This is a genomic window from Mycobacterium sp. 852002-51163_SCH5372311 (assembly GCF_001667115.1).
In the GTDB taxonomy this organism is placed as follows: domain Bacteria; phylum Actinomycetota; class Actinomycetes; order Mycobacteriales; family Mycobacteriaceae; genus Mycobacterium.
In genome coordinates, this window is record NZ_LZIJ01000014.1 from 1 (window position 1) to 56583 (window position 56583).

The 56583-nt window shown below is 66.3% G+C and carries 59 protein-coding genes (1 of these 59 only partly in view); 30 read left to right on the forward strand and 29 right to left on the reverse strand.

Annotated features, from left to right (window positions below; genetic code table 11):
- Positions 1–30: 30 nt before the first annotated feature.
- Positions 31–261, reverse strand: coding sequence for a hypothetical protein (locus tag A5791_RS26305; RefSeq protein ID WP_067229726.1), 231 nt, complete (start codon positions 259–261; stop codon positions 31–33).
- Between the two features lie 169 nt (positions 262–430).
- On the opposite strand from A5791_RS26305, the gene A5791_RS01285 reads away from it, so the two are divergent.
- Both A5791_RS01285 and A5791_RS01290 read left to right on the forward strand, forming a co-directional pair.
- Entirely contained in the window at positions 431–1714 is a 1284-nt protein-coding gene (locus A5791_RS01285) for a hypothetical protein (RefSeq protein WP_197504576.1), read from the forward strand.
- A gap of 101 nt (positions 1715–1815) precedes the next feature.
- Positions 1816–3147, forward strand: a complete 1332-nt coding sequence (locus tag A5791_RS01290) for a UDP-glucose/GDP-mannose dehydrogenase family protein (protein ID WP_067229729.1) — start codon at positions 1816–1818, stop codon at positions 3145–3147.
- 66 nt (positions 3148–3213) lie between these two features.
- Here A5791_RS01290 and A5791_RS01295 read toward each other — a convergent pair whose 3' ends face one another.
- On the reverse strand, positions 3214–3858 hold the full coding sequence (locus A5791_RS01295) for a TetR/AcrR family transcriptional regulator (protein ID WP_067229731.1): 645 nt from the start codon (positions 3856–3858) through the stop codon (positions 3214–3216).
- A 45-nt stretch (positions 3859–3903) separates the two neighbouring features.
- On the reverse strand, positions 3904–4530 hold the full coding sequence (locus A5791_RS26310; RefSeq protein ID WP_156660936.1) for a hypothetical protein: 627 nt from the start codon (positions 4528–4530) through the stop codon (positions 3904–3906).
- Positions 4531–4617: 87 nt separating this feature from the next.
- Here A5791_RS26310 and A5791_RS01305 point away from each other — a divergent pair, with 87 nt between their 5' ends.
- Complete coding sequence (locus tag A5791_RS01305; RefSeq protein ID WP_156660937.1) at positions 4618–5070, forward strand: hypothetical protein; 453 nt, start codon at positions 4618–4620, stop codon at positions 5068–5070.
- A gap of 63 nt (positions 5071–5133) precedes the next feature.
- On the opposite strand, the gene A5791_RS01310 is transcribed toward A5791_RS01305, so the two are convergent.
- Complete coding sequence (locus A5791_RS01310; RefSeq protein WP_067229740.1) at positions 5134–5442, reverse strand: hypothetical protein; 309 nt, start codon at positions 5440–5442, stop codon at positions 5134–5136.
- 189 nt (positions 5443–5631) lie between these two features.
- Here A5791_RS01310 and A5791_RS01315 point away from each other — a divergent pair, with 189 nt between their 5' ends.
- From A5791_RS01315 to rfbA, 3 genes are read left to right on the forward strand one after another with little or no spacing between them, the layout of a single operon-like run.
- Entirely contained in the window at positions 5632–6387 is a 756-nt protein-coding gene (locus A5791_RS01315) for a maleylpyruvate isomerase family mycothiol-dependent enzyme (protein ID WP_067229743.1), read from the forward strand.
- A 24-nt stretch (positions 6388–6411) separates the two neighbouring features.
- Positions 6412–6786 carry a nuclear transport factor 2 family protein gene (locus A5791_RS01320; RefSeq protein WP_067229745.1) on the forward strand — a complete coding sequence of 125 codons (375 nt, stop codon included), beginning with the start codon at positions 6412–6414 and terminating at the stop codon, positions 6784–6786.
- Between the two features lie 15 nt (positions 6787–6801).
- Positions 6802–7668 (forward strand): glucose-1-phosphate thymidylyltransferase RfbA, encoded by an 867-nt coding sequence (gene rfbA, locus A5791_RS01325; protein ID WP_067229747.1) that lies wholly within the window; start codon positions 6802–6804, stop codon positions 7666–7668.
- A 184-nt stretch (positions 7669–7852) separates the two neighbouring features.
- Here the strand turns inward: rfbA and A5791_RS01330 are convergent, their stop codons facing one another.
- From A5791_RS01330 to A5791_RS01365, 8 genes are all read right to left on the reverse strand, one after another.
- Complete coding sequence (locus A5791_RS01330) at positions 7853–9142, reverse strand: pyridoxal phosphate-dependent aminotransferase (RefSeq protein ID WP_067229749.1); 1290 nt, start codon at positions 9140–9142, stop codon at positions 7853–7855.
- Positions 9143–9183: 41 nt separating this feature from the next.
- A complete protein-coding gene (locus tag A5791_RS01335; RefSeq protein WP_067230128.1) occupies positions 9184–12063 on the reverse strand; it encodes a (Fe-S)-binding protein in 2880 nt (959 codons plus the stop codon).
- Between the two features lie 195 nt (positions 12064–12258).
- On the reverse strand, positions 12259–13521 hold the full coding sequence (locus A5791_RS01340) for a hypothetical protein (RefSeq protein WP_067229751.1): 1263 nt from the start codon (positions 13519–13521) through the stop codon (positions 12259–12261).
- Positions 13522–13523: 2 nt separating this feature from the next.
- Positions 13524–14171 carry an Abi-alpha family protein gene (locus tag A5791_RS01345; protein ID WP_067229753.1) on the reverse strand — a complete coding sequence of 216 codons (648 nt, stop codon included), beginning with the start codon at positions 14169–14171 and terminating at the stop codon, positions 13524–13526.
- An 86-nt stretch (positions 14172–14257) separates the two neighbouring features.
- On the reverse strand, positions 14258–15976 hold the full coding sequence (locus A5791_RS01350) for an Hsp70 family protein (RefSeq protein ID WP_067229755.1): 1719 nt from the start codon (positions 15974–15976) through the stop codon (positions 14258–14260).
- Between the two features lie 85 nt (positions 15977–16061).
- Positions 16062–16490, reverse strand: coding sequence for an oligopeptide transporter substrate-binding protein (locus A5791_RS01355; RefSeq protein ID WP_156660938.1), 429 nt, complete (start codon positions 16488–16490; stop codon positions 16062–16064).
- An 86-nt stretch (positions 16491–16576) separates the two neighbouring features.
- Positions 16577–17191, reverse strand: coding sequence for a hypothetical protein (locus tag A5791_RS01360; protein ID WP_067229761.1), 615 nt, complete (start codon positions 17189–17191; stop codon positions 16577–16579).
- A 622-nt stretch (positions 17192–17813) separates the two neighbouring features.
- A complete protein-coding gene (locus tag A5791_RS01365) occupies positions 17814–18386 on the reverse strand; it encodes a hypothetical protein (protein WP_067229764.1) in 573 nt (190 codons plus the stop codon).
- Between the two features lie 156 nt (positions 18387–18542).
- Here A5791_RS01365 and A5791_RS01370 point away from each other — a divergent pair, with 156 nt between their 5' ends.
- Positions 18543–19595: a DUF4185 domain-containing protein gene (locus tag A5791_RS01370; protein ID WP_067229767.1), complete on the forward strand. Its 1053-nt coding sequence runs from the start codon at positions 18543–18545 to the stop codon at positions 19593–19595.
- On the opposite strand, the gene A5791_RS01375 is transcribed toward A5791_RS01370, so the two are convergent.
- From A5791_RS01375 to A5791_RS01390, 4 genes are read right to left on the reverse strand one after another with little or no spacing between them, the layout of a single operon-like run.
- On the reverse strand, positions 19592–20026 hold the full coding sequence (locus A5791_RS01375; RefSeq protein ID WP_067229770.1) for an SRPBCC family protein: 435 nt from the start codon (positions 20024–20026) through the stop codon (positions 19592–19594). The two genes, A5791_RS01370 and A5791_RS01375, sit on opposite strands and share 4 nt — an antisense overlap.
- A 1-nt stretch (position 20027) precedes the next feature.
- The gene (locus A5791_RS01380; protein WP_067229773.1) at positions 20028–20837 is read right to left on the reverse strand and encodes a 1-acyl-sn-glycerol-3-phosphate acyltransferase; all 810 of its coding nucleotides are present in this window, start codon (positions 20835–20837) and stop codon (positions 20028–20030) included.
- Between the two features lie 36 nt (positions 20838–20873).
- Complete coding sequence (locus A5791_RS01385) at positions 20874–21539, reverse strand: enoyl-CoA hydratase-related protein (RefSeq protein ID WP_067229776.1); 666 nt, start codon at positions 21537–21539, stop codon at positions 20874–20876.
- Entirely contained in the window at positions 21536–22144 is a 609-nt protein-coding gene (locus tag A5791_RS01390; RefSeq protein WP_067229779.1) for a TetR/AcrR family transcriptional regulator, read from the reverse strand. The genes A5791_RS01385 and A5791_RS01390 overlap by 4 nt, the downstream gene beginning before the upstream one ends.
- Before the next feature lie 395 nt (positions 22145–22539).
- On the opposite strand from A5791_RS01390, the gene dnaK reads away from it, so the two are divergent.
- Genes dnaK through A5791_RS01410 form a run of 4 tightly spaced genes read left to right on the forward strand, consistent with a single transcriptional unit; the run spans position 22540 to position 26736 of the window.
- The gene (gene dnaK / locus A5791_RS01395; RefSeq protein WP_067229781.1) at positions 22540–24426 is read left to right on the forward strand and encodes a molecular chaperone DnaK; all 1887 of its coding nucleotides are present in this window, start codon (positions 22540–22542) and stop codon (positions 24424–24426) included.
- Positions 24423–25115, forward strand: a complete 693-nt coding sequence (grpE, locus tag A5791_RS01400; protein ID WP_067229784.1) for a nucleotide exchange factor GrpE — start codon at positions 24423–24425, stop codon at positions 25113–25115. Before dnaK ends, grpE begins: the two co-directional genes overlap by 4 nt.
- Before the next feature lie 50 nt (positions 25116–25165).
- Entirely contained in the window at positions 25166–26335 is a 1170-nt protein-coding gene (gene dnaJ / locus A5791_RS01405; protein WP_067229787.1) for a molecular chaperone DnaJ, read from the forward strand.
- Entirely contained in the window at positions 26335–26736 is a 402-nt protein-coding gene (locus A5791_RS01410; protein ID WP_067229790.1) for a heat shock protein transcriptional repressor HspR, read from the forward strand. Before dnaJ ends, A5791_RS01410 begins: the two co-directional genes overlap by 1 nt.
- Position 26737: 1 nt before the next feature.
- On the opposite strand, the gene A5791_RS01415 is transcribed toward A5791_RS01410, so the two are convergent.
- Together A5791_RS01415 and A5791_RS01420 are read right to left on the reverse strand one after the other, a co-directional pair.
- The gene (locus tag A5791_RS01415; RefSeq protein WP_067229792.1) at positions 26738–27640 is read right to left on the reverse strand and encodes an aldose 1-epimerase; all 903 of its coding nucleotides are present in this window, start codon (positions 27638–27640) and stop codon (positions 26738–26740) included.
- Between the two features lie 13 nt (positions 27641–27653).
- On the reverse strand, positions 27654–28820 hold the full coding sequence (locus A5791_RS01420; RefSeq protein WP_067229794.1) for an FAD-binding oxidoreductase: 1167 nt from the start codon (positions 28818–28820) through the stop codon (positions 27654–27656).
- A gap of 165 nt (positions 28821–28985) precedes the next feature.
- Here A5791_RS01420 and clpB point away from each other — a divergent pair, with 165 nt between their 5' ends.
- The 6 genes from clpB to A5791_RS01450 all read left to right on the forward strand — a co-directional run bounded on the left by clpB (position 28986) and on the right by A5791_RS01450 (position 35530).
- Complete coding sequence (gene clpB / locus A5791_RS01425; protein WP_067229798.1) at positions 28986–31532, forward strand: ATP-dependent chaperone ClpB; 2547 nt, start codon at positions 28986–28988, stop codon at positions 31530–31532.
- A gap of 189 nt (positions 31533–31721) precedes the next feature.
- Positions 31722–32570: a trehalose monomycolate transport factor TtfA gene (ttfA, locus tag A5791_RS01430; protein WP_067229801.1), complete on the forward strand. Its 849-nt coding sequence runs from the start codon at positions 31722–31724 to the stop codon at positions 32568–32570.
- A gap of 44 nt (positions 32571–32614) precedes the next feature.
- Positions 32615–33388, forward strand: coding sequence for an SDR family oxidoreductase (locus A5791_RS01435; RefSeq protein ID WP_067229805.1), 774 nt, complete (start codon positions 32615–32617; stop codon positions 33386–33388).
- 49 nt (positions 33389–33437) lie between these two features.
- The gene (gene pyrE / locus A5791_RS01440) at positions 33438–33974 is read left to right on the forward strand and encodes an orotate phosphoribosyltransferase (RefSeq protein WP_067230131.1); all 537 of its coding nucleotides are present in this window, start codon (positions 33438–33440) and stop codon (positions 33972–33974) included.
- Positions 33975–33992: 18 nt separating this feature from the next.
- Positions 33993–34889, forward strand: coding sequence for a hypothetical protein (locus A5791_RS01445; RefSeq protein ID WP_067229808.1), 897 nt, complete (start codon positions 33993–33995; stop codon positions 34887–34889).
- A complete protein-coding gene (locus A5791_RS01450) occupies positions 34874–35530 on the forward strand; it encodes an RNA methyltransferase (RefSeq protein ID WP_197504577.1) in 657 nt (218 codons plus the stop codon). Before A5791_RS01445 ends, A5791_RS01450 begins: the two co-directional genes overlap by 16 nt.
- Before the next feature lie 187 nt (positions 35531–35717).
- On the opposite strand, the gene secE2 is transcribed toward A5791_RS01450, so the two are convergent.
- On the reverse strand, positions 35718–35933 hold the full coding sequence (secE2, locus tag A5791_RS01455) for a calcium dodecin (RefSeq protein ID WP_067229813.1): 216 nt from the start codon (positions 35931–35933) through the stop codon (positions 35718–35720).
- A gap of 76 nt (positions 35934–36009) precedes the next feature.
- Between secE2 and A5791_RS01460 the strand changes: the two genes are divergently transcribed.
- Complete coding sequence (locus A5791_RS01460) at positions 36010–37161, forward strand: glycoside hydrolase family 76 protein (RefSeq protein ID WP_067229818.1); 1152 nt, start codon at positions 36010–36012, stop codon at positions 37159–37161.
- On the opposite strand, the gene A5791_RS01465 is transcribed toward A5791_RS01460, so the two are convergent.
- Positions 37150–37845: a DedA family protein gene (locus A5791_RS01465; RefSeq protein WP_067229820.1), complete on the reverse strand. Its 696-nt coding sequence runs from the start codon at positions 37843–37845 to the stop codon at positions 37150–37152. The two genes, A5791_RS01460 and A5791_RS01465, sit on opposite strands and share 12 nt — an antisense overlap.
- 266 nt (positions 37846–38111) lie before the next feature.
- Between A5791_RS01465 and fbaA the strand changes: the two genes are divergently transcribed.
- Positions 38112–39146, forward strand: coding sequence for a class II fructose-bisphosphate aldolase (fbaA, locus tag A5791_RS01470; RefSeq protein ID WP_067229824.1), 1035 nt, complete (start codon positions 38112–38114; stop codon positions 39144–39146).
- A 121-nt stretch (positions 39147–39267) separates the two neighbouring features.
- Here fbaA and A5791_RS01475 read toward each other — a convergent pair whose 3' ends face one another.
- On the reverse strand, positions 39268–40107 hold the full coding sequence (locus tag A5791_RS01475) for a hypothetical protein (RefSeq protein ID WP_067229826.1): 840 nt from the start codon (positions 40105–40107) through the stop codon (positions 39268–39270).
- A gap of 81 nt (positions 40108–40188) precedes the next feature.
- On the opposite strand from A5791_RS01475, the gene A5791_RS01480 reads away from it, so the two are divergent.
- Entirely contained in the window at positions 40189–40602 is a 414-nt protein-coding gene (locus A5791_RS01480) for a DUF3151 domain-containing protein (RefSeq protein WP_067229828.1), read from the forward strand.
- On the opposite strand, the gene A5791_RS01485 is transcribed toward A5791_RS01480, so the two are convergent.
- The 4 genes from A5791_RS01485 to A5791_RS01500 form a co-directional block, all read right to left on the reverse strand.
- Positions 40599–41447, reverse strand: coding sequence for a cation diffusion facilitator family transporter (locus tag A5791_RS01485; protein ID WP_067230134.1), 849 nt, complete (start codon positions 41445–41447; stop codon positions 40599–40601). The genes A5791_RS01480 and A5791_RS01485 overlap by 4 nt on opposite strands.
- A gap of 199 nt (positions 41448–41646) precedes the next feature.
- Positions 41647–42426, reverse strand: coding sequence for a site-2 protease family protein (locus A5791_RS01490; RefSeq protein WP_067229830.1), 780 nt, complete (start codon positions 42424–42426; stop codon positions 41647–41649).
- 9 nt (positions 42427–42435) lie between these two features.
- The gene (locus A5791_RS01495; RefSeq protein ID WP_067229832.1) at positions 42436–42837 is read right to left on the reverse strand and encodes a DoxX family protein; all 402 of its coding nucleotides are present in this window, start codon (positions 42835–42837) and stop codon (positions 42436–42438) included.
- Between the two features lie 33 nt (positions 42838–42870).
- Positions 42871–43515: a peptidase M50 gene (locus A5791_RS01500; protein ID WP_156660945.1), complete on the reverse strand. Its 645-nt coding sequence runs from the start codon at positions 43513–43515 to the stop codon at positions 42871–42873.
- A 110-nt stretch (positions 43516–43625) separates the two neighbouring features.
- On the opposite strand from A5791_RS01500, the gene A5791_RS01505 reads away from it, so the two are divergent.
- The 5 genes from A5791_RS01505 to A5791_RS01525 all read left to right on the forward strand — a co-directional run bounded on the left by A5791_RS01505 (position 43626) and on the right by A5791_RS01525 (position 48531).
- On the forward strand, positions 43626–44924 hold the full coding sequence (locus tag A5791_RS01505; protein ID WP_067229843.1) for an adenylosuccinate synthase: 1299 nt from the start codon (positions 43626–43628) through the stop codon (positions 44922–44924).
- Positions 44921–45562, forward strand: coding sequence for a PaaI family thioesterase (locus tag A5791_RS01510; RefSeq protein ID WP_067229846.1), 642 nt, complete (start codon positions 44921–44923; stop codon positions 45560–45562). Before A5791_RS01505 ends, A5791_RS01510 begins: the two co-directional genes overlap by 4 nt.
- Before the next feature lie 140 nt (positions 45563–45702).
- A complete protein-coding gene (gene purT / locus A5791_RS01515) occupies positions 45703–46875 on the forward strand; it encodes a formate-dependent phosphoribosylglycinamide formyltransferase (protein ID WP_231995766.1) in 1173 nt (390 codons plus the stop codon).
- Positions 46872–47294, forward strand: a complete 423-nt coding sequence (locus A5791_RS01520) for a rhodanese-like domain-containing protein (RefSeq protein WP_067229849.1) — start codon at positions 46872–46874, stop codon at positions 47292–47294. The genes purT and A5791_RS01520 overlap by 4 nt, the downstream gene beginning before the upstream one ends.
- Before the next feature lie 7 nt (positions 47295–47301).
- Positions 47302–48531 (forward strand): O-succinylhomoserine sulfhydrylase, encoded by a 1230-nt coding sequence (locus A5791_RS01525; RefSeq protein WP_067229850.1) that lies wholly within the window; start codon positions 47302–47304, stop codon positions 48529–48531.
- Here the strand turns inward: A5791_RS01525 and A5791_RS01530 are convergent.
- The 4 genes from A5791_RS01530 to A5791_RS01545 all read right to left on the reverse strand — a co-directional run bounded on the left by A5791_RS01530 (position 48528) and on the right by A5791_RS01545 (position 52940).
- The gene (locus A5791_RS01530; RefSeq protein ID WP_082966677.1) at positions 48528–49937 is read right to left on the reverse strand and encodes an NAD(P)/FAD-dependent oxidoreductase; all 1410 of its coding nucleotides are present in this window, start codon (positions 49935–49937) and stop codon (positions 48528–48530) included. The two genes, A5791_RS01525 and A5791_RS01530, sit on opposite strands and share 4 nt — an antisense overlap.
- Positions 49938–50106: 169 nt before the next feature.
- A complete protein-coding gene (locus A5791_RS01535; RefSeq protein ID WP_067229851.1) occupies positions 50107–50952 on the reverse strand; it encodes an SDR family oxidoreductase in 846 nt (281 codons plus the stop codon).
- A 24-nt stretch (positions 50953–50976) separates the two neighbouring features.
- Positions 50977–51603: a hypothetical protein gene (locus tag A5791_RS01540; protein ID WP_067229852.1), complete on the reverse strand. Its 627-nt coding sequence runs from the start codon at positions 51601–51603 to the stop codon at positions 50977–50979.
- Between the two features lie 140 nt (positions 51604–51743).
- Complete coding sequence (locus A5791_RS01545) at positions 51744–52940, reverse strand: acyl-CoA dehydrogenase (RefSeq protein ID WP_067229855.1); 1197 nt, start codon at positions 52938–52940, stop codon at positions 51744–51746.
- Between the two features lie 60 nt (positions 52941–53000).
- Between A5791_RS01545 and A5791_RS01550 the strand changes: the two genes are divergently transcribed.
- The 5 genes in view from A5791_RS01550 to A5791_RS01570 are tightly spaced (at most 15 nt apart) and all read left to right on the forward strand, a layout consistent with a single transcriptional unit that may run on beyond the window.
- Entirely contained in the window at positions 53001–53372 is a 372-nt protein-coding gene (locus A5791_RS01550) for a DUF3054 domain-containing protein (RefSeq protein ID WP_067229858.1), read from the forward strand.
- A 3-nt stretch (positions 53373–53375) separates the two neighbouring features.
- The gene (locus A5791_RS01555; protein WP_067229862.1) at positions 53376–54278 is read left to right on the forward strand and encodes a class I SAM-dependent methyltransferase; all 903 of its coding nucleotides are present in this window, start codon (positions 53376–53378) and stop codon (positions 54276–54278) included.
- A 15-nt stretch (positions 54279–54293) separates the two neighbouring features.
- Complete coding sequence (locus A5791_RS01560; protein ID WP_067229864.1) at positions 54294–54800, forward strand: GNAT family N-acetyltransferase; 507 nt, start codon at positions 54294–54296, stop codon at positions 54798–54800.
- Positions 54797–55891: an LLM class flavin-dependent oxidoreductase gene (locus A5791_RS01565; protein ID WP_067229866.1), complete on the forward strand. Its 1095-nt coding sequence runs from the start codon at positions 54797–54799 to the stop codon at positions 55889–55891. The genes A5791_RS01560 and A5791_RS01565 overlap by 4 nt, the downstream gene beginning before the upstream one ends.
- Positions 55891–56583, forward strand: the 5' portion of a protein-coding gene (locus tag A5791_RS01570; RefSeq protein WP_067229869.1) for an LLM class flavin-dependent oxidoreductase. Its footprint extends 423 nt past the window's final position; 693 of the gene's 1116 nt are visible here — the first part of the coding sequence; the start codon lies at positions 55891–55893; its stop codon lies beyond the right edge, outside the window. The genes A5791_RS01565 and A5791_RS01570 overlap by 1 nt, the downstream gene beginning before the upstream one ends.

Genomic DNA, 56583 nt, shown 5'->3' on the forward strand with positions numbered 1-56583 from the left:
CCGGTATGCGCACCGGTGCCAGCGGAAGGATCACCGGCCGCGGTGCCGCGGGAACGAGGATTGCTGCCAAGGCTCGGCGGACCGGCACCGCGAGGGCCGTTGCCGGGGCTGGGCGGCGGCCGTGGACCGTTCGGTGGTGGGATTTTTGGCCGCGGGCTCTTTGGCGGCGGCCACGGCTTCGGCGGCTTCGGGCGCAGGTAGTCGGCATTTCGCGAGTTGTGCGGAGCCGACCTCGATCAGCGGCGGTGTGGCGACCGTCACCTGAGGCGCGCCATCTTAATCCCGAAGCGGGTAAAATCGCGACATACGGGGAATTCAAGTGGGCAAGAAGTTCACTTGAAGTCGTGTCAATCGACTACCAGAGCCGACGACTATTGGAGGAGCTGTGGACACCGTATTGGGTGTGTCGATGGCGCCGACGACGGTCCGGATGGTGCTCGTCGAAGGCGAAAACGCCGACGGCGCCACCGTAGATGAAGACAATTTCGAGGTCGTCGACGAGGCACCGGCAAACGCGGCCGGGCAGGTCGTGTCGGCGATCTTGGGCACCCGCGAAGGCGCAGCCGAGGGTGGCTACCAGCTGGCGTCCACCGGCGTCACCTGGACCGACCCCACCGAGGCCGCTGTCCTGCGGGACGCTTTGGCCGCTCACAAACTCGAGAACGTCATGTTGGTGTCTTCGTTTCTCGCGGCGGCCGCACTTGCTCACGCCGTGGGCAACGAAACCAACTACGCGCATACGGCCCTGTTGTTCATCGAGCCCAGCAGCGCGACGTTGGCGGTTGTCGACACCGCCGACGGGTCTATCGCCGATATCCGGCGGCATGTGCTACCCGAAGACGACGATGCGGCGGTGGCCGAGCTGGCCACCATGGTCTCCAGCGCTGAGCAGCTGAACACCCGGCCAGACGGTGTCTTCGTCGTCGGCTCCGGCATCGACATCCCGCTGATCAAGCCGGCGCTGGAAGCTGCGACATCGCTTCCGTTGAGTGCGCCCGAGGAGCCGGAGACGGCGCTGGCCCGTGGCGCGGCGCTGGCATCGGCGAGCGCGCCGTTGTTCTCGTCGTCAACCGCGGCGGTGGCATATGCGCAGGATCCCGGCACCGGCGCCGTAAACCCGTTTTTCCTGGATGCCGCCTACTTCGATGCCCCGGCCGCAGGCACTATAGGCGCGGATGCGCTGGCCTACAGCGCTGTTCCCGACGAGCCGTTCACCGGCGAGCAGGCCCCGCTCACCGGCGTCGTCGATTCCCCGGAACGCAGGAAGTTCGCACTCATCGGGAGCGTGGCGGCGGCGATCTTCATCGTGGGAGTAGCGGCCCTGGTCGTTTCGCTGGCGCTCAGCATCCGGCCGACGGCAGGAGTACGGCCCGCGCCCGACCGCAACATTGTCGCCCCGCCGACGCAGCCGGTACCCGCAGCTCCTGCCCCGGCGCCGCAGGCACCGGCCCCGGAGCCCAAGGCACCAGCTCCAGCGCCTGCCCCGGCGCCGCAAGCTCCCGCACCGATACCGCAGGCTCCCGCCCCGGTACCGCAGGCACCTGCCCCGGCACCCGTTCCGGTGCCAGTACCGGTCCCTGAACTGCCGCCGCTCTTCAATCCTCCCGGACCGGGCGGCGGCGGGTTGCCCGGCAATGGCCACGGCGGCGGCCACGGTGGTGGACACGGCGGCGGCCGCGGCGGGTTCGGGATCCCCGGGATCCCTGGCCTGTAGTCGAGGCAATCCAGCTGCGGTGAGCAGCTGTCACTTGGCGTTCGCCTGGCGCTCAGCGGCGCGATGCGGTTAGCTCACCGCAGGCACCTAAACACGGTGGTATGCGATGCACCGTCTTCGGTACCGGCTATCTGGGCGCCACCCACGCCGTCGGCATGGCCGAACTGGGACATGAAGTCGTCGGCGTCGACATCGATCCCGGCAAAGTCGCCAAGCTGGGCGCAGGCGATATTCCGTTCTACGAGCCCGGCCTGCGCAAGCTGCTGAGCAAGAACCTGGCGGCGGGTCGACTGCGGTTCACCACCGACTACGACCTGGCCGCCGACTTCGCCGACGTGCATTTCCTCGGCGTCGGCACGCCGCAGAAGAAGGGCCAGTACGGCGCTGACTTGCATCATGTCCACGCCGTGATCGACGCGCTGGTGCCGCGGCTGAGCAGGCCGGCGGTTCTGGTCGGCAAGTCGACGGTCCCGGTGGGGACCGCAGCCGAGCTGGGCAAGCGCGCAGATGCGTTGGCATCCGCGGGAGTTGACGTCGAAGTCGCATGGAATCCAGAGTTCCTGCGGGAAGGTTTCGCCGTGCGTGACACCTTGCTGCCGGACCGCATTGTGCTTGGTATACAGGCTAATTCGGTGCGCGCCGAGCCGGCCGTTCGGGAGCTGTACGGGAGACTCGTCGACGCCGGGGTGCCGTTCCTGGTGACCGACCTGCAAACCGCCGAGCTGGTCAAGGTCTCCGCCAATGCCTTTCTGGCGACCAAGATTTCGTTCATCAACGCGGTCTCCGAAGTATGTGAAGCTGCCGGGGCCGACGTCAGCGTGCTGGCTGACGCGCTCGGGTACGACCCGCGGATCGGACGCCAATGTCTCAACGCGGGTTTGGGTTTCGGTGGCGGATGCCTGCCGAAGGACATACGCGCGTTCATGGCGCGCGCCGGCGAGTTGGGAGCCAACCAGGCGCTGACATTTCTGCGTGAGGTCGACAGCATCAACATGCGGCGGCGCACCCGGATGGTCGAACTGGCCACGACCGCGTGCGGCGGCGCGTTGCTGGGCGCAAACATCGCCGTGCTGGGGGCGGCGTTCAAACCCGAATCCGACGACGTCCGCGACTCGCCCGCGCTCAACGTGGCGGGTCAGCTGCAGCTCAACGGAGCCACGGTCAACGTGTACGACCCGAAAGCCCTGGAAAACGCCCGCCGGCTGTTTCCGACCCTGAACTACGCGGTGTCGGTGGGGGAGGCGTGCGAGGACGCGGATGCGGTGCTGGTGCTAACCGAATGGCAGGAGTTCGTCGACCTGGAACCGGACGACCTGGCCGAGCAGGTGCGGGCGCGGGTGATCGTGGATGGACGCAATTGCCTGGATGTCCACCGTTGGCAGCGGGCTGGCTGGCGGGTGTTCTGCCTCGGCGCGCGGCCGCCTGTGCAGTGATTGGCCGTGGCACGTTGCGCGTCAGTATCCAGAGGTTCGGCGGTGAATGCCGACGCGTCTATCGACTCACCTCGATCGGCTGGACAGCTTACCGATAGCGTCAAGCCGTCGTTCGGAGGTCTCGGCGATCAGCACGGGGGCGACCCAGCGGCGCAGGTAGGCGCGCAGCACTTCGCCGGTGCGCGGCGGTCGGCCCGGGTCGATCATGAAGGACTGCAGAATCCGCAGCAGGTACTCGACCAGGTCGTCGAGGTCGGCGGCCTCGAGGCCGAGTTGCGCCCAGTCGACGTCCAGCCCGGCCAGCAGCGCGTGCCCGAATTTGAAGCCCATCTCCGAGGTAACCCCGGTGGACGCCCTGGTGAAGTCGTGCACCAGCATCAGCTGAACGTGCTTGTCGCCGGGCAGCCATTCCAGGCTGTACGCCAGACACTCCACCAGCGCATCGACGGGATCGCTGATATGTGCCAGGTGTTCGGTCAGCCGTCGCACGAACCGCATTCCCGACCGGGTGGCCGCAGCCTCGAGCAGACTGCTGGTTCCGGGAAAGTAGTTGTAAACCGTCTGGCGGGATACGCCGAGTGTCCGTGCCACATCGGCTATCCGAATGTCGGCGCCGCGTTCGTCGATGGCTTCGCTCGCGGCATCGAGGATGCGTTCGATCGCCTCTTCATCGCTCGCGGGCGTGGCGCCGCCCCAACCGTGGGTGCGCATGGATGAGACGTTACGGCGTTACCGGACTTTCGTGCATGGCCGTACTTACTCGGAGCGGTCGCGCTTCTTGCCGAACCATCGCCGCTTGCCGGACCGCGGCTCCTCGTCCGGCTGCGGAGTTTGGGCTGCCCATTGAGGATCGCCGTGCATTGGTGGTAGTGGCGGGGGAGCCGGGCTTACCCGCTGAGGATCGCCATACATGGGAGCGGGCTGTTGCGGATGGACCGGCCGTTGCGGCTGGGCCGGCTGTGGCTGCTGGAGTGGCCGTTGCGGCGGGTGACCGGTTTGCACCGGAGCCGGGGGACGGTCGCTCTGCATGCGGTCCTGGCGCCTCGGCGGCCGGGATTCTTCGCCGGCTACGCCCAGATTCTGCAGAGAGATTTTGGAGGTCGCCGCGGCTGTCGGTGGAGCAGACGGCGCCGGCTCGACATCGCGCTGCTGGGACTGAAGCCGCTGGCGCCAGTAGGCGAACGCGTCGAACGGAAAGAGCACGCGCGGTGGTTGCCATTCGATCCGTGGCAGTTCACCGGGCTCGCGGTCGCCCGCGCCGGTCCGGGAAGCCAGCTCGGTGTCGATTACCGACCGCGCCGCGGCCATCGCCCGGTCGGCCGTCTCGTAGCGACCTACCTCCCCACCTCGGAACGTGACGACAAACTGCGGAACAGCGGCCATGGACCCATCATCCGCGGGGCGGGACGAGATGACTAGATGAAACTTGTGTGTCGGCGATGTGGGGCCGCGGAGCGCATGATTGTCGACGTGACGGTTAGCGCAGACCAATTGATCAAGTCAGCTGTTGGCGTGGCCGTCGTCGTTGCGGCATCGGCTGTCCTTGGCGCGACGAGCGCCCGCGCCGACGACACTTACCAGCAGTTCGCGTCCCCGTCGGGAAGCATCCGGTGCATCCTCAATGGCCAAGACGCCCGGCTGCCCATCGCGTTGTGTCAGATCGGGGACCACACCTACGCGGTCGAAGCCGGAGTGGCGAGGGACCAAAACGGCGGGGCCTGTCCCTGGTCGAGCCGAAAATACGTCACATGTACCTACTCGGCGATCGGTTCCGGGTTCGGCAGCTGGCCGCCGCTTGCCTATGGCCAGACGCGATCGCTCGGCGCGATCACGTGTGACAGCGAGCCTGCGGGAATGACGTGTACCGACTCCAGCACCGGGCATTTCTTTCGCGTGTCGCGCGAGTCATACCAGTTGGGGTGATTCTCGTCATCAGGTGCTTGTGCCGATGAGAGACTTGGCAATTCGCTTGGGGCACAGATCGGGTCAGCAGAAGCCGCTGTGGCTCCCGCCGTCGAAACCGCAGCCCCCGCCGTGATGGCCACCGCTGAAGCCGATGCCACCGCCGGCGTAACCGCCATAACCGGCCCCGTAGTAGATCGACCCGTCATCTGACCAGCTGCCGGCGAACATTTTTGCTTCTGCCAGGTGCAGCACCAGAATGACGCCGACGAAACCGAGCACCGGGCCGAACAGTATCCACGGCCAGACATTGAGTTTCTTCCAGACTGCTATCGCGATGCTGAGCAGGCCGAATCCGAGCCAGACAAGCCCGAAGATGGTCAATGGTGACATGTTCCGAACTCTCGTTTCGTTGTCGGTGGCCGCGGGTAGCGGCCGGAGGCATGAGAAGAGGATCGACGGCAGCACTGGTCAGTTGCTCAAGAAATTCTTGGGACGGATGAGCGAGTCCGAGCAGGTCGCCAAGCCGCGGTGTGTGGACGGACTTTCAACCGTGGATAAAACCCCGGGTAACCTGACCGCGTGGACTTCGCGTCGGCCTATCTCGAACAGACTCGCGCCTTCGGCGACCTGATCCGCGAGGCCGATCCGACGACGCCGGTGCCGACGTGCCCGGGCTGGACCCTCGATCAATTGTTCCGTCACGTCGGGCGCGGAGACCGGTGGGCGGCACAGATCGTGCGCGAAAAGCGTGACCAATTCCTCGATTTCCGCAGCGTCGAAGGGGGCAAGCCACCGCCGGACCGCGCCGACGCGATCTCCTGGCTGCATGGCGGCGCGCAGCTGCTGATCGACGCCGTGGAGCAATCGGGCGCCGAAACACCGGTGTGGACTTTCCTAGGGCCGCGCCCGGCGAACTGGTGGATCCGCCGCCGCCTGCACGAGGCGGCCGTACACCGAGCCGACGCCGCAATCGCGGTCGGCAGGGATTTCACGCTGGACGCCGACATCGCCGCCGACGGCATCACCGAATGGCTTGAGCGCGTGGCGATTCAGGCCGGAAGCGACGGGGCGCCGTTGCCGCTCGACGAGGGCGAGACGATCCATCTGCACGCCACCGATCCCGGCTTGATCGAGCCGGGTGAATGGACGATCGGTGTCTCCGACGGCGCGATCACCTGGTCACACGAACACGGCAAAGCCACCTTTGCGCTGCGCGGCGGCGCCACCGAATTGCTGTTGGCGCTGCTTCGCCGAGTCTCTATCGCCGACACGGGCATCGAGCTGTTCGGTGACGACGGCGTGTGGCAAAAGTGGCTGGACCGCACGCCTCTCTAAACGCCACACGGTAATTTGCACACCATGACCACATCGGAGATCGCCACCGTGCTGGCGTGGCACGACGCGCTCAACTCCGCCGACCTCGACACCTTGGTGGCACTGTCCAGTGACGACATCGACATCGGCGATGCGCACGGAGCCGTCCAAGGACATCAGGCGCTGCGCAAGTGGGCCGCTTCACTCGATACGACGGCGGAGCTGGGCAGGATGTTCGTGCACGACGGCGTCGTGGTCGTCGAGCAGAAGATCACCAGCCGCGCCGACCCTGGCGCCGTCAGCACCGCGGCGTCGGCTTTCCGGGTGGTGCACGACCACATCACCTCGGTGTTCCGGCACGAGGACTTGTCGGCGGCGCTGGCGGCCACCGAGCTCACCGAAGCCGACGCGGTGGACTGAGGCGTCAGGAATCGCATGCGCGGAATCATCTTGGCCGGCGGCTCAGGCACCCGGCTGTACCCGATCACGATGGGAATCAGCAAGCAATTGCTGCCCGTCTACGACAAGCCGATGGTCTACTATCCGTTGTCCACGCTGATGATGGCCGGCGTCCGCGACATTTTGGTGATCACTACCGTCCATGACGCGCCCGGCTTTCAGCGGCTTTTGAACGACGGCGCGCAATTCGGGGTCAACATCAGCTACGCGACCCAGGATCAGCCCGAAGGCCTGGCGCAGGCATTTGTCCTCGGCGCCAACCATATTGGCACCGACTCGGTGGCATTGGTGTTGGGCGACAACATTTTCTACGGCCCTGGCCTGGGGACCAGTCTGGCCCGCTTTCAGACCGTTTGCGGCGGAGCGATTTTCGCCTATTGGGTGGCGGACCCGTCCGCCTATGGAGTCGTCGAATTCAGCGCTGACGGCACGGCGCTCTCGCTGGAGGAGAAACCCGCCACCCCGAAATCCAACTACGCGGTGCCGGGCCTGTACTTCTATGACAACGACGTGATCGAGATTGCCCGCGGCTTGAGCAAATCGGCGCGTGGCGAGTACGAGATCACCGAGGTCAACCAGAGCTACCTCAACCAGGGACGACTGACCGTCGAGGTCCTTGCCCGGGGGACGGCGTGGCTGGACACCGGCACCTTCGATTCACTGCTCGATGCCAGCGACTACGTCCGCACCTTGGAGCGACGGCAGGGCTTGAAGGTCAGCGTTCCCGAGGAGGTGGCGTGGCGCAACGGCTGGATCGACGACGGACAGCTGGCGCGGCGCGCGAACAGCTTGGTCAAGTCCGGCTACGGTCGCTATCTGCTGCAATTGCTGGAACGCAACTGATTTGGCCGCTGCGCGTGAACGTACGGCTTTGCGTGTGAATGTAGGGCTTTGCTTGTGAAGACAGGGCGAGATTTTGCGCGAATCCCCGCCCAGGCTTCACCGCCAACGCCCAGGTTTCACACCCAGAGCCGAAGATTCACACCGAAAGCCCGATGCATCTTGCCGGCCGATCCGCCAACCGGCACTACTGTCGGTAGCTGGCCAAGAAGTTGCCCAGCCGTTCGATGGCGGCCGCCAGATCGCGGGCCCACGGCAGCGTCACAATGCGCAGGTGATCCGGCTCCGGCCAATTGAATCCGGTGCCCTGGGTGACCAGGATCTTCTCCGACAGCAGCAGGTCGAGGACCAGCTGCTCGTCATCGGCGATGTCGTACACCTCGGGGTCCAGCCGGGGAAACGTATACAGTGCACCCTCGGGCTTGACGCACGACACGCCGGGGATTTCGTTGAGCCTGCTCCAGGCAACGTCGCGCTGTTCGAGCAGCCGGCCGCCGGGAAGCACCAGATCCTCGATGCTCTGGTGGCCGCCGAGGGCGACCTGAATGGCATGCTGCGCAGGGACATTCGGGCACAACCGCATGTTGGCCAACAAATTTATGCCTTCGATGAAGCTGCTGGCGTGGTCCTGGGGACCGGTGATCGCCAGCCAGCCGGCCCGGTAGCCGGCGACGCGGTACGCCTTGGACAGGCCGTTGAAGGTCAGGCACAACATGTCCGGGGCCACGGTGGCCACGCTGATGTGCTTGGCGTCGTCGTAGAGGATCTTGTCGTAGATCTCGTCGGCCAGCAGCAGCAGTTGATGCTTGCGCGCCAGATCAACCATCTGGCAGAGGATTTCGCGGCTGTATACCGCGCCGGTGGGGTTGTTCGGGTTGATCACGACCAGCGCCTTGGTGCGCTCGGTGATCTTCGATTCCAGATCGGCGATATCGGGTTGCCAGCCTTGGGTCTCGTCGCACAGGTAATGCACCGGTGTGCCGCCCGCGAGTGACGTCGACGCCGTCCACAGCGGGTAGTCCGGCGAGGGAATCAACACCTGGTCGCCGTTGTCGAGCAGCGCTTGCAGCGTCATCGTGATCAGCTCGGAGACGCCGTTGCCCAGGTAGACGTCGTCGACGTCGAATCGGGGGAAGCCTTCGACGAGTTCGTAACGGGTGACCACCGCACGCCGCGCCGGCAGGATGCCCTGGGAGTCGGAGTACCCCTGCGCGTAGGGCAGTGCCTGGATCATGTCGCGCATGATCACGTCGGGTGCCTCGAAGCCGAACGGTGCCGGGTTGCCGATGTTGAGCTTGAGGATGCGGTGCCCCTCAGCCTCCAGCCGCGCGGCGTGCGCATGCACCGGACCACGGATTTCGTACAGAACATCCTGCAGCTTGGACGACTGCGCGAACGCACGCTGCCGATGATGCCCGGGGGTATGCAAGGGCAGCTGGTGAGTACTCACGTCACCCATGGTGCCATTGCTGTCCACTGATATTTGCTGACCTTGAACAAAACAGAGCTAAGTCGTGATCAGCGCTTACCTGGTGGACGGGCCCCGCGGGCGATGCCCAGCCCCTTGACCGGCGCGGCCGGAGGTGTCGACTCACCGTCGGCTTCCGACGACGGCTCGGGCTCCGGCTTTGCCTTCGGGTTCGCTTCGGCCTCCGACTCGGCGGCCTGGGCAGATGCCTCAGCCGTCGGGGTCGCCTGCGGTTTGGCCGCTGCTTTCTTGGCTCCCGGCCGCTTGGCGCCGGCGGCAATGCCCAGGCCCTTCACGGGCGCGGCCGGCTCGGCGGACGCGTCAGTTGCTGTGGCCTCGGCCTTCTCAGCGGCCGGTTTTTCCGCCGCCGGCTTTTCCGCCGCCGCTGCGGCGGGCTTAGCGCCGGCTTTCTTGGCGCCGGGGCGCTTGGCGCCCGCGGCCAGCCCCAACCCTTTGGCAGGTGCCGCCGGTGCCGCGGCGTCGGGCGCTTTGGCCGTCTCGGCGGCCGGCTTCTCAGCGGCCGGTGCCGCGGCTTTTTTGGCGCCGGGCTTCTTGGCCCCGCCGGCCAGGCCCAGTCCCTTGACCGGTGCCGCCGCGGCCGGCTTTGCGGCGGGCGCCTCGGATGCCTCGGCGGCCTCTTCGGCAGGAGCCTCAGCGGGTGCGGCCGGTGCCGCGGCCTTTGGCTCGGCTTTCTCAGCGGTCGCGGCCCGCGCCGAGGCTTCCTTGGCGGCGGTGCCCTTTTCCGGCAGCTTCACCTGGTCGCGGTCGAGCGATCCGAGCAGCACCTGGGCCACGTCGAGCACTTCGACGTCACTGCGGCCGGCCTCTTCGGCCCGGTCGTTCACACCGTCGGTCACCATCACCCGGCAGAACGGGCACGCTGTGGCGATCGTGGCCGCGCCGGTGGCCAGCGCCTCGTCCACGCGTTCATGGTTGATCCGCTTGCCGATGTGCTCTTCCATCCACATCCGGGCGCCGCCGGCCCCGCAGCAGAAGCTGCGTTCGGCATGGCGCGGCATCTCGGTCAGGTTCGCCCCCGCGGCTCCGATCAGCTCGCGCGGCGCCTCGTAGACCTTGTTGTGCCGGCCCAGGTAACACGGGTCGTGGTAGGTGATGTCTTGAGAAACCGGGGTGACGGGCACCAATTGCTTGTCCCGGATCAGCCGGTTGAGCAGCTGCGTGTGGTGCAGCACGGTGAAGTTCGCGCCCAGCTGGCGGTATTCCTTGCCGATGGTGTTGAAGCAGTGCGGACAGGTGACCACGATCTTGCGGTCGACGGTCTCCACACCCTCGAACACTCCGTCCAGGGTCTCGACGGCCTGCTGCGCGAGTTGCTGGAACAGGAATTCGTTGCCGGAACGGCGTGCCGAGTCGCCGTTGCAGGTTTCCCCGGCGCCCAGTACCAGGTACTTGACGCCGGCGATGGCCAGCAATTCCGCGACGGCCTTGGTGGTCTTCTTGGCCTTGTCGTCGTAGGCGCCCGCGCAACCCACCCAGAACAGGTACTCGTAGCCGTCGAAGCTGTCGACGTCCTGGCCGTAGACGGGAACGTCGAAGTCGACCTCATCGATCCAGTTGGTCCGGTCGGAGGCGTTCTGGCCCCACGGGTTGGCTTTGTTCTCCAGGTTCTTGAACAGCACCGACAGCTCGGAGGGGAATTCGGACTCCATCATCACCTGGTAGCGGCGCATATCAACGATGTGATCGACGTGCTCGATGTCCACCGGGCACTGCTCCACGCACGCCCCGCAGGTGACGCATGACCACAGCACGTCGGGGTCGATCACACCGCCCTGCTCGACGGTGCCGACCAGCGGGCGGCTCGCCTGCTCCGGCCCGGAGCCGAGCACGCGGCCGAAGCCCGACTCAGGAACGTGGTGCTCCTCGGCGTGCTTCTCCCCGCGCAGGTCGTCACCGAGTCCGCCCTCGGGAGTGCTTTCGAGCGGAGTCTCCTTCTCGCCGAGGATGTAGGGCGCCTTGGCCATCCAGTGGTCGCGCAGGTCCATGATGACGAGCTTCGGCGACAGCGGCTTGCCGGTATTCCACGCCGGGCATTGCGACTGGCAGCGGCCGCATTCGGTGCACGTGGCGAAGTCGAGCATGCCCTTCCAGGTGAAGTCCTCGATCTTGCCGCGCCCGAATTCGGCATCGTCGGGCGGATTTTCGAAGTCGATCGGCTTCCCGTCGGCCTCGACCGGCAGCAGCGGTCCCAGCCCGTCGGGCAGGCGCTTGAAGACGACGTTGATCGGCGCCAGGAAGATGTGCAGGTGCTTGGAGTGCAACACGATCAGCAAAAAGGCCAGCATGACGCCGATGTGCAGCATCAGCGCGACGGTTTCGATGATCTCGTTGGTGTGCTGGCCCAGTCCGGCCATCAGGTTGCCCATGATGTGGCTGAAGAATGCGCCTTTGCCGTAAGGGAATTCGCCCGCCAGGGCGTTCACTGACGCCCCGCGGAAGATGGCGTAGGTCCAGATGACGTTGAAGATCATGAACAGGATCAGCCACGCACCGCCGGTGTGTGAACCGTAAAACCGGGACTGCCGACCGTATTCCTTTGGCTCGCTGCGCATTCGGATGATCGCGAAGGTGACGATGCCGGTCAGCACGGCCAGTGCGAAGAAGTCCTGCAGGAAGCCCAGCGCGTCCCAGCGGCCGATGATCGGGATGTGGAAGTTCGGCTGGAAGACCACCCCGTATGCCTCGATGTAGACCGTCAGCAGGATGAAGAAGCCCCACATGGTGAAGAAGTGCGCCAGACCCGGCAGCGACCACTTCAACAGCTTGCGCTGGCCGAACACCTCGGAAACCTCGGCCCAGACCCGGCTGCCGAGATCGTCGGTGCGCCCCGGTGCCGGCTGGCCGGAAGTGACCAGCTTGTACAACCACCAGACACGCTTCAGCGCCAACAGGCCCACCAGCGCGGTCATGCCCAGGCCCAGGATCAATCTGATCAGCGTCTGATCCACGAAAGGTCACCCCAGTACACAGTTATTCCGGCGTCGCCGTACCTGAGTCGCGCGTTGGACGCGCCTTTGCTGGCTGCTTAACCTGCCCATAGTGACATCTGTGGGGTTTTCCACGCGAGAAAGGCTGCCCTAAGTTGCCGACCGCGACGGCAGCCGTCAGCGGCCCAGCAGTTCGATCAGTTGCACTTGAATCTCGCCCACGACACCACCGAGGACGGCCCCGACCGCAATCATCAACGGCTCGTCGTCTTTGAACACCGGACGCAGGATCGATTCGTACTGCTCGTGCGTGAGCTCGCTCATCTTCTCGACGATCGTCTTCTCCAGATCGATCACTGTGGTGGCGTAGTGCTGTGCTTCCAGCAGGGTCGACGGCAGGCGCTCGAGAACCAGGTTCACCACCCTGTCCTTGAGTTCGCGATAGCGCTGGGTACCGACCGTGAGCGTGATCAGCGGTCGCGCGAGACCGGTCTGCGTGTCGATCGCCTCGTCGACTTCCTTGGCGACGAGGGCGAACAGCTTGTCGGCGCCGGGGCCCTTGATCACGCCGTCGAACAGGATCTCGGGCGCGAACAGGTCGTCGGCCAGGATCTTCGCGTAGTCGCGGGTGATCTTGTCGCGCTGAGCGTGGAGCAGACCCTGGAAGGGGAACAGGCCGAGGATCTTCCGTTGATGTATCGGCCGGAACAGCATGTTCAACGCGATGTAGTCGCTGATGAAGCCGACCGTGAACCCGAATGCCGGCATGATCCACGGGTTTTTGAACAGGGCCCATGCGATCATCTGGACCAGCCCGATGCCCAGACCGAAGTAGATTCCGCTGCGCCGGACAAAGGCCATCGCGTCGTCGGTCACGCCGCGCATCAGCTTGACGAGTTTCTCCTTGTTGCGCACCAACGTGGTGACGGCAAGGAACTGCAGGTCGACGTAGCGGGTCAGGTCCGCCTTCATCTCAGTGAGCAGGTTCTCGATCAGCCGGGGCGCTTGCGCCTGGATTCGGGCCTGGATGGCCTTGCGGGCGGCCTCGGGCAACGAATCCCACAAGCCGGGCCGGATCTCCTCGGCGAGGTCACGCGAGATCTCGTCGACCGACTGCACCAGGGGATCGCGCAGTGCGTCCACGGCCTCGCCGGCGTCGATCCGGTCCAGCAGCTCCTCGGGTTTGAGCAGGTTCGACGTCAGCAAGTCGATGGTCTTGGATCCGACCTTGCCGGCGCGCCTGGGCACGATTCCCTGCCAACCGAAGGGCCCGATGCCCCTGAACTCGAGCGGCCGGTAGACCATCTCCAGCGCCACGATCTTCGTGCTCCACCCGACGAACGCCGCCACCAGCGGCATTGACAGGTAGATGAGCCAGTTGGCGCCGACGTCGTGCTTGATCTCGTTCCAGGTCTGCAACGCGACCACAGCACTTGTCATGCTCAGTCCTCTTGCATCGTCGCGGCCCAGAGCGACTGGCCCAGCGGAGACAACGTCAATGTGAGCTTCTCTACCTTGGCTGGCAGCGGTCCGCGGGAAGCGCTCTCGATGGACCGCAGAACGGTGGGTTCGGCACTCAGAATCTCGTACTCGTCCTTCAGGTCCGGGTCTTCCGGGCCGATCTCCACCAGGCCGAGCGACAGCAGGTGGCTGATGTAGGTGGGGACCATTTCCGGCAGGGCCACATTGGCCGTGCGGCCGATCAGCGCGGCGTTCTCCAGCACAGCGCGCCCGGGCGTGCGGCGGCGTGTCCAGTCGTAGACGTTCATCGCCGGCGATGTCGATCCGTCGGACAGCGCCCCGATGATCCGCGCCTCATCGGCCACCAGCTGGTCGAGGATGTGGTGGAAGAGCTCCACCTGACTGCCCTTGGTGCTCTGGTCCAGTGCACGGTCGAGCAACCCGCGCATTTTGTCGCCGAGCGACTGCGACGGTGGCGCCTCTTGGACGACGGGCAGCGCGGGCGGCGATTCGTCGGGCGGATCCTTCAGCAAGTTCAGCAGCTGTTGCTGGGTCTTGATGTTGGTGCGAAGCCAGAACTGCGCCAAGCCCGATGCGAGTCCTACCAATGCGCGTGGCTCCAGAGACATTCCCACGGATGCACGGTAAGCGCGCTGGTCCGGGCTCTGTTCGCCGGGTCCGGATACTGATTTTTGGCTGTGCGGCGACTGCCGCCTCAGCCCGCGGGCCCGAACGGGCGACGGGTCGGCGGCGTGGGAGCTGCCGTCGTCGTTCGTTGCGTGCTGGTGGACGGGGCCTGAGAGGACGTGGTCGTGGCCTGAGAGGACGTCGTCCGCTGGGTGGTCGTGGTGGTGGGCGGTTGCGTTGTGGTGGTCGGCGCTGTGGTGGTGGTGACCGGGGGTTGGGTGGTTGTGGTCGCCGGTGGCTGACTGGTTGCAGGTGGCGGCTGGATCACCGTCGTGGTGGGGCTGTTGTTCGGCCCGGTGATGGTCACGGTTTGCGGGGTTTGCGATGGTGTCGGTTCTTTGGGCCTGACCGGGTTGGTCTTGCCGTGGCCCATGGTCAGGGCCAACACGACCGCCAGCAGCACGGCCGCAAGAGCGGCGGCCACCGTGACGACCAGCGCCGTGCGCTTGTACCACGGCAGCGGTCCCGGTCCGGCGGTATGCCGGTCCTCGGGCGCGGTGGCCTGTGCCGCGGGTTCCACCCCTTCCACGCCATAGCCGCCGGAGTGTTCTGGGCCGGTGTAGGGGATCGGCTCTCCGCCGGTGGCGGAATCCTGTGACCAGGCCAGGGCGTAAGTCGGCTTGTCGGTGTCGGCCTCCTGGTTGCGCAACGCTTCGGTTTCCGGCGTGCCGACCAGCTCGGTCGGAAGTTCCACGGCGGCACCTGCGGCGGTGGCCGCGCCCCCCGACAAGTGCTGCGCGCCGAGTGCCGCCGCTCCGATGGCGGCGGCGAACATGGGTTCCGGGGTGGTGAGAACTGGGACCCGAAGGCGTTCGGCGAGTCGGGCGGTGATCAGTGGAACGCCGGCGCCGCCGCCGAGGGCTGCTACAGCGGCCAGGCTCGCATGCGGAATTCCGTTGCGCTGCAGTACCTCCGCGAGAGAGGCGAGGAATTGGTCCAGCGGGGCGGAGATAAGTTGCTCGAGCTCCGTGCGGGACAGCCGGAAATCCGCGCCCTGACCCGTCGCGATGGTGGCCGTGGTGCCGCTCGACAGTTGCTCCTTGGCGCGTCGGCATTCGCCGAGCAGGGTGGGCGATGCCGGCCTTGTGGCGGCCGCGACATTGGTGCTGGTGGCGGCGTCCTGGCCGCCGGACCGCACGTAGGTGGCGACCAGCTGATCGATCGCCTCGCCGGAAAAGTCGCCGTATCGAACGGACTGGCCGATCTGCTGAAAATTCGAACTGGCATTGATCAAGGTGACGCTGGTGCCGCCGGCGCCGAAGTCGCACAGAGCGACGACGCCGTCTCTCGGAAATCCCGGTTTGGTCCGCAGTGCCGCGAGACCGGCCGCGGCGTCGGAGATCAAAACCGGAGTGACGCCCTCGGCGGCCAGGCCGGGTTGGGCGAAGAACTCGCTGCGCACAGCCGCGGCCTGGGCTTCGGACCAATACGCGGGGACCGCGATGGTGATCGGCGATCCATAGCCGACCGTGCGCGCCAGCGCCTCGAGCGCTTCCACCATCAGGGCGTCGCCGAGGTACTTCGTGCCGTCGGCCGCCACCAATGGGTTCCGGTCGCCGACCCGCTCGACGAAACCTCGCATCACCAGGCCAGGCTTGGTCAGGTTCGGGTTCTCTTCCGGCAGGCCGACTTCGGTTGGCCGATCGTCGAACAGGGTCAACACCGAGCTACGCGTGACCGGAGTGCCACCCGCGCGGACCGCGACCAGGTTGGCCACCCCGATCGACAATCCGAGTGGCTCGCTCATATCGCATACTCCCGTGCTTGTTTCAGTGCCGGCATTCGGCTCACGGTCCTCACCATAGTGTTTAGTCGGTCTGGCCCCGGGCGTGTCAAAAGTGCGGTAGGTGCGGCAAGTGGTGCGGCTGCGAGGACCCGGTCGTAGGCGTGTCCGTGTCCACACCGGATGGGCCGGGGATAGTGGTCATCGTCGGCGGCTGCGTGCTGGTCGTCGACGGCGTGGTGGTGCTGGCAGTGGTTGTCGGAGTGGTTGTCGGGGTCGTCGGCGGCGAGGTGGTCTTGGTAGTTGACGTGATGGGCGTCGACTTGGACCCCGGGCCGTGCATGAGCTCGAGGACGCCGAAGATGATCAGCCCGATCAGCACCGCGATGAGTACGCCGATTCCGAGCAACCCCAGGGGTTTGCGCCAGGCGGGGACGGGTTCCGGTTCAGGCTCCGCGCCGCCATCACCGCCATGGCCGAGGTTGCCGTGGGCGGCGGGGTCGTTGGCGCCGTAGTCCGGCGGGTGGTTCCTTGCCACGGCCGCTGAGCGTATCGCCTAGGACTGTGGCGACGTGACTGCGCACCGGGCGATGGTCGAAACGCGACCTTGCCGCGACCGGGTTGTTAGGGGGCAGGCGGAAGCGTAATCGGGGTCGGCACTCCGGGAATCGTTATCACCGACGGCAGCGGCGGCAGGTGTTTGTGTGGTTGCTTCGACGGCGCCGGCGAAGGTTGCTGCGACGGCTGCTGCGGCGGTTGCTGCGTGGGCCGGCGCGGTGGCGGCGGGGCTCCGGACGGCGGCGGTGCCGCAGGCGGGGTGGTCGTCGACTCCGACGCCGTCGTGGACTCCGACGGCGTCGTGGTGGTCGGGGTGGCCGTGCTCGACTCGGTGGTGGTCGTCGTGCTCGTCGTCGAGGTGGCGGGGGTGCCTTCGCCCCCGCCCGTCAGCTGGGTGATGCCGTACACGATCAGCGCAATCAGGACCAGAACAAGCAGAACCCACAGCGCCAGGCCCAGCCGCCTGCGGTACCACGGCGAGGGTTCGGCGTCCGGGTCGGCCGGTTCTGGCGGCTGGTACCCCTCGTATGGACCTTGCGGTTGTGGCGATTGGTACGCCTCCTGGGTCGGCGGTGGAACGTTCGGCGGGGGCGGCGGCTGCTGACCGGGCTGGAATTGGTCCCACGGCACCTTTTGGGTCGACTGCCGGTTGAAGTCATCGGGTGGGCCATAGTTTGCCACGGCACCGATGTTACTGACCTCGCCTGGCGACTGCCGCTTGCTTCATCGAAGGTGGAGGGATTGTCGGTGGGGTGGACTGGCAGCTCTGAGTGTGAAGCGACGGCTTCGAGTGTGAAGTAACGAATTTGCGTGTGAAGCGACGGCGAGAAAATCGCGAACTTTCCGCCATGGCTTCACCGCCAACGCCCTGGTTTCACCGCCAAAGCCCTGGTTTCACCGCCAACGCCCTGAGCGGCCAGTCAACTGGCCACACCAGCTTAGTAATAGAGCACTCGCTCTGTTACCGTGCAGACGGCGGGATGCACGCCGGTCACATCAGCCGCGTCAGTTTCTGCGTTGGGTGGGCCCCGTGGGCCGGCTCAATCGACGTGATGAGCGCCCCATCCGTCACATCAACCCCACCAGTCGGGGGAACGCTCGCATGAGCCGGCTCAGAGATGTGATAGCGCCGACGTTAGCGCTTTCCGAACGACTGGTGCCAGCCGCGCCGGGTGCCGAAGTGACGCCTGTGACTACAGGGGGTAACAGCTCAGAGGGGCCGGTGCTCGACAATTTGAGGTACCCGCGAAATCAGCATCCCGATGTTGTCCGCTTTGGTACCCGAAGTGGCCGCCACAGGAGCCTAGAAGGTATCCACCTTCTGAATGCTGACGAACATGCCGTGGCGGGTGTTGTTGTTCGTGAAACGGGTGCCCTCAGCGGTGGCATCGATTGTCCAGCCCTGGGCGTCGTAGGTCTTGTAGTCGATGGTGACGGCCGGGATGGCCCCGAGGTTGCCCAGGACCCACTGCACGGAGCCGTTGGCGTTGATGTTGACCCCATTGGCGTGCTCGCCGTCCTGCACCGGCGAGTTGGTGAACGCGGCTTCACACCCGACGCTGTTGGCATTGATCTGGCAGCGCGTCAGACCGGATTTGGTCTCGATGAAGACGTAGCCATTCTGGTCGGGCTTCAGCGGGATGGTGCCGGCCGGCGGGTTGGGACTGCTCGGTGCCGGCGGCGGGAGTGGGGCAGCGGTCGGCATCGCTGTGGCGGTCTCCCGCGGCGTGGGGAAGGACGGTTCGGTTGGCCCCGTGCCCGGCACCGCGACCGGCTTGCCCTCGATGAGGGTGCTGCAGCCGGCAACGAGAGCACTACCCGTCAACAGCAGCGACCCTAAAGCCGCGCCGCACCGTGCTTTTCGCGATAAGGGCACGCGCTACTCCTGGGAAATCAGAGATATCGGAGTCAGATTACGGCCGAGGCAAGGCGAGTTACAGCTGCGACGCGCCTTTGAAACCGCCCCGATCGCAAAGCGTTACCGCGGCCGGCAATTCCGGCTGCAGCAACGGGTAACGGCAATAATGACGCGGTGGAGCATGAGCCGGACGGGCAGGCGCTGCGGCGCGGCGAGATTCGCAACCTGGGACCGATCGCCGGGACCGGTGCGCGCAAGGGGATACCGGGCATCGGCGCCGCGGACTTGGGCGAGATCATTCAGCTACCCGACGGGTCGTATGTGGCCGTATTCGGCGACGCGTTCGGCGGTAGCAAAGTAGGCAGCCACCCGCACTACCCGTCGGTCGCGGTGCCGGTGACATTCGACGACGCGGGCCGCCCGCATTTCGGTGCGCCCCTGACCGGACCCAGGGGAAGCCCGAATCCGTTGTTCATCCCGCCCCGCCGGGCGCGCGGCATGAACACCTTGCCGGCGGGCAGCTTCCAGGTCGACGGCAAGACCTACATGTTGGTGGTCGGTACCAACCAGCTGCGCCCCGAGGGGGGTTCGTGGCTGGTGGAGGTCACGGATGATCCGTCGAGGGGCTGGAAGCCGGTCGCCCGCTCGTGGCGCCCCGCCGGCTATGCAAAGGGCGGGCAGTCCCAGATCAGTGGCTACCAAAGCGAGGACGGCAACGTGTATATCGTCGCCGACGCTTTCGACCGCACCCGAAAAGTAACCCTCTACCGGGCCGACCCCCACACGTGCACCGATCGCTCCGCCTGGCGGCCCTTCGTCCGGCTGCGCGACGGCAGCACCGGCTGGGGCAAGCCCCGACAACAAGCCGTCCCGATCAGTGACACCAACTTCGGCGAACTCAGCTTCCGCGAAGTCGACGGCGCCGCAGTGCTTTCCGGATTCAACGTCAGAAACGGGCCCGATGGCGCGGTGGAGATCTGGGTATCCGAGCGCCCCACCGAAATATTCAGCGCCGGCGTCATGACGGTTGTGATGCAGCAGAGTGACCCGGATGCGGCCAACTTCGTGCCGCAGAACTACGGCGGCTATATCGTTCCCGGTTCGACCCTGAGGTATCTGAATATCTTTGCCAGCCAATGGAATACGCTATGTGACCCGCAGGGGGTGCCGATCGGGGCACCGTACAACACCCAACAGGTCATCGCCAACGTGGTTCGCCGAGGCTAGTCCCCGAATTCGAGATGGTGCCGGACTTCCTCGGCGATGGCCTCCAGATTGCGGGCGACCAGGCCACGCCCGATCATCTCGCTGATCCACGCGATGCCATATCCGGTGACGGAAAACGCCAAAGTCATTGTGAGACGGCTGCCTTCACCATCGGGTTCGACGAATGCGTCGAATGAGTGCCGCGTTCCTCTTACGGATTGCCAGTGCAGCCGATTGCCGTCGGGCGGTGTGACGAGCACCCGCCCGCCCAAATGCACTGTGCCGCTGTCCAGATAGACATCCCACAGTTCGCCGTCGTCACGGGACTCGACGAACCGGCACCGGCTGAGCGTGGACGTCTTGGAAAGCAATTTGTGGGGATCGGTGACGAAGGCGCTGATTTCGTCGACAGGGCGGCGGACGTGCCGGGAAACGGTCACCTTCTGGGTCATGTCATCGGACCATCGGGACGACGGTTCTGCTGGCCAGCTTGGAAAGTCCGACCTGCATCAGGCTGGTGACATAGTCGTACGCGTGGTCCCAGTCCGGTTTCTCGCCGAACCTGTCGCGCAGATCGATCGGGTCGAGCACCTGCATGCGGATCTTGGCCGGAAGCGGCAGGTGTGGCAGCGGTAGCGGGGACAGCCCCCAAGGAATGCTGAGCGTCATCGGCATACTCTTCACCCGGGCGAGTTTGTCCAGCCGCAGCAGCTTGGCGGTGCGCCGGCCGTCGTTGAGGATGACCAACGTGTCGTGACCGCCGGTGGCAACCACCGGCACGATCTTGACGTTGCATCGGTGGGCCAGGCGCAGAAAGCCCTTACGGCCGGAGAAGACGATCTTGTTCCGGTCGCGCCACGGCCGCAGCGCCTCGACATCGCCGCCGGGATAGACGAGCGCGGACGCACCGGTTTCGAAGATGCGCTCGGCGAAGGAGTTGGCGGCCGGCACCACGCCGAGTTTGCGTGTCCATCCGCCGACAATCGGTGCGGCCGTGACGGTGTCGTGCGCCAGTCCGTACAGCGGGCGGCCCTCGACCGTGAAGAAGGTGTTGTAGGCGAGCAGGAAGATGAAAGTGTCCGGCGTCGAGCCGCCACCGCTGTGGTTACCGACGAACAGCACCGGCTCGTCGGGAACGTTTTCAAACCCGTTCACCTCGGCCCGGAACCACACCGTCGAGGCCAGCCACAACGGCGGCAGGACGGCCCGGATGAACTCGGGATCGCGGTGGCGAAGTTCTTCGGGTATCGATGCGCCGCTCATCTGGAGGAGATTAACCGCTATCGCGCGTGGAGAACCTCAATCCGCCGCGTCCGCGGTAAGCGTAGCCACCGCGGACGCGAACATGGTCTGTTTGATGGCGCCCAGCGTGCCCTGGTTCTTGCCGCCGAGTGGGCGCAGCAGGCCGACCGCCTTGTCGGTCACGGCGCCCTCGGCGGCGGCGTCGTCGACGATGCCGATGCTCGCGGCCTCCTCGCCGCCGAAGCGGCGACCGGTCGTCATCGAGGCCACGGCAGTCTGCGGAGCCAGTTTGGCCTGGATCAGCGCCGCCATGCCGGGCGTGAACGGGATGTTGATGTCGACTTCGGGGAAGCAGAAGTATCCGCGGTCGCCTCGCATGACCCGGAAATCGTGCGCCAGGGCCAGCATCGCCCCGGCGCCGAAGGCGTGGCCGACGACGGCTGCCGCGGTGGGGATGGGCAGCGTCAGCACCCGGGCCAGTAGTCCCTGGACCCGCCCGACGTACCACTGTGTCTGGTCGGCGTGCGCGGTGAGCCAGTCCAGATCGAGCCCGTTGGTGTAGAACTTGCCGGTGGCCGTCGTCACCAGGCCATCTGCGCCGCTGGCCACGACCTCGTCGAGCCGGGTGTTGATGTCGTCGAGAAAGTCGGGGGAGAAGCGGTTTTCGTCGTCGCCGAGGTTCAGGATGGCGATCTTCTCGTCGTAGTCGAGGGTGATGGTCACTTTGTTGTCCTTTCGGGTGGCGGGCCGACGTCGAGCACCGCCGTCACGGTGGCGCGCAGTTGTTCACGAGCTGTCTTGCTGCGCAGGCGGTCACGGCGCAACAGGATCGCCGTGGGCAGATCCACGATGCATGTGGTGATGGTGTCTACGGCTGCGGCGTCTTTGCGGTCCCAGACGCTGACCGCGAGCCGGATCATCAAACCGATCAGAGTCTTCTCGAGATCTCTTATCTCAGTGGCGATCTCGTCGGGCAAGTCTGCGTTCAGAAGTTCGTCTCGAGGCACTGTCAATAGCAGCCGACCCGAATTCGGATACTGCTCGGCGAAAACTGCCGGCGTGTCCGCGGCAGCCAGCACTGCCTGGACTCCGGTCGGTGCCGTGGCCACTGACGTAGTCTGCGCTTCCAGAAACCGGCGTCCGGCCCGCAACCACGCTCGGGCCAGCAGTCCAGTCCGCGACCCGAAGGTGTGATAGAGCGCGCCGTTGGAAACGCCGACGGCCGCACTGATCGCCCGGACGGTCACCGCAGCGGGGCCGGCGGACACAGCAAGCGCCTCGGCGGCGTCGAGGACCCGATCAGGGTCGTGGACACGCGGGCGGGGCATGCCCGATATGGTAACAGAGCAATTGCTCTATTATGTTGCCTGTGCTTATGGCGTCGACTGTGCACTTATGTCGTTGCGTGTGAAGTTATGGCTTTGCGCGTGCACGTAGGGCGGCGAATTCGCGATTTCCGCGCCCTGGCTTCACTCGCAAAGCCGCCAGTTCACTCGCAAAGCCCCCACTTCACTCGCAAACGCCTTGCCCCGACCGACCGGCCTCGCGGAAAAGTTCACCACCCCGGGAACAAGATGTCGCCGCCTGCCGTTAGGATGATCAACAAGTTGAGTGAATCAGGCTCAAGTCTGAGTTGACAGCCGGAGAACTCCGGTAGCAGTCTTGAGCGGGGTTCACTCAGCATAGTGCAAGAAAAGAAGCTAACTACTCAGGAGGAATCACTATGGCTCGTGCGGTCGGTATCGACCTCGGGACCACCAACTCCGTCGTGTCCGTGCTGGAAGGTGGCGACCCGGTCGTAGTCGCTAACTCCGAAGGCTCCCGGACCACGCCGTCCGTCGTCGCATTCGCGCGCAACGGCGAAGTGCTCGTCGGCCAGCCGGCCAAGAACCAGGCGGTGACCAACGTCGACCGCACAGTTCGATCGGTCAAGCGGCACATGGGCACCGACTGGTCCATCGAGATCGACGGTAAGAAATACACCGCGCAGGAAATCAGCGCGCGGATCTTGATGAAGCTGAAGCGCGACGCGGAGGCCTACCTCGGTGAGGACATCACCGACGCGGTCATCACCGTGCCCGCCTACTTCAACGACGCCCAGCGTCAGGCCACCAAGGAGTCCGGCCAGATCGCCGGTCTCAACGTGCTGCGCATCGTCAACGAACCCACCGCGGCGGCACTGGCCTACGGCCTGGACAAGGGCGAGAAGGAACAGACCATTCTGGTCTTCGACCTCGGTGGCGGCACCTTCGACGTCTCGCTGCTGGAAATCGGCGAGGGCGTGGTGGAGGTTCGTGCCACCAGCGGTGACAACCACCTGGGCGGCGACGACTGGGACGACCGGATCGTCAACTGGCTGGTCGACAAGTTCAAGGGAACCAGCGGCATCGACCTGACCAAGGACAAGATGGCGATGCAGCGGCTGCGGGAAGCGGCCGAGAAGGCCAAGATCGAGCTGTCCTCGTCGGGCAGCACGTCGATCAACCTGCCCTACATCACCGTCGACGCAGACAAGAACCCCCTGTTCCTCGACGAGCAGCTGACCCGCGCCGAGTTCCAGCGCATCACTCAGGATCTTCTGGACCGCACCCGTCAGCCCTTCCAGCAGGTCATCAAGGACGCCGGTATCTCGGTTTCCGACATCGACCACGTGGTGCTGGTCGGCGGTTCTACCCGGATGCCCGCGGTCAGCGATTTGGTTAAGGAGATGACCGGCGGCAAGGAGCCCAACAAGGGCGTCAACCCCGACGAGGTGGTGGCCGTGGGTGCCGCACTGCAGGCGGGTGTCCTCAAGGGTGAGGTGAAAGACGTTCTGCTGCTTGACGTTACGCCGCTGAGCCTGGGTATCGAGACCAAGGGTGGCGTGATGACCAAGCTCATCGAGCGCAACACCACCATCCCGACCAAGCGGTCGGAGACCTTCACCACCGCCGACGACAACCAGCCGTCGGTGCAGATCCAGGTCTATCAGGGTGAGCGTGAGATCGCCGCGCACAACAAGCTGCTCGGCTCCTTCGAGCTGACCGGCATCCCGCCGGCTCCGCGCGGGGTCCCGCAGATCGAGGTCACGTTCGACATCGACGCCAACGGCATCGTGCACGTCACGGCCAAGGACAAGGGCACCGGCAAGGAGAACACCATCCGGATCCAGGAAGGCTCTGGCCTGTCCAAGGAAGAGATCGACCGGATGATCAAGGACGCCGAGGCGCACGCCGAGGAGGACCGCAAGCGGCGCGAGGAGGCTGACGTCCGCAACCAGGCCGAAACGCTGGTCTACCAGACGGAGAAGTTCGTCGCTGAACAAAGGGGTGCAGCGTCCGAGCCCGGCGGATCGAAGGTCCCCGAGGACACGCTGAACAAGGTCGATGCCGCAGTGGCAGAGGCCAAGACAGCGCTCAATGGTTCGGACATCGCCGCGATCAAGACCGCGATGGAGAAGCTGGGCCAGGAATCGCAGGCTCTGGGACAGGCGATCTACGAAGCCACCCAGGCCGCGCAGGGCGGCCCCGCTGACGCCGCCGCGGGTGCTCAGCCCGGCGCCGGCGCCGGTGGCTCATCCGACGACGTCGTGGACGCGGAGGTGGTTGACGACGACCGGGAGTCGAAGTGACGGAAGGAAATCCGGAACAGGTAACGGTCACCGACAAACGGCGGATCGATCCCGAAACGGGCGAAGTTCGGCACACCCCTCCCGGCGATGGGCCGGGAGGGGCCCCGTCCACGGGGCCGGCGACCGCCGAGGTCTCGGCGGGGGCGGCTAATAAGGTCGCCGAACTAACCGCGGATCTGCAGCGGGTGCAGGCCGATTTCGCCAACTACCGCAAGCGGGCCCTGCGTGACCAGCAAGCGGCGGCGGATCGTGCCAAGGCCGGCGTCGTCAGCCAATTGCTGGGCGTGCTCGACGATCTCGACCGGGCCCGCAAGCACGGTGATCTGGAATCGGGTCCGCTGAAGTCGGTCGCAGACAAACTGACGAGTGCGCTGACCGCGTTCGGCCTGACGGCTTTCGGCGCCGAGGGCGAAGATTTCGACCCCCTGCTGCACGAAGCCGTGCAGCACGAGGGCGACGGCGGCGAAGGGTCCAGGCCGGTGATCGGGACGGTCATGCGGCAGGGCTACAAGCTGGGTGATCAGGTCTTGCGCCACGCGCTGGTCGGTGTTGTGGACACGGTCGCCGCCGATTCGGTCGATGCCCCCGTCCCGGCCGGAGAAACGGTGGAGGCAGCCGGAGAAACCGAGCAGGCCGACACCGGCGATAACCCGGACATCGCGGGTGAGCAGGGCACAGAATCGAAATAATCGGAAAGTTAGTGACAACAATCCCAGAAGGTGAGAGGGGGTGACGCGAAATGGCCCAGCGTGAATGGGTCGAAAAGGACTTCTATAAGGAGCTTGGCGTCTCCTCCGACGCCAGCGCCAAAGAGATCAAGACGGCATATCGCAAGCTGGCTTCCGATCTGCATCCGGACAAGAACCCCGCCGGTGCGGACCGGTTCAAGGCGGTCTCCGAGGCGTACAGCGTTTTGTCCGACGAGGCCAAGCGCAAGGAGTATGACGAAACCCGCCGTCTGTTCGCCGGCGGCGGTTTCGGTGGCCGACGGTTTGACACCGGCGGCTTCGGCGGCTTCGGAATGGGCGGTGACGGCGCCGAATTCAACCTGAACGACTTGTTCGACGCCGCGGGCCGGTCTGGCGGCACGAACATCGGCGACCTCTTCGGTGGCTTGTTCGGTCGCGGCGCCGGCCCTCGTCCCACCCGGCCGCGCCGCGGCAATGATCTGGAGACCGAAACCGAGCTGGACTTTATCGAGGCCGCCAAGGGCGTCGCGATGCCGTTGCGGCTGACCAGTCCGGCCCCGTGCACCAACTGTCACGGCAGCGGCGCGCGCCCGGGCACCAGCCCGAAGGTGTGTCCGACCTGCAACGGCTCCGGCGTGATCAGCCGCAACCAGGGCGCGTTCGGCTTCTCTGAACCCTGCACCGACTGCCGGGGCAGCGGTTCGATCATCGAACACCCCTGCGACGAGTGCAAAGGCACCGGCGTCACGACCCGCACCCGAACCATCAACGTGCGGATCCCGCCCGGTGTCGAGGACGGACAGCGGATCCGGCTGGCCGGGCAGGGCGAGGCTGGATTGCGGGGCGCCCCGTCGGGTGACCTGTACGTGACGGTGCATGTGCGGCCGGACAAGCTCTTCGGCCGCGACGGCGATGACCTCACCGTGACCATTCCGGTCAGCTTCGCCGAATTGGCTTTGGGCTCAACGCTTTCGGTACCAACGCTGGACGGCACGGTGGGTGTTCGGGTGCCGAAGGGCACCGCCGACGGCCGCATCCTGCGGGTGCGCGGACGCGGTGTGCCCAAGCGCAGCGGCGGCAGCGGGGACTTGCTCGTCACCGTCAAGGTTGCCGTCCCGCCGCATCTGGAGGGCGCCGCACAGGAGGCGCTGGAGGCGTATGCGGCGGCCGAGCGGGCCAGTGGCTTCGACCCGCGGGCCGGATGGGCAGGTAATCGCTGATGGCCGGAAACTCGAGGAACTCTCGCAAGGAAGAGTCCCGGACCTTCCTGATCTCGGTGGCGGCCGAGCTGGCCGGCATGCATGCGCAGACGCTGCGCACCTACGACCGGCTCGGACTGGTCAGCCCGCAGCGCACCTCAGGCGGCGGGCGCCGTTACTCCGAGCATGACGTGGATCTGCTGCGTGAGGTCCAGCGGCTGTCGCAGGACGAGGGCGTCAACCTCGCCGGCATCAAGCGAATCATCGAACTCACCAACCAGGTCGAGGCGCTGCAGTCCAGGCTGCAGGAGATGAGCGAGGAACTGGCCGCGTTGCGGGCCAACCAGCGCCAGCGCCGTGAGGTCGCCGTGGTGCCGAAGAGCACGGCGCTGGTGGTTTGGCAACCGCGCCGGGCGCGTTAGCTCACACGCGAATCGAGAACTGGGCCTCCGCCGGCTCGCCGGGATGTGCGCGGCGATACCCACCGCGGCGCAACGCGTCGGTTGGCGCGGCCATCGGCTCGAAACACACCAGGTCCTCGGCGGTGGGTGCGAATATCTGCGCCGCGGGGAAGCCGTGGTCGAAGCGGACCTCGATGCGGCGGTCGTCGCCGGACACTGCGAACACCGCACCCTCGGCGACCTCGTCGTAGCCGTCGTCGAAAGCCTTGTCTCCCAATGTTTCCGAGGTAGCCGGCTGCATGGTGCTCTCGCCGGTCGGCAGTCCGCGGTCGTCGACGACTAGGTGGCGCATCGACGGCGTTTCGATGCGCCACTGGCTGCGCGGCACGCCGGGCAACCGAAGGTAGGGGTGAAATCCGAAACACAGCGGCACCGCCTTGTCAGTGGTTGCCGCTACGGTGGTGTGCACACTCAACGTCCGGTCGGCCAGTTCCACCCGCACCACCAGCAGGTGCGGGAACGGGAACCCGGCCAGAAGTTCCGGGTCGGCGCCGAAGTCCAGTTCGGCGATCAATTCGTTGGCCGACTCGCTCATGACTCGCCAGCCCGGGTAGCCGGCGAGCAGGCCGTGGATCGGCAGCCCGTTCGGGTCGGTGCGGACGCCGCGAGCGCCCGCCTCCAAGGTGACGACCTCGCCGTCGACCGTATAGCTGTTGGAGCCCAAGCGATTTGCCCACGGGTACAGGATCGGGATGCCCATCGTCTTGCCCTCAGTGAGATAGGCGTCCAAGCCGCGTCGCTGGCCGAGCAGTTCCACGTCGGAATCTGTCCCCGAGTCAGTCAGGGAGACGCCGATCATGCCGGCCTCCGGTACGAACTGCGCGGCCACCGGCGACGACGGATCACGCAGGGTAACGACATGCATGGCTTACCTCGACTTATCTGGACAGCGGATCGTGCTGGATACGTTGCGGCGAAGCGCCTTTGGCGATCAGAGCGGCTTTGGTGGCGCGGACCATGCCCGGTCCGCCGCAGATCAGGATCTGCCGGTCGCCCCAGCCGCCGTACTTGGTCACCACCTCGGGTAGCCGGCCGGTTTGGTGTACGTGCAGGCCGCGCGGCGGCGTCACGTCGGGGTAGTCGGCCGCCCAGGCCGGGTCACGGCTGTATTCCGACACCGGCGAGACCGACAGCCACGGATTGTGGGCCGCGACCTGCCACAGCGTGGGCAGATCGTAGAGCTCGCAGCGGTAGCGTGCGCCGAAGAACAGATGCACCCGCGGGTTCTCCGCGTAGCGGGCGAGGTCCATGATCAACGCCCGCAGCGGCGCGAGCCCGGTGCTGCCGGCCACCAGCAGCACGTCGCCGCCGTTGCGGTCCACTCGCATGGCGCCGTGCGGGCTGGACAATCGCCACCGGTCGCCGGGTCTGGTCTCGTTGACGATGGCGGTGCTGACCAGGCCGCCGGGCACGACCCGGATGTGAAACTCGATCGCGCCGTCCGGGTTGGCCGGGATGGCGGGGCTGAGATATCGCCAGCGGCGTGGGCATTGCGGGACGTGGACGTTCACGTATTGGCCGGGGTGGTAGGGCATCGGGCGGTCCAAAAGCAGCCGGACGATCGCGAGATCCCTTGATATTCGGACGTGCTCGGCAACCTCGCCGTCCCACCAGGCCGGTCCCTGCTCGGCGTCGGCGGCGCCGCTCATCACCCCGGTGATCAGGTTGAGCGATTGGGTCGCGGCGTCGTCGACGGCATCGGTCCAGGCGTCACCCAACCGGCCGCGCAGCGTCGCATACAGCGCGCGCCGCAGTGTGTCGTAATGGGCCGGCAGCACACCGTATTTGCGATGATCGCGCCCGAGCTGGGCCAGAAACGCGACCGGCTCGTCGGCCCGCTGAGCGACCAGCTCGCCGTACACCCAGTGCAGCGCGTGGGCGAAGGCGGCCCGCTGATGCTCCATTTCGGGTGGAAACAGGTCGCGGACCGAGACGTCGAGGTCGAACCAGTGCGCATAGAAGCGCCCGACGAGTTCGTTGCCGAAGGGCTGCTGGTCGAAGGCGTCACGTAAGACCTGCAACGCGTCTCGATCCTCTAAGCCCACGGACCTCGATTCTAAGCTCGTCGCGGCGCCCGGCCACCCCGCCAGCACGGGGTCCGGTTTCCGCAGATTTCCCAAACGGGATAAAGTTGAGCGGAACAGACTCAACCTTGACGGCGTTGAACAACGCGACAAGCATTTTTTCCAGACCTAAGAAACGGAGGTGTCGTGGACTCTTTCAACCCGACCACCAAAACGCAGGCGGCCCTGACGTCGGCCCTGCAGGCGGCCACCGCCGCCGGTAACCCCGAGATCAGGCCCGCGCATCTGCTGATGGCACTGCTGACGCAGAACGACGGGATCGCCGCGCCACTGCTGGAGGCTGTCGGCGTCGAACCCGCGACCGTCCGCGCTGAAACGGAGCGCCTGCTGGAGCGGTTGCCGCAGATCAGCGGCGCCAGCTCGCAGCCGCAGCTGTCCCGCGAGTCGCTGTCGGCCATCACCACGGCTCAGCACCTGGCCACCGAGCTGGACGACGAATACGTCTCCACCGAGCACCTGATGGTCGGGCTGGCCACCGGCGACTCCGACGTCGCCAAACTGCTGACCGGTCACGGCGCCTCACCGCAGGCCCTGCGGGAGGCGTTCGTCAAGGTGCGCGGCAGCGCCCGGGTCACCAGCGCCGACCCCGAGTCCACCTATCAGGCGTTGGAAAAGTACTCCACCGACCTGACGGCTCGCGCCCGCGACGGCAAGCTCGACCCGGTGATCGGGCGGGACAACGAGATCCGCCGAGTGGTACAGGTGCTGTCCCGTCGTACCAAGAACAACCCGGTACTCATCGGCGAGCCCGGCGTCGGCAAGACCGCGATCGTGGAGGGCCTGGCGCAGCGGATCGTGGCCGGCGACGTGCCGGAGAGCCTGCGCGACAAGACCGTCATCGCCCTGGACCTCGGGTCCATGGTGGCCGGCGCCAAGTACCGCGGCGAGTTCGAGGAACGGCTCAAGGCCGTCCTAGACGACATCAAGAACTCGGCCGGACAGATCATCACGTTCATCGACGAGTTGCACACCATCGTGGGCGCCGGCGCAACCGGCGAGTCGGCGATGGACGCGGGCAACATGATCAAGCCGATGCTGGCCCGCGGCGAATTGCGTCTGGTCGGTGCCACCACGCTGGACGAGTACCGCAAGTACATCGAGAAGGACGCCGCGCTGGAACGGCGCTTCCAGCAGGTGTTCGTCGGGGAGCCGTCGGTGGAGGACACCGTCGGCATCCTGCGCGGGCTGAAGGACCGCTACGAGGTGCACCACGGTGTACGCATCACCGACTCCGCGCTGGTGGCCGCGGCCACACTGTCCGATCGTTACATCACCGCACGGTTCCTGCCGGACAAGGCCATCGACCTGGTCGACGAGGCGGCCAGCCGGTTGCGAATGGAGATCGACTCGCGGCCCGTCGAGATCGACGAGGTCGAGCGCCTGGTCCGCCGGCTGGAGATCGAAGAGGTGGCGCTGGCCAAGGAAGAGGACGCGGCGTCCAAGGAGCGGCTGGAGAAGCTGCGCGCCGAGCTGGCCGACAAGAAGGAACAGCTCGCCGAACTCACCGCCAAGTGGCAGAACGAGAAGAACGCGATCGACATCGTCCGCGAACTCAAGGAACAGCTGGAGACCTTGCGCGGAGAGTCCGAGCGCGCCGAACGTGACGGTGACCTGGCCAAGGCCGCCGAGCTGCGCTACGGCCGCATCCCCGAGGTCGAGAAGAAACTGGACGCAGCCCTGCCGCAGGCAGAGGCCCGCGAGAACGTGATGCTCAAGGAGGAGGTCGGACCCGACGACATCGCCGACGTGGTGTCGGCGTGGACCGGCATCCCGGCCGGACGGCTGCTGGAAGGCGAGACCGCCAAGCTGCTGCGGATGGAGGATGAGCTCGGCAAGCGTGTGGTCGGTCAGAAGAAGGCCGTGCAGGCCGTTTCCGACGCGGTGCGACGGTCCCGGGCCGGAGTGTCCGACCCGAACCGGCCCACCGGGGCGTTCCTGTTCCTCGGCCCGACCGGCGTCGGCAAGACCGAGCTGGCCAAGGCGCTGGCCGACTTCCTGTTCGACGACGAGCGCGCCATGGTCCGCATCGACATGAGCGAATACGGCGAAAAGCACTCGGTGGCCCGGCTGGTCGGTGCGCCTCCCGGCTACATCGGCTACGACCAGGGCGGTCAGCTGACCGAAGCGGTCCGACGGCGGCCCTACACCGTCGTGTTGTTCGACGAGGTCGAGAAGGCCCACCCGGACGTGTTCGACGTGCTGCTGCAGGTCCTCGACGAGGGGCGGCTGACCGACGGTCAGGGCCGTACTGTCGACTTCCGCAACACGATCCTCATCCTGACCTCCAACCTGGGGTCGGGCGGTAACGAGGAACAGGTGATGGCGGCGGTGCGTGCCACGTTCAAGCCGGAGTTCATCAACCGGCTCGACGACGTGCTGGTCTTCGAAGGCCTCAACCCCGAGGAACTGGTGCAGATCGTCGACATCCAGCTCGCGCAGCTGGACAAGCGGCTCGCCCAGCGGCGGCTGCAGCTCGAGGTGTCGCTGCCGGCCAAGCGCTGGCTGGCGCAGCGCGGGTTCGACCCGGTGTACGGGGCGCGTCCGCTGCGGCGGCTGGTCCAGCAGGCGATCGGCGACCAGCTGGCCAAGATGCTGCTTGCGGGCGACGTCCACGACGGGGACATCGTGCCGGTCAACGTCAGCGCGGACGGCGACTCGCTGGTCCTGGGCTAAACGCTCGGTGGCTAGACGCTCCGGGGCACGAGCGTGGGGCATATGAATGCATTCCAATGGCATTTCGTCCATATGCCCCACGCTCGGCGGCAGGTCGCGGACCTCGTTGTTCGCGCCTGGCAAACCTTAATTTGGTTGTGACCTGGTCGGATTCTCGGTTCCGGACCAACAGCAGATACCCTGTGTGGGATGGTTCCGCTTTGGTTCACGCTGTCCGCACTGTGCTTTGTCGGTGCGGCGGTGTTGCTGTACATCGACATCGATCGGCGCCGCGGCCGAAGCAGACGCCGCAAATCCTGGGCGCGCTCGCACGGGTTCGACTACGAGAGCGAGTCGACCGAGATCCTGCAGCGGTGGAAGCGCGGCGTCATGTCGACGGTCGGCGATGTGGTCGCCCAGAACGTGGTGTTGGGCCAGATCCGCGGCGAGGCGGTGTACATCTTCGACCTCGAGGAAGTCGCGACGGTGATCGCACTGCACCGCAAGGTGGGCACCAACGTCGTGGTGGACCTGCGGCTCAAAGGACTCAAAGAGCCACGGGAGAGCGACATTTGGCTGCTCGGGGCGATCGGACCGCGGATGGTGTACTCCACCAACCTGGATGCCGCCCGCCGGGCCTGTGACCGGCGCATGGTCACCTTCGCGCACACCGCACCCGACTGCGCCGAGATCATGTGGAACGAGCAGAACTGGACGTTGATCAGCATGCCGATCAGCAGCACCCGCGTCCAATGGGACGAGGGTCTGCGCACTGTGCGTCAGTTCAACGACTTGTTGCGGGTGCTGCCGCCGCTGCCCCAGGACACCCCACAGGAAGCAGCGCCGGCGCCCCGCGTTGCTGCCCCGAGCCGGCCGCTGGCGCCGGCGGCACGGGCAGAGTTGCCGCCTCGGCGGTCCGGGACCGACGTGGCCGGGTTGCTGTCCGAGTCGAGTCGCCAGGCCGAGCCGATCCACCGCGATGAGGGTCGTTCGCAGGGTTCTCGTCGCCAGCCGCCAACCGGGCGCAACGGCCAGCAGGCCACCAACTATCAGCACTGATCGCGCTCCGGGCGGACGCGAGCCGGCTCAGTACACTATCGCTCATGCCTCGCCCTGTCGCCCTGATCACCGGGCCTACCTCCGGGATCGGCGCCGGCTACGCGCGACGCTACGCCCGCGACGGATATGACCTGGTGCTGGTCGCCCGCGACGTCGACCGGATGACGCGGTTGGCCGAAGAGCTACGGGCGGATGCCGGGCACATCGAGATCCTGGCAGCAGACCTGGCCGAGGCCGCAGACCGTGACAAAGTCGCCGCCCGGCTGTCCGCAGGCGTTCGGGTCTTGGTGAACAACGCCGGTTTCGGCACATCCGGCGAATTCTGGACCGCCGAGCCCGCCCTGCTGCAAAAGCAGCTCGACGTCAACGTCACCGCCGTGATGCAGCTGACCCGTGCCGCATTGCCGGCCATGCTCGACGCCGGAACCGGCACCGTCATCAACATCGCCAGCGTGGCCGGCCTGGTGCCCGGCCGTGGGTCGACGTATTCGGCGTCCAAAGCCTGGGTGATCTCGTTCTCCGAGGGCCTGGCCGGGGGATTGCAGGGCACCGGCGTGAGCGTGCATGCGGTATGTCCTGGTTTCGTGCACACCGAATTCCACACCCGGGCCGGGATCGACCAGCCCAAGGTCCCGTCGTTCATGTGGCTCGAAGTCGAGGACGTGGTCAGCGAAAGCCTGGCCGAGATCGCCCGCGGCAAGGTGATCATCGTCCCGAGCATGCAGTACAAGGCGATCGTCACCGCAGGGCGCCTCATGCCGCGAAACCTGTTGCGGTTCACCGGCAGACGAGTCGGCGGTGGCCGTGGCCGAACCTAGCCGCGGTGACGATGCGGGCCGGGCAGCGGCCCGAGGAGAAGCCGGGCAAATCGAATCTCAGCGGGAGGAGCTGGCCGAGCTGGTGCGCCGACTCTCGCTGGTACATGGTCGCGTCACGCTGTCGTCGGGCAAGGAGGCCGACTACTACGTCGACCTGCGCCGCGCCACTCTGCATCATCGGGCTTCCGCGCTGATCGGCCGCCTGATGCGCGAACTCACCCAGGACTGGGACTACGCCGTCGTCGGTGGCCTGACCCTGGGCGCCGATCCGGTGGCGACGGCGATCATGCACGCCCCCGGCCGCCCGATCGATGCGTTCGTCGTCCGGAAGTCGGTGAAAACCCATGGCCTGCAACGTCTTATCGAGGGCTCCGAGGTGTCCGGCCGGCGTGCGCTGGTGGTGGAGGACACCAGCACCACGGGTGGTTCGGCGCTGACGGCGGTCCGTGCCGTCCGAGACGCGGGCGGGGAGGTCGTCGGCGTGGCCACCGTGGTGGACCGCGACACCGGCGCAGCGCAGGCCATCGAAGCCGAGGGCCTGCCGTACCGCAGCGTGCTGAACCTGGCCGATCTGGGGCTGGGCTAGGGCACTATCGGGATCACTGTGCGGACGTTGATTGTTCTGGCCTGCCTGGCGGCCTGTCTGGTCGGCTGCTCGAGTTCTAACCACGCCACCAGGCCCTACGGTGCCCAGGCCGCGCGACTCGGTGAATCGCTGGGTTTGCTGGGCTGGAACATGTCCGTGTCGAATCTGCGCTGGGACGACGACTACGTGCTGATCGACGTCGACGCCTCGCCGACGGACCCCAAGGCGCCGCACGCCAAACCCGAGGACATTCGGTTCGGGCTCTACGGCGCGCTGGCACACCCAATGGAGTCCGACGCGATGGCCAGCTGCGGCGAGGCGATGGGCACGGTGCACGACATCACCACACCGCTGTCGGCACCTCCCGGCCGGCTTACCGGCACGGTGTGCCTGGGTCCGCTGAAGGACCGAAGCCAGGTTCGCGGCGTGTACGGCTACTCGCCGCAGGACCGGATCCCGAAAACTTCGGCTGCCTATCCGGCGGCGTTCCCCGTGGGGTTGCTGCCGACCAACGAGAACGACACCGGCTTGGTGGTCAAAAGCACCAGCGTGTCGGCCTGGCGCGCGGACGGTACCCCGGTGACGAAGGCGCAACTGGGCGATCCAGGCGCGTTCGCCGGCAATGGCTACATGCTGCTCGGGCTGGAGGCCGACGGCGTCGCCGACCGATACCGCGACGAGTCCGCGACGCGGGGCGGCCCGCTGATGCTGCTGGCTTCGCCGACGTTGCCCGGTCGGGGCGTGAGCCCGGCCTGCGCGGTGTACGGGTCGGCGGTGCTGATCCTGCCCGACGCATCGTTGAACTCGGTGCACGTCAACGCGTCGCTGTGCACCCAGGGCGAAATCAACCAGGCGTTGCTCTACGCGACGGTGGCGATAGTCGGCACCCACGCCGGCGTCTGGACTCTGCGGTGAGCGAGCCCGGCCCCACCGAATGGGGGACACCGCCCGGCGGTGTCGGGCCGTGGCCGGGAGACCTTCCCGAAGATCCGCGATACGACCCAAACTTGTTGCGGGACGGCGATACTCGCAATGTCGTCGATGCCTACCGGTACTGGACGCGCGAGGCGATCGTCGCCGACATCGACGGGCGTCGTCATGCGCTGCATGTGGCGATCGAGAACTTCGGTCACGACGCCAACATCGGATCGGTGGTGCGCACCGCCAACGCGTTCGCCGTGCACACCGTGCACATCGTCGGCCGCCGCCGCTGGAATCGTCGCGGCGCTATGGTGACCGACCGCTACCAGCGCCTGCGCCACCACGAAACCACGGCCGAGCTGCTGGACTTCGCGTCCGGCGCCGGTTTGACCGTCGTCGCGGTGGACAACGTCCCGGGGGCGGCGCGCCTGGAGCAGACTGCGCTGCCGCGGGATTGCCTGCTGGTATTCGGTCAGGAAGGTCCCGGCATCACCGACGACATTCGCTCGGGTGCGGCGTTAACGGTGTCGATCGCTCAGTTCGGCTCGACTCGCAGCATCAATGCCGGTGTGGCGGCCGGGATTGCGATGCATGCCTGGATCAGGCAGCACGCGGACATGTCGCGCGCCTGGTGAATGTGCCTTGCGTGTGCGCCTACGGCTTCGCGAGTGAAGCTACGGCTTTGCGTGTGAAGGTACGGCTTTGCGTGTGAAGCGACGGCTTTGCGAGTGAAGCGACGGTGCAAATCCCGCGATTTTCCCCGCCCACGATTCACAGCCAACGCCCACGATTCACAGCCAACGCAAGAACGACCCGACGGCGTCAGCTAGGTCGCGCGGGCCGCATCTTGAACGAGACCTCCAGCTTGATGCGGAAGGTGATCTTGCCGGCGCTGTCCACCGACATGTCCTGCTCGATGACTCGGGCCACGCGGATGTCGTCGACACTTTCCCGCGCCCGCTGCACCGCCTCCGCAGCGGCCTGCTCCCAGGACGTCGGACTGGTCCCGATGATGTCGATCACCTTGTACACGCTCATGGGCAGAAAGCGTAGCCGCCGGTTGCTCCGGCCACATCGAGTCCACTTTCTTCAGGGCTAAGGCAGGATTTAGGGCATGGAGCAGGTTTGGGCGAACCGGGCGGCAAGTGCGGAAGCCGCCGTCACGCAACGACACCTGAAACGGCTGTGGGCGCTGCCGGGCACCCAGCTCGGGGTGGTGGCCTGGCCGTCGGACCGGAAAGACCGGCTGTTCGGCACCTGGCACTACTGGTGGCAGGCGCATCTGCTGGATTGTCTGATCGACGCGCAGCTGCGGGACCCGCAGCCGCAGCGACGGGTCAGGATCAATCGGCAGGTTCGATCCCACCGGCTGCGCAACAACTTCTCCTGGACGAACAACTACTACGACGACATGGCCTGGCTGGCCTTGGCGCTCGAACGTGCCGCCCGAGTGGCCGGTGTCGAGCGGCGGCGCGCGCTACCCAAGCTCGCGGACCAGTTCATCAAGGCATGGGTGCCCGAGGACGGCGGCGGGATCCCGTGGCGTAAGCAAGACCAGTTTTTCAATGCTCCGGCCAATGGTCCGGCGGGCATCTTCCTCACGCGCTACGGCGACCGCCTGCAGCGCGCCGCCCAGATGGCCGACTGGATCGACCGCACGCTGATCGATCCGGAGACGCATCTGGTGTTCGACGGCATCAAGGGCGGTTCGCTGGTCCGCGCGCAGTACACCTACTGCCAGGGCGTGGTGCTCGGGTTGGAAACCGAGCTTGCCGCACGGACCGGCGATCAGCGGCATGCGGAACGCGTGCACCGGTTGGTCAAGGCCGTTAACGAGCACATGGCGCCGTCGGGCGTGCTGCAGGGCGCCGGCGGCGGCGACGGCGGCTTGTTCGCGGGCGTCACCGCCCGATACCTCGCGCTGGTCGCCACCGCACTACCCGGCGACTCCGACGACGATGTTTCGGCCCGGCGCAGTGCCGGCGCGCTGGTGCTCTCGTCGGCGAAGTCCGCGTGGGACTACCGGCAAACGATCGACGGGTTGCCCGTCTTCGGCGCGTTCTGGGATCGCGACGCGGAGCTGCCCAGCGCGGCCGGTCAGCGCGCGCAGTTCGTCGCAGGTGCCGTCAATGCGTCCGAGGTCCCGGAACGGGACCTGTCGGTGCAGCTTTCCGGGTGGATGTTGATGGAGGCCGCCCACAGCGTCGCGGTGCTCGACCACGAAGCGGACGGATCCGATGATGCCGGCGAGCCACTACTCGGTTAAGGCAGCCGGATCCGGGTCACCAGTCGACTCTGGCTTGGGTGCGCGGTGCCGGGACCGGTAGATCCGAACCGCCGAAATGAACGCAGGTAGCAGCGACACGAACAGGATGGCCAGGATGATCTTTTCCAGGTTGTGGTGGACGAACGGCACGTTGCCCAGGAAGTAGCCCGCCAGCGTCGCACCCCCACCCCAGGCGATACCGCCGACGATGTCGAACCCCAGAAACACCGGATAGCGCATGTAGGACACGCCCGCGACCACCGGCGTAAACGTCCGGATGAACGGTGCGAACCGGGCCAGGATGATCGCCCACGGGCCGTACTTCTCGAAGAAGGCGTGCGACTCGGTCACGTAGTGCTTCTTGAAGAACCGGGAATCTTCCTTCTTGAACAGCGCCGGGCCGATCCGGCGCCCGATGAAATATCCGGTCTGATCGCCCAGCACCGCGGCCACCGCCACGCAGGGTGCCAGGACCCAGATACTCGCCGGCGGGTCCGGGTGCGCGGCCAGCAGCCCGCCGGTGAACAACAGTGACTCGCCCGGCAGAAATGGAAACAGCAGGCCGGTCTCGATGAAGACGATGATGAGGATCCCGGGCAGCACCGCCGAGCCGAAGACACCATGGGCGCCCAACCAGTACATCGGGTCGAGGATGTTGCCCAAGGCCACCACGGCGGTGCTCATGACCTCACAACATACCGTCCTGAGGGTGGCGACCCGCTTCGCCCGGCTGCGCCGCGCTCGCGATCGCCACGGTCCTGAGGGTGGCGACCCGCATCGCGCGGCTGCGCCGCGCTCGCGATCGCCACGGTCCTGAGGGTGGCGACCCGCTTCGCCCGGCTGCGCCGCGCGGCTGCGCCGCGCTCGCGATCGCCACGGGGTCCCACCGGGCTCGACACAACTCTGACTGTTGCGATACTGATGGGACCCAGCATTCAGGAGGAAGATCCATGCCCATCGCAACGCCCGAGGTCTACGCCGAGATGCTGAAACGTGCCAAGGAGAATGCGTACGCCTTCCCGGCCATCAACTGCACCTCGTCGGAGACCATCAACGCAGCAATCAAAGGCTTCGCCGACGCCGGCAGCGACGGCATCGTCCAGTTCTCCACCGGGGGCGCGGAATTCGGCTCCGGGGTGGGTGTCAAGGACATGGTGACCGGCGCGCTGGCGCTGGCCGAGTTCGCCCACATCATCGCGGCCAAATACCCGGTCAACGTCGCGCTGCACACCGACCACTGCCCCAAGGACAAGCTCGACAGCTACGTCCGCCCGCTGCTGGCGATCTCATCCGAGCGCGTTTCAGCTGGCAAGAATCCGCTGTTCCAGTCGCACATGTGGGACGGGTCCGCGGTGCCGATCGACGAGAACCTCGAGATCGCGCAGGAGTTGCTCAAAGAAGCCGCGGCCGCCAAGATCATCCTCGAAATCGAGATCGGCGTGGTAGGCGGCGAAGAAGACGGCGTCGCCCACGAGATAAACGACAAGCTCTACACCACGCCGGACGACTTCGAGAAAACCATCGACGCCCTCGGCCACGGCGAGCACGGCAAGTACCTGCTGGCCGCGACATTCGGCAACGTCCACGGCGTCTACAAGCCCGGCAATGTGAAGCTGCGCCCCGACATCCTGGCCCAGGGGCAGAAGGTGGCGGCGGCCAAACTCGGACTGTCCGATGATGCCAAGCCCTTCGATTTCGTCTTCCATGGCGGTTCTGGCTCGGAGAAGTCGGAGATCGAGGAGGCCCTGCGTTACGGCGTGGTCAAGATGAACGTCGACACCGATACGCAGTACGCGTTCACCCGTCCGATCGTCGGTCACATGTTCACCAATTACGACGGTGTACTCAAAGTCGACGGAGAAGTGGGCGCCAAGAAGGTGTATGACCCACGCAGCTACCTGAAGAAGGCGGAAGCCGGGATGGCCGAGCGGGTGGTGGAGGCCTGCAACGACCTGCACTGCGCCGGAAAGGCGTTGTCGGGCTAACTCCCGCGCCGAACGTGCGCTCAGGGCGGAAAATCGCGAAAAACCCGCCCTCAGAACACGTTCGGCGAAGCGTGGCGGACAGGCCGCCTGAGGCGAAGCGTGGCAGAGAGCCCGCCCAACCCTAGCCGCTGGGGGACTGGCAGACCTTCCACTGATCGTCGCGGAACTGCAGGTCGATGCTGCGCGTCGAGCGGACCTGCGGGTCGTAGGCCATGAAGGTAGTTACGTTGGCCTCGGCGTGCTGGCCGTTGACGGCGACCTGGTCGATGGTGTCGATCACCGGAATCTGTTTGGCCGCCGCCACCCGGTGATAGGTCTCCTGCCATGCGCGCTCGTCGTAGTCCACGTAGCTGTCCCGGGTGGTGCCACAGGTGATGCTGCGCAGCGTTGCCAGGTCGCCGGCCTGCAGCGCAGTTTCGAGCTGCCGGATCGTTTGTCGCACCCGGTCTTCCTGCGAGGCTTTCGGGTGATGCATACGGGTCAGCAATACAGTGAGCAGGACCGCGATCGCCGTCAGCGCCAAGACGATGACGATGATCGCCAGCACCCAACCCAGCTTCTGGTTCCTGGATGCCGGCGCCTTTGCCCCGTCGCGGGCCGGAATCGACTGCGGTACAGCAGTTTTGGGGGGCAACCCCTGGACTGGTGGTGCCGGCTGCCCCGGGGGCTGGGAGCCTGACGGGGACTTAGGGATGACCTCGGTCTCGGCGTCCGGGCCGGTCACGATGATCGCCGTCTCGTTGGCATCGAAGCCAGGGGCGGTGAAGCGGCGTTCGCGCAGGAGTTCCGGACTGGTCTCCGAATCCTGGTCGGGTTCGCCCTTGTTTATGACGACGGTTTCGGCGTCGCTGGGCATCGAAGGGTCTTCGCCAGGTCCTGCTCCACGGCCAGCGCCGCGCTCACCGGCGGGGTCGCCAGGGTTCGGCGGGCCACCGCGATCGGGCTGGGGTTTGTCAGCCATGGGCGATAGCTTAGCGACCGCATCGCCGGTTCGGGGCATGCGAGCTAGGGCGTCGGCAAACCCAGCGGCAAAATAGAACGCATGACGCCGATGGGTGATCTTTTAGGACCTGATCCGATCCTGCTACCTGGTGACACCGAGGCTGAGGCGGAACTGCTCGCCAACGAAAACCCGGGCATCGTTGCCGCCGCACATCCGTCGGCGTCGGTGGCCTGGGCTGCACTCGCCGAGGAGGCTCTGGCCGACGACAAGGCCATCACGGCCTATGCCTACGCCCGCACCGGCTACCACCGCGGCCTGGACCAGCTGCGCCGCAACGGCTGGAAGGGTTTCGGTCCGGTGCCCTACTCGCACGAGCCCAACCGCGGCTTCCTGCGATGTGTGGCCGCGCTGGCGCGCGCCGCCGACGCCATCGGCGAGACCGACGAGTACGCACGATGCGTGGATCTGCTCGACGACTGCGACCCGGCGGCCCGCTCCGCGCTGGGACTCTAAAAGCTTTCTGCGCAACCGCCGCCGTCCGGGCGCTCGATCTGGACCGTGGCGTGGTCTAGCCCGCGAGCCGACAGCACCGCACGCGCGTCCTGCAGTATCCGCCCGGAATTCCCGTTGCTGGTCAGGTGCACGGTGCACATGTCCATCCCCGGTGACAGCGTCCACACGTGCAGGTCGTGCACCTCGCTGACGCCGTCGACAGTGCCCAGCGCCGCCCGTAGCTCCTCGACGTCGATGTGGGTGGGCGACGCCTCGGACAGGATCCGCAGTGCTTCGCGGGCCAGAGAGACCGCCCGCGGCAGCACCCACAGCGCGACCAGCACCGCTACCACCACGTCGGCGTAGGGCCAGTGCGTCGTGATGGTGACGACGCCGGCGATCAGCACGCCGATGCTGCCCACGGTGTCGGCCACGACTTCCATGTAGGCGCCCTTGACGGCCAGGCTGTCGGTTGCGTGGGAACGCAGCAGCAGCGCGACAGCGAAGTTGGCCGCCAGGCCGGCCAGCGCCACCACGACCATCGGCACGCCCGGGATTGACGGCGCTGCACTGAGCCGCCGGACGGCCTCGTAGAGGATGAAGGTCGCGACCCCGATCAGCAGCGCGGCGTTGGCGACCGCGGTGAACACCTCGGCGCGATGCCAGCCATATGTTCGGGCGGGCGATGTGCTGCCCCTACGGGCCAGCACCACGGCGGCCAGGCCCATGAACACCGCCACCACGTCGGTCAGCATGTGCCCGGCGTCGGCCAGCAGCGCGATCGAGTTGATCAGCACCGCGGTGATCAGCTCCACGACGAAGAACGCCGCCAGGATCGCGGCGGCCATGATCATGCGCGGAATCATCCGAGACGCGCTGGCCTCGGATTGCGGCGGCGACCCGCTTCGCCCGGCTGCGCCGCGCTTGCGATCGCCGCGGGATTGCGGCGGCGACCCGCTTCGCCCGGCTGCGCCGCGCTTGCGATCGCCGCGGGATTGCGGCGAATGACTGTGGCCGGCGCCCATGGCGAGAAATATATGCGTGTTAGCGCATATATTGCAAGGCTCAGATCCAGCGGCTCCAGAACCGGGTAAGCGCATCCCCGCTGCCCGCCAGAATGTGCGGCACGCCGGAGAAGTCGAAGAGCCACCCCACAACCTCGAACAACCACCGGTTCAGACCCGGCGCGAAGAGAAGGAGCAGCAGAATGAACACGCCGAACTGCTTGGCGGGTGCCAGGGTGCGCTGCATATCGGGACTCAGGTGCGGCTCCAGCGCGTCGTAGCCATCCAGGCCCGGGATGGGCAGCAGGTTCAGCACCACGGCCATGATCTGCAGAAACCCCAGAAACGCCAGCCCCGCCCACAGCACCCAGTGGTCGATATCGAAGAACAGTCGGGTGGCCGTCAGCAGCAGTACCGCCAGCACCAGGTTGGCCGCCGGCCCCGCCAAGCTGACCAGGGTGCGACGGGCGGGCGTCATAGAAGCGGTCTGCAGATATACCGCGGCGCCCGGCAGGCCGATCCCGCCCAGTGCGATGAACACCATCGGCAGCACCAGCGACAGCCCGACATGGCTGTAGCGCCGCGGATCCAGCGTCAGGTAGCCGCGGACCGCGGCGTCGTGGTCGCCGAATCGCCAGGCCGTGTAGGCGTGCCCGAATTCGTGCAGGCACAGCGACACCAACCAGCCGGCGATAACCAATATGAACACCCCGGCGTAGGACAGCGGCCGCACGCTCGCGCCGGCCAGCCAGGCCAGCACGCCCCCGACGGCGGTCAAACCGACCAGGGCCAGAAAGATCGGGCTAGGCCGCACCGATCCGTGCACCCTGGGGAAGCTCACCGATCGAAACTACCGGACCAGCGTGACTCCGGTCCTAACTCCGCGCCGCCGTTCTGGGCGTAATGCCCAGGAGGCAACCGTAAGCCCCACGAGTATCAGGGGACCCACCAGCGTTTTGCTGTCATCGCCGACCCAGATGTGGGAAGCCGTCGCTCCCGTGTAGATAAACATCAGCCCCGCGTATGCCCACTCCTTGATCAGGGGGAGGCGCGGCGCCAAAAGGACCAGCCCGGCCGACACGTAGCAGACACCGAGGATGGTCATGAAGTAGGGCGGATATCCCAGATGTGTCACGACACCCTTGAACGGCTGCAACTGCAAGGCGCCCATCACGCCGCCCACAAAACACTCGGCGGCGAGCAGGCCAGTTGCCGCCCAATAGGCGACCACACGGACTCGTGAAGATGGCATAAAACCTCGACACTGTGCCGACCCGAAATGTGACTACCGGACCAACAGCCAGCCCTCCACGTGGCGATAGAACGTCGACCGGCGAGCCGTGCGGGCAGCCGGGACCCCGTCACGGACCACGATGACGCCGGTAGTGCCCAGCTGCGCCGCGCGTCCGCTCACCCAGCGGCGCCATGGCCGATAAAGCGCGGCGCGCAGGCCCGGCACCGCCAGCGTCGGCTCGATCCACACCTCGGTGACGTCGCCGTCGAACAGCACCTTGTCGTCCACCACCGCCTCGCCATGCACCGACCGCGCGTCCTGCGGCGGTAGCCAGCGGGCCCGGCCCACGATCACCGAACCGGTCTCGTCGCGGATCAGCGGCACCCGCCGGGCAGAGCCGCGCCGAGCCCGCCGTGCCGCGCGGCGGCCGGCCGGCAGCCGGTAGGTGCGGGTTGCCCTGGTGCGCCGGCGCGGCACGTAAGCCACTTCGACGTCCAGCCGGTCGGCGCGCAGTAGTCGGGTGAGGACGCCGGCCAGCTCGGCGTCGTTGCCGACCACGACCAATCGTCGGGATGGCGGCAGGTCGATGTCGAAGGAGTCGAGCCGATGCGTGGGCAGGCCGGCGAGCGGACGGGGTGCCGATCGATCACCGAACAGCAGGACCGCCATGCTTGGGGTGTTATCGGCCGTGTTCACCCCAAAATTCATGGCTCCTCGCAAAGTGCTGGGTAGGGTAGGTCACCGGCTGGACCACAATAAGCAGGCGTAAACAGGCCTAAGCACGCGGGATTAGGTGGGAGCGAGTCATGCCGGCAATCGTCCTGATCGGCGCCCAATGGGGTGACGAGGGCAAAGGTAAGGCCACTGACCTGCTCGGTAGCCGTGTTCAGTGGGTGGTGCGTTACCAGGGCGGCAACAACGCCGGGCACACCGTCGTCCTGCCCACCGGCGAGAACTTCGCGTTGCACCTCATCCCGTCGGGGGTGCTGACCCCCGGCGTCACCAACGTCATCGGCAACGGCGTGGTGATCGATCCCGGCGTTCTGCTGGACGAGCTCAAAGGCCTGGAGGACCGCGGTGTCGACACCTCCAAGCTGCTGATTTCCGCCGACGCACACTTGCTGATGCCCTACCACGTCGCCATCGACAAGGTTACCGAGCGCTACATGGGCAGCAAGAAGATCGGCACCACCGGCCGCGGCATCGGGCCGTGCTACCAGGACAAGATCGCCCGCATGGGGATCCGGGTGGCCGACGTACGGAACCCCGACCAGCTGGCTCACAAGGTGGAGGCCGCGCTCGAATTCAAGAACCAGGTGCTGGTCAAGATCTACAACCGCAAAGCGCTGGACCCTAACCAGGTGGTCGAGACGTTGCTGCAGCAGGCCGAAGGCTTCCAGCATCGAATCGCCGACACGCGGCTGCTGCTGAACAATGCCCTGGAAGCGGGCGAGACGGTGTTGCTGGAAGGTTCACAGGGCACGCTGCTCGACGTCGACCACGGCACTTATCCGTACGTGACGTCGTCGAACCCGACGGCGGGCGGTGCGGCTGTGGGCTCGGGCATCGGGCCGACGCGGATCGGTACCGTGCTGGGGATTCTCAAGGCCTACACCACCCGGGTGGGCTCGGGCCCGTTCCCCACCGAGCTGTTCGACGAGAACGGCGAATACCTGTCCAAGACCGGCGGGGAGTTCGGTGTGACCACCGGGCGGCGGCGCCGCTGCGGCTGGTTCGACGCCGTCATCGCGCGCTACGCCACCCGCGTCAACGGCATCACCGACTACTTCCTGACCAAGCTGGACGTGCTGTCCAGCCTCGACACCGTGCCGGTCTGCGTCGGGTACCGGATCGGCGGGTCGCTCACTCACGACATGCCGATGACGCAGAGCGATCTCTGTCGCGCCGAACCGGTCTACGAGGAGTTGCCCGGTTGGTGGGAAGACATTTCCGCGGCGCGTGACTTCGACGACCTGCCCGCCAAGGCGCGGGACTACGTGCTGCGGCTGGAAGAGCTTGCCGGAGCACCGGTTTCGTGTATCGGCGTCGGTCCGGGGCGGGACCAGACCATTGTGCGCCGTGACGTGCTGCAGGCCCGCCCGTGACGGATGCGGTGCAGGATCCTGAAGAACTCGACCCCGAATATCACCATCACGGCGGCTTTCCCGAATACGAGGCGGCCACCCCCGGCCCGGGCTTCGGGCGCTTCGTGACCGCGATGCGCCGGTTGCAGGACTTGGCCGTATCCGCTGACGCTGGCGACTTGTGGGACGAAGCGGCCGATCGCGCCGACGCGTTGGTCGACTTGTTGGGACCGTTCGAGGCCGCCGAAGGCAAGGCGCCGGCGGGGCGAACGCCGGATCTGCCGGGTATGGGCAGCCTGCTGCTGCCGCCCTGGACGTTGACGCGGTACGCCCCTGACGGCGTCGCGATGACGGGATATTTCAGCCGGTTTCACGTCGGCGGCAACATGGCGGTGCACGGCGGTGTGCTGCCGCTGCTGTTCGACCACATGTTCGGGATGATCTCGCACGCGGCAGGACGGCCGATCAGCCGGACCGCGTTTCTGCATGTGGACTACCGCAAGGTCACCCCGATCGACGTGCCGCTGGCAATCCGTGGACGGGTCACCGGCACCGAGGGCCGCAAGGCCTTCGTGTCCGCGGAGTTGGTCGACGCCGAAGAGACCCTGCTGGCCGAAGGCAATGGCCTGATGGTGCGATTGCTGCCCGGCCAGCCGTAGGTCCGCGTTACCCGTCCTCGCGAGCGTGCGCAGATGTACACCCGTTTACGGCGCGTCGTGTACAAACACGCACTCTCGGCGGGAGGGAACCGAATAACGGCCCAGGTGATACCGCCCGAATCGCCCTTATCCTGGAATGCGTGACCGAGGCCTCGATCGAAGGACAGCACGAGTCGGCGACGCCGGAGCCTGCTGACGAACCAGCCGATACCGGCACCCACGTCAGGCCTGTGGTCATGTTGCTGGGTTCCGACGAGTTCACGCCGGAGCTCGCGATCGCGTTGCGCCGGCTCGGCGCGGAGGTGATCGAGCAGCCGACCGGCGCGGACGATTTGTCAGCGCTGGTCAGCCGGCTGAAGCCGGATTTTCTGGTCAGCGTCGCCGGCGCGGTCTCCCCTTCCGAGCTCGAGGGCCTCGAGGGCCGCACGGAACTGGTGCCCAGCGCCCGCAGTATCGGGCTCACCTCCGACCGGGAGGGACTGCGCCGGCTGGCCGCCGACCAGCTTGGCTTGCCCACTGCGCCATTCTGGTTCGCCGGATCGATCGACGAACTCGAGGCGGTGGCGGCACACGCTGGATACCCGTTGCTGGTGAAGCCGGTGGCGGGCCCACTCGGGCCGGGCCAGTCGCTGGTACGCGGGCCCGAAGACATCGCCGCCGCCTGGCAGCATGCGGTCGGCCATGACAAAGCGCACCATCGCGTGCTGGCCGAAGCGGTGGTCGAGGTCGAGGTGCTTGTCACCCTGCTCGCCGTGCGCAGCGAGGGCCCGAAGGGGCCGGCAATCGAGTTCTGTTCACCCATCGGCCATGTCGACCTCCACGCCGAGGTCACCGAGTCCTGGCAGCCGCAGAAGGTGAGCACAGCCGCGATGGACGCCGCCAAGTCCGTCGCAGCCCGCATCGTCAAGGCGCTTGGCGGGCGGGGCGTCTTCGGCGTCGAGTTGATGATCAACGGCGACGAGGTGTACTTCGCCGACATCACCGCCTATCCGCGGCAGAGCGCCTGGGTGACGCTGTGCAGCCAGCGGCTTTCGGCATTCGATCTGCAGGCGCGCGTGATCCTCGGCCTTCCGGTCGACACCATGATGATCTCGCCGGGCGCCTGCCAGGTGCTGAATGCCGCTACCGGCACCGCGTCGTCGACCGCCCTGGCCGCGGCGCTTGGGGTGCCGGAAAGCGATGTCCGCGTCTTCGGGCAGCGCGACGGGCGGCCGCTGGGAGTGACATTGGCCACAGGAGCGGATCTGGCGACCGCGCGCGAACGTGCCCGGGAGGCGGCGAGTCGGCTGAATATGCGAGACTCACGCGGATGAGTTACGCAGGAGATATCACGCCCGAGCAGGCCTGGAAGCTGCTCAGCGACAACCCCGACGCGGTCCTGGTCGACGTGCGCACCGACGCCGAATGGCGTTTCGTCGGTGTGCCCGACCTGTCGAGCCTGGGTCGCGAGGTGGTTTTCATCGAGTGGAACAGTTCCAACGGGCAGCGCAACGAGAACTTCTTGACCGAACTGAAGGACCGGATCCCTTCGGCGACCAGTGGGGGGGAGCGGCCGGTGGTATTCCTGTGCCGCTCGGGTAACCGTTCCATCGGCGCCGCCGAGCTCGCCACCGAGGCCGGCCTCACGCCGGCCTACAACGTGCTGGACGGCTTCGAGGGGCAGCTCGACGGCGATGGTCACCGCGGCGGAACGGGTTGGCGGGCAACGGGTTTGCCCTGGAAGCAGGGATGAAGCAGCAATGACCGATCGGCCTTCGGTCCGCACGCCGAAGGGGCTGCCCGACGGCGTCAGCCAAGCCACCATCGGGGTGCGTGGCGGGATCCTGCGGTCCGGGTTCGACGAGACCGCCGAGGCGATGTACCTGACGTCCGGCTACGTGTACCCCTCTGCGACCGTCGCGGAGGAGTCGTTCACCGGCGAACCGGACCACTTCGTGTACTCCCGCTACGGCAACCCGACGGTGACGATGTTCGAGGAGCGGCTGCGCCTGATCGAAGGCGCCCACGCGGCTTTCGGCACCGCGAGCGGCATGGCTGCGGTCTTCGTCTCGCTGGGCGCGCTGCTGGGCGCGGGTGATCGGCTGGTGGCCTCCCGCAGCCTCTTCGGCTCGTGCTTCGTGGTGTGCAACGAGATCCTGCCGCGCTGGGGAGTGGAGACGGTCTTTGTCGACGGCGACGACCTTTCGCAGTGGGAGCAGGCACTTTCCGTGCCAACTAAGGCGGTGTTCTTCGAAACCCCGTCGAATCCCATGCAATCGCTGGTGGACATCGCGGCGGTGAGCGATATGGCTCACACCGCGGGAGCAACGGTGGTGTTGGACAACGTCTTTGCCACGCCCTTGCTGCAACAGGGCTTTCCGCTCGGCGCGGACGTGGTGGTGTACTCGGGCACCAAGCACATCGACGGCCAGGGCCGGGTGCTGGGCGGCGCCATCCTGGGCGACAAGGAATACATCGACGGTCCGGTGCAAAAGCTGATGCGCCACACCGGCCCGGCGATGAGCGCGTTCAACGCCTGGGTGTTGCTGAAAGGCCTTGAGACGCTGGCTATTCGGGTGGAACAGAGCAATTCCTCGGCACAGCGGATTGCGGAGTTCCTGGAGACTCACCCCGCGGTGCGCTGGGTGCGATACCCATATCTGGTGTCACACCCTCAGTACGACCTGGCCAAGCGCCAGATGTCCGGCGGCGGAACGGTTATCACCTTCGAACTCGACGTACCTGAAAGCCCAGAAGGTCTTGCGAAGCAACGGGCGTTCGAATTGCTCGACAAGCTGCGGCTGATCGATATCTCGAACAATCTCGGCGATGCGAAATCGCTTGTCACCCATCCGGCGACGACGACTCACCGGGCGATGGGCCCGGAGGGCCGCGCCGCGATCGGGCTCGGTGACGGCGTGGTCCGCATATCGGTTGGCCTGGAAAGCGCCGACGATCTGATCGCCGATATCGATCAGGCGCTCAGCTAGCCCGCGTGTTGTTCGGCCTCTTCGGCCTGTTCGGCGGCGGCCAAAGCCCCCTGCCCCTGCGTCTGCGTCATCCAGTTGATCACTGATCGGGCGTAGATCATCTGGCTGGTGATGGCCATCTGCCCGCGAGTGCGGCCCACGAAGGAGATCCACCAGGAGAACAAGGCGGCGATGCGGTTGCGGTGGCCGACCAGGTAGTACAGGTGCAGTACCAGCCAGGCCAACCAGGCGAAGTAGCCCCCGAACTCCAGCTTGCCGACCTGCGCGACGGCGCTGTTGCGCGAGATCGTCGCCATGCTGCCCTTGTTGAAGTACTTGAACGGCTCGCGGTTGGCCGGGTCGTCCTTGCCTTTGACGGTGTTCTTGATCGTCTTGGTGGCGTAGTGCGCTCCTTGGATCGCTCCCTGCGCCATCCCCGGTACGTCCGGAACGGACATCAGGTCGCCGACGACAAAGACGTGCGGGTGTCCCTTGACGGTGAGGTCCGGTTCGACGATCACTCGTCCGGCGCGGTCGGTCTCGGTTCCGTCGGACTGTTCGGCGATCATCTTGCCCAGCGAGCTGGCCTGGACGCCGGCCGCCCACACTTTGCATGCGCATTCGATGCGGCGTTCGCCACCATCCTTTTCCTTGATGGTGATGCCCTTGTAGTCGACGGCGGTCACCATTGCGTTCAGCTGAATTTCGACATCCATCTTCTCCAGCCGTCGTTGCGCCTTGAGACCCAGTTTCGGCCCCATCGGTGGCAACACCGCGGGCGCCGCGTCGAGCAGAATCACCCGGCAGTCCGTGGGCGTGATGGTCCTGAACGCCCCGGCCAGCGTGCGCTCGGCCAGTTCGACGATCTGGCCGGCGATCTCGACACCAGTCGGACCGGCGCCGACGACGACGAAGGTCAGGCGCCGCTCCCGCTCGGCATGGTCGGTAGTCACTTCGGCGGCCTCGAACGCACCGAGGATGCGGCCGCGCAACTCCAGCGCGTCGTCGATGGTCTTCATGCCGGGCGCGTAGGTGGCGAAGTGGTCGTTGCCGAAATAGGACTGCTGCGCGCCGGCGGCCACGATCAGGCTGTCGTACGGCGTGACCGTCTCCATATCCATCAGCTTGGAGGTGACTGTCTTCGCCGTCAGGTCGATCGCGTTGACCTCGCCCAGCAAGACTCGCACGTTCTTCTGCTTGCGAAGAACCAGCCGGGTGGTCGGGGCGATGTCACCTTCGGACAGGATTCCGGTCGCCACCTGGTACAGCAGCGGCTGGAACAGGTGCGTCGTCGTCTTCGAGATCAGCGTGACGTCGACGTCAGCCCGTTTGAGCGACCTGGCCGCATTCAGTCCGCCGAACCCGCTTCCAATGACGACGACCTGATGGCGCCTGATGGCAGCCGCCGGCTCGCTGGATTGCGTCATACTCGTCCCTCCCGGTCGCTATTGCTTTCTGGGGCTCCCAGTCTCACAGCGCATCCCCACCGTACGACGGCACCTATGGCATCGTCACCATTGACGACGAGCAGACGCAAAAGCTCCTGGGCGCCCGGCGTGTCGCGTGCTTTTGCGTCTGCTCGCCACAGCATGCGAATCACGCTGCGCGGGAATCCATTTCACGAATGCGCTTGAGCGTGAGCCGGGCAAACAGCGTCGACACGGCCGGCAACCAGCGGTCCAGGTACCACGCTGCCTTCCACCAGGCCGGCACCACGATGATCGCGTCTCCACGCAACACCGCGCGAAGGGCACGTTCGGCGAACTTTTCGGGTGCCATCGGCCGCGCCGGTTCCCAGAATTTGAGTAGTTGCTCGTCGCTGAGACCGGTCATGGTCATGCGTCCGTACTTGCCGCCGGTGAGGATCGGCGTCCGGATCGCGCCTGGACACAGCACCGATACCTGTACGCCGTGGCGCTTGGCCTCCAGCCGCAGCGCCTTCGAAAGCGCGACGACGGCATGCTTGGACGCGGTGTAGCTCGCCGAACCGGGCGAGGCGAGCAGGCCGGCCACGGACGCCGTGTTGACGATGTGGCCCGAGCGCTGCCCGATCATGATCGGGTACACGGCCTGGATGCCGTGCACCACCCCGTGCAGGTTGACGTCGAAGACGTCGTTCCAGTCGTCGAGGGTGTACGAGTCGACCTCGCCGCCCACCCCGATGCCGGCATTGTTGAACAGGTAGTCGATCCGGCCGGATTGCCGCACCACCTCGGCGACGGCACGCTCGAACGATGGATAGTCGCGCACGTCGAGTTCGATCGCGCGTGCTTTCGCCCCGCCGCTGTTCAGACGTTGCGCCACCTCCTGCGCCGCGTCGAGTTGGCGATCGGCGATCCAGACCTCGGCGCCGCCCTCAGCCAGCTCGGCGGCCAACGCTGCCCCGATGCCGGACGCGCCGCCCGTGACGAATGCGATCTTCCCGGACACGCTCGCTGCCATTCGGGAAGGATAACGGCCGTCAGCTCACGGCCAAGCGGTTGCGTAATTTCGGTAGTTCGCGTCCGGCACGCTGCAGAAGTCCGAAGCTGTGCCGGCCAGCAAGATGTAATAGGTTTCCGGACGGTGATTTTCGCCGGAGGTGGGATACGTCCAACCGCTGTTGCACATCGGCGTTGCCGCGCCTGCCGTGGGTTTGGGCCAGTTGGAGCTGACGCAATTGGTCAGCGCGTCGACGTCCGAGGTGGCGCTTTTGGCGATGACCAGCACCGCGCCGCCCCACTGTCCGTCGGACCGCCGGTAGGCGCGGGCTCCGAATCCCGCGTTGTCCTTTTGGCAGCCCAGCGCCCGCTGCAACAACTGGAAGGGAGCGGCGAGCCGGGGATCGCCGAGCCCGGCCGCGGCGTTGATGAACGCGGCCGCGTCCGAGCCTTCTACCTCCTGGATGTCGGGATTGTTACGGCTGGTGAGCTGCAGCGACATCCGCCCCTGCGCAGCCTCGTCGCCGCCTCCGACGATCGGACCGCCACCGCTGGAAGTCATCGGCGGAAGGGCCACGTTGGGATCAGCGCCGGCTGTGGACATCCCGATTGCCGAGGCCAGAAATAAGCCCGCCGCGACCCGCGCGCCCAGTCGGTAAGCCATAACTCTCATGTCTACATCCTTGGGGCGCCGTTGGGTCGTTTTTTGCGTGGGTGGCTACCGGCACATCTGCCGAAATCGACGCTGGCGCGCAAAATTACGAAGTGGGCATCGCGCCAATGTCGATCTCGAAGTGACACCGTCGCGCCCGGTCAACGGAATGCGGCCAAATCGGTGAAGGCCTGGCCGAGGACGAGCTGGTGCATCTCGGCTGTGCCCTCGTATGTCAGCACCGACTCGAGGTTGACCATGTGCCGGATGACCGGGTATTCGAGCGATATTCCGTTGCCGCCCAATATCGTTCGAGCCGTCCGGCAGATCTTGATCGCCTCTCGGGTGTTGTTGAGCTTGCCGAAGCTCACCTGATCGGGTCGCAGGCCCACACCGTCTTTGAGCCTGCCCAGGTGCAGTGAGAGCAGCTGACCCTTGTGCAGCTCGACCGCCATGTCGACGAGTTTGGCCTGGGTCAGCTGGAATCCAGCGATCGGACGGCCGAATTGAGTTCGTTGCGTCGCGTAGTCGAGTGCGGATTGCCACGCCGACCGCGCCGCTCCCATCGACCCCCAGATGATTCCGTAGCGCGCCTCCGAGAGGCAGGACAGCGGCCCTTTGAGGCCGAGCGCGTCGGGCAACATCGCCTCGGCGGGCAGTCGCACGTCGTCGAGGACCAGCTCGCTGGTGATCGACGCCCGTAGCGACAGCTTGTGGTGGATGGTGTTGGCGGCAAATCCTGCAGTATCGGTGGGCACGACGAATCCGCGGATCCCGTCGTCGGTATTCGCCCACACGATCGCGACGTCGGCGACCGACCCGTTGGTGATCCACATCTTGCGTCCGTTGAGGATCCAATCCGAGCCGTCTTGTTGCGCACGGGTTTTCATTGCGGCGGGGTCCGACCCGGCGTCGGGTTCGGTCAGCCCGAAGCACCCGATGAGGTCGCCGGCGGCCATGCCGGGCAGCCACTGCTGCTTCTGCTCCTCGGAGCCGAAGTTCCAGATGGCGAACATCGCCAGCGAGCCCTGCACCGACACCATGGACCGGACGCCGGAGTCGGCGGCCTCGAGTTCCACACAGGCCAGGCCGTAGTGCACGGCTGAAGAGCCGCCGCAGCCGTAGCCTTCCAAGTGCATGCCGAGCAGGCCGAGATCACCGAACTGCTTTGTGAGTTCGCGGACCACCGGAAGATCGCCGGCCTCGAACCAATCCGCCACGTACGGCGTCACGTGTTCGGCGCAGAACTTTCTAACGGTTTCGCGCACCGCGATTTCATCGTTTGACAGCGACGCGTCCAGTCCAAGCGGGTCGTAGGGGTCGAATGTCGGTGGTGCTTGGGCTGAATTGGCATCCATTCCTGCTGAATCTAGGTTCAGCCCAACAGGCGGGTCAAGGATTCGCGGTAGTCTCGCTGCATGTCATCGCGGCGCGGGCCGGCGTGGCTGAGCGCCGACATTCTTGGGGTGCTGCTGTTCTGCGCGGTGGGACGCCGCAGCCACGACGAAGGAGTCAACATCACCGGCATCGCGTCGACCGCGTGGCCGTTCCTGTCGGGGACGGTCATCGGGTGGTTGTTGTCGCGCGCTTGGCGACGGCCCACCGCTGTGGTCCCGACCGGTCTGACCGTCTGGCTGTGCACCGTGGCGATCGGCATGCTGTTGCGCAAAGCCAGTTCGGCCGGGGTGGCGGTGAGTTTCGTGCTGGTGGCTTCGTCGGTGACCGCGGTGCTGCTGCTTGGTTGGCGAGGCGGCGTCGACCTCGTGCTACGACGCCGGGCGGACAGCTGACAGATGGCACGGACAGAAAACGACACGTGGGATCCGACAACCGGTGTCGCGATTACGGCGACATTCGGCGCGGCCGCCAGGGCGGTGGGCAACAACAAGGGCCTGATCCAGGATCCATTCGCGGAACCGCTGGTCCGCGCGGTGGGCGTGAAGTACTTCACTCGGTTGATCGAGAACCAGGTGTATGCCGATGACGGCGACGGCAACGCCCGCATGACAGGGATGATGAACATCCTGATCGCCCACACTCGGTTTTTGGATCAATTCCTTGCCGACGCCGGCAGGGCAGGCATTAGGCAAGTGGTGGTGCTGGCCTCGGGCCTTGACACTCGTCCGTACCGGCTGTGGTGGCCGCCCGGGACCACGGTGTACGAGATCGACCAGCCGGAGGTCGTCGAGTTCAAAACCGAAGTGCTACGCGGCTTGGGTGCCAAAGTGACCGCAAACCGTTGCGGGGTGGGCGTCGATCTTCGTCAGGACTGGCTGGCGGCTCTGCGACGGGTGGGCTTCGACAGTGCGGAACGCACGGTGTGGATTGCCGAGCAGCTGCTCGTCGGGTACTTGCCGCCCGACGCGCAGGATCGGTTACTGCAGGAGGTCACGGCGGTGAGCACTCTCGGTAGCCGATTCGCGGCTGATCACTTGCCTTGGACCACCTTGCAGCTGGAGGAAGGGCGGGCCTTTGTCGAGCTGTGGCGCGAAGAGGGCCTGGACGTCGAACTGGCGACGCTGACCTACGAGGGCGAATACCGCTATGTGCCTGAGTATTTCGCGACGAACGGCTGGCAGACGGCCGACAAAAGTGTCGTCGAAATGCGCGCCGCTATCGGGGTGCCGGTGCGTCGGCGCCCTCGCCGCCGCGACCTGGCCATCACCCCTAGGTACCTCACGGCAGTACGGGTCTAGGCCGGGTTAAGCCAAATGACTCGAGCCAGCCACTCAGCTCCGTGCGGTCAGCTTCGCTTCGTAGCCGCCGGCCCGGATGACCCAGTTGCCCAGCCCTTGTTCACCGAGCTGGCCGTCGAGTATGCGCAGCGCTACGGCGGCGGGCCGCAAAGGTATATGGACTGGATGCGCGACGGCCCGGCTGAAGAGTTCGCACCGCCCGACGGCGGGATGCTGATCGGTCTGCTGGACAGCCGTCCTGTCACCGGCGGTGCATTCTGCAGGTTCGACGCCCACACCGCCGAGCTCAAGCGGATCTGGACGCATCGCGCGCATCGGCGCCGGGGATACGCTGCGGCACTAGTGGGCGAACTGGAGACCCAGATCGCGGCACGCGGCTACCGGAAGGTCTACCTGATCACCGGTGATCGCCAGCCCGAGGCCGAGGAACTGTATCTGTCCCTCGGCTATACCCGCCTTCCCGAGCCGCTGCCCTCGCGGGGACCGGTCCTTCCGGTCGCGTTCGAAAAGAGCTTGGCGTGACCTCCGAGTTGCACCTGGGTGTCGCGCTGGACGGATACGGCTGGAATCCGCAGGCATGGCGGGCCACGCTGAAGGCCGACCGCGACACCGCGCCGGTACTCAGCGGTCGCTACTGGGCCGGCCTCGCGGCCACCGCCGAGCGTGGACTGCTCGACTTTCTCACCATCGACGACAGCCTGATGCCGCAACCCGGACGCCGCGAGCGGATCGATCCCGGCCGGCTGGCCGGTCGCGGAGACGCCGTTTTGGTGGCCGCCCGCGTCGCACCGGAGACCCGTCATATCGGACTGATCCCGGTGGCCACCGTCACCCACACCGAACCGTTCCACATCTCCAAATCCATTGCCACCCTTGACTATGTGTCACATGGCCGCGCCGGCTGGCAACCCAGGGTCAGCGTCACCGCTCACGAGGCCGCCTTGTTCGGCCGCCGGGAGGTATCCGAGATCGCCCTGTTCGAGGAAGCTCTGGATTTCGTCGACGTGGTGCGGCGGTTGTGGGATAGCTGGGAGGACGACGCGGTGATCCGCGACGTGGCCAGCGGGCGTTACGTCGACCGCGACAAACTGCACTACATCGACTTCACCGGAAAGTATTTCTCGGTCAAGGGGCCATCGATCACGCCGCGGCCACCGCAGGGCCAGCCGGTGGTGGCGCCGCTGGCCCATGCCGGACCGGTCTACGAATTCGCCGCCGCCAGTGCGGATATCGTCTTCATCACGCCCACCGACGGCGTCTCGCTACGCAACATTCTCGACGAGGTGCGCGCGGTGGGGGGTGCGCGTTTGAAAGTATTTGCCGACATGGTGGTCTCGTTCGCCGGGGACACCGACTTTCGTTCCGATGCACTGGTATTCGGCGGCAGCGCAACAGATTTGGTGGACCTGCTATTGGACTGGCAGCGGCTGGGCCTCGACGGCGCGCGATTGCGCCCAGCCGTCAACGCCTCCGACCTCCCGGCGATCGTCGACAAGGTGGTGCCGCTGCTGCAACGCGCCGGGCGATTCCGCAGCACCTACCGGGACGGCGAAACCCTGCGCGAAAGGCTGGGCCTGCCAACAGCACCCAACCGCTACGCGGCGGTGAACTGATGACTCCGTTGTCGATTCTGGACCTCGCACCGATCAGCGCGGGCAGCGATGCCGCGACAGCCCTTCGTAACACCATCGACCTGGCCCAGCGCGCCGAGCAGTGGGGTTTCCGCCGTTTCTGGATCGCCGAGCACCACTTCGTCGGCGTCGCCAGTTCGGCACCAGCGGTGCTGATTGGACAAATTGCCGCCGCTACCAACAGGATTCGGGTGGGTGCGGCTGCGGTGCAGCTGAGCCACACCACAGCCGCCGCAGTGGTCGAGAGTTTCGGGATGCTGGAAGCCTTCTATCCGGGCCGCATCGACTTGGGTGTGGGGCGAGGGCAACGACGCGACACCGGTTTCAAGCCCAGGCAGCCGTCGGCCAAGTCCCGTCCGCCACGGCAGTGGCGCGAGGTCGACGGTGTGGTGATCCCGCTGCCGTTCGATCTACGGGGGCTGCTCGACAAGGAGCGCGTACAGGCGACCATGGGGATCTTGCAGCAACCCGAGGCGGTGTCGCCTGACTTCGCCGAGCAGCTCACCGACATCATCGCGATGCTGGAGGGTACTTACGAAGTCGACGGTTTCGACGTGCACACGGTGCCGGGTGAGCGATCTGGACTGAGACCGTGGATCTTTGGCAGTACCCGGGGGCAAAGCGCCCGGGTGGCCGGTGCGCGCGGACTGCCGTTTGTCGCGAGTTACCACATC

Excerpts from the sequence above, each read along its gene's own strand:
- A5791_RS01285 (WP_197504576.1), top strand. The coding sequence starts at position 431 with ATGGTGCTCGTCGAAGGCGAAAACGCCGACGGCGCCACCGTAGATGAA.
- A5791_RS01290 (WP_067229729.1), top strand. The coding sequence starts at position 1,816 with ATGCGATGCACCGTCTTCGGTACCGGCTATCTGGGCGCCACCCACGCC.
- A5791_RS01295 (WP_067229731.1), bottom strand. The coding sequence starts at position 3,858 with ATGCGCACCCACGGTTGGGGCGGCGCCACGCCCGCGAGCGATGAAGAG.
- A5791_RS26310 (WP_156660936.1), bottom strand. The coding sequence starts at position 4,530 with ATGGCCGCTGTTCCGCAGTTTGTCGTCACGTTCCGAGGTGGGGAGGTA.
- A5791_RS01310 (WP_067229740.1), bottom strand. The coding sequence starts at position 5,442 with ATGTCACCATTGACCATCTTCGGGCTTGTCTGGCTCGGATTCGGCCTG.
- A5791_RS01320 (WP_067229745.1), top strand. The coding sequence starts at position 6,412 with ATGACCACATCGGAGATCGCCACCGTGCTGGCGTGGCACGACGCGCTC.
- rfbA (WP_067229747.1), top strand. The coding sequence starts at position 6,802 with ATGCGCGGAATCATCTTGGCCGGCGGCTCAGGCACCCGGCTGTACCCG.
- A5791_RS01335 (WP_067230128.1), bottom strand. The coding sequence starts at position 12,063 with ATGACCGCGCTGGTGGGCCTGTTGGCGCTGAAGCGTGTCTGGTGGTTG.
- A5791_RS01340 (WP_067229751.1), bottom strand. The coding sequence starts at position 13,521 with ATGACAAGTGCTGTGGTCGCGTTGCAGACCTGGAACGAGATCAAGCAC.
- A5791_RS01345 (WP_067229753.1), bottom strand. The coding sequence starts at position 14,171 with ATGTCTCTGGAGCCACGCGCATTGGTAGGACTCGCATCGGGCTTGGCG.
- A5791_RS01350 (WP_067229755.1), bottom strand. The coding sequence starts at position 15,976 with ATGAGCGAGCCACTCGGATTGTCGATCGGGGTGGCCAACCTGGTCGCG.
- A5791_RS01375 (WP_067229770.1), bottom strand. The coding sequence starts at position 20,026 with ATGACCCAGAAGGTGACCGTTTCCCGGCACGTCCGCCGCCCTGTCGAC.
- A5791_RS01380 (WP_067229773.1), bottom strand. The coding sequence starts at position 20,837 with ATGAGCGGCGCATCGATACCCGAAGAACTTCGCCACCGCGATCCCGAG.
- A5791_RS01390 (WP_067229779.1), bottom strand. The coding sequence starts at position 22,144 with ATGCCCCGCCCGCGTGTCCACGACCCTGATCGGGTCCTCGACGCCGCC.
- dnaK (WP_067229781.1), top strand. The coding sequence starts at position 22,540 with ATGGCTCGTGCGGTCGGTATCGACCTCGGGACCACCAACTCCGTCGTG.
- dnaJ (WP_067229787.1), top strand. The coding sequence starts at position 25,166 with ATGGCCCAGCGTGAATGGGTCGAAAAGGACTTCTATAAGGAGCTTGGC.
- A5791_RS01410 (WP_067229790.1), top strand. The coding sequence starts at position 26,335 with ATGGCCGGAAACTCGAGGAACTCTCGCAAGGAAGAGTCCCGGACCTTC.
- A5791_RS01415 (WP_067229792.1), bottom strand. The coding sequence starts at position 27,640 with ATGCATGTCGTTACCCTGCGTGATCCGTCGTCGCCGGTGGCCGCGCAG.
- ttfA (WP_067229801.1), top strand. The coding sequence starts at position 31,722 with ATGGTTCCGCTTTGGTTCACGCTGTCCGCACTGTGCTTTGTCGGTGCG.
- A5791_RS01435 (WP_067229805.1), top strand. The coding sequence starts at position 32,615 with ATGCCTCGCCCTGTCGCCCTGATCACCGGGCCTACCTCCGGGATCGGC.
- secE2 (WP_067229813.1), bottom strand. The coding sequence starts at position 35,933 with ATGAGCGTGTACAAGGTGATCGACATCATCGGGACCAGTCCGACGTCC.
- A5791_RS01460 (WP_067229818.1), top strand. The coding sequence starts at position 36,010 with ATGGAGCAGGTTTGGGCGAACCGGGCGGCAAGTGCGGAAGCCGCCGTC.
- A5791_RS01465 (WP_067229820.1), bottom strand. The coding sequence starts at position 37,845 with ATGAGCACCGCCGTGGTGGCCTTGGGCAACATCCTCGACCCGATGTAC.
- fbaA (WP_067229824.1), top strand. The coding sequence starts at position 38,112 with ATGCCCATCGCAACGCCCGAGGTCTACGCCGAGATGCTGAAACGTGCC.
- A5791_RS01475 (WP_067229826.1), bottom strand. The coding sequence starts at position 40,107 with ATGGCTGACAAACCCCAGCCCGATCGCGGTGGCCCGCCGAACCCTGGC.
- A5791_RS01480 (WP_067229828.1), top strand. The coding sequence starts at position 40,189 with ATGACGCCGATGGGTGATCTTTTAGGACCTGATCCGATCCTGCTACCT.
- A5791_RS01485 (WP_067230134.1), bottom strand. The coding sequence starts at position 41,447 with ATGATTCCGCGCATGATCATGGCCGCCGCGATCCTGGCGGCGTTCTTC.
- A5791_RS01495 (WP_067229832.1), bottom strand. The coding sequence starts at position 42,837 with ATGCCATCTTCACGAGTCCGTGTGGTCGCCTATTGGGCGGCAACTGGC.
- A5791_RS01505 (WP_067229843.1), top strand. The coding sequence starts at position 43,626 with ATGCCGGCAATCGTCCTGATCGGCGCCCAATGGGGTGACGAGGGCAAA.
- A5791_RS01520 (WP_067229849.1), top strand. The coding sequence starts at position 46,872 with ATGAGTTACGCAGGAGATATCACGCCCGAGCAGGCCTGGAAGCTGCTC.
- A5791_RS01525 (WP_067229850.1), top strand. The coding sequence starts at position 47,302 with ATGACCGATCGGCCTTCGGTCCGCACGCCGAAGGGGCTGCCCGACGGC.
- A5791_RS01530 (WP_082966677.1), bottom strand. The coding sequence starts at position 49,937 with ATGACGCAATCCAGCGAGCCGGCGGCTGCCATCAGGCGCCATCAGGTC.
- A5791_RS01535 (WP_067229851.1), bottom strand. The coding sequence starts at position 50,952 with ATGGCAGCGAGCGTGTCCGGGAAGATCGCATTCGTCACGGGCGGCGCG.
- A5791_RS01540 (WP_067229852.1), bottom strand. The coding sequence starts at position 51,603 with ATGAGAGTTATGGCTTACCGACTGGGCGCGCGGGTCGCGGCGGGCTTA.
- A5791_RS01545 (WP_067229855.1), bottom strand. The coding sequence starts at position 52,940 with ATGGATGCCAATTCAGCCCAAGCACCACCGACATTCGACCCCTACGAC.
- A5791_RS01550 (WP_067229858.1), top strand. The coding sequence starts at position 53,001 with ATGTCATCGCGGCGCGGGCCGGCGTGGCTGAGCGCCGACATTCTTGGG.
- A5791_RS01555 (WP_067229862.1), top strand. The coding sequence starts at position 53,376 with ATGGCACGGACAGAAAACGACACGTGGGATCCGACAACCGGTGTCGCG.
- A5791_RS01560 (WP_067229864.1), top strand. The coding sequence starts at position 54,294 with ATGACTCGAGCCAGCCACTCAGCTCCGTGCGGTCAGCTTCGCTTCGTA.